Origin of the sequence: Granulicella pectinivorans, assembly GCF_900114625.1 — a bacterium.
GTDB lineage: Bacteria > Acidobacteriota > Terriglobia > Terriglobales > Acidobacteriaceae > Edaphobacter > Edaphobacter pectinivorans.
This window is the reverse complement of sequence record NZ_FOZL01000001.1, coordinates 1,436,847-1,494,517: the sequence shown is the minus strand read 5'-3', so window position 1 is coordinate 1,494,517 and position 57,671 is coordinate 1,436,847. Positions and strand designations below refer to the sequence as shown.

Annotated in this window: 50 protein-coding genes (2 of these 50 cut by a window edge); 24 read left to right on the top strand and 26 right to left on the bottom strand. The window is 60.6% G+C overall.

Going from position 1 to position 57,671, the window contains the following annotated elements; translation table 11 throughout:
* The 8 genes from pgl to BM400_RS05955 all read right to left on the bottom strand — a co-directional run.
* Nucleotides 1-81 carry the 5' end (the start) of a 6-phosphogluconolactonase gene (gene pgl / locus BM400_RS05985; protein ID WP_089837546.1) on the bottom strand. The gene continues 705 nt to the left of window position 1, outside the view, so only the first 81 of its 786 coding nucleotides appear in the window; its start codon is at nt 79-81; its stop codon lies off the left edge, out of view.
* A 175-nt stretch (nt 82-256) separates the two neighbouring features.
* A complete protein-coding gene (gene zwf, locus BM400_RS05980; protein ID WP_089837544.1) occupies nt 257-1,810 on the bottom strand; it encodes a glucose-6-phosphate dehydrogenase in 1,554 nt (517 codons plus the stop codon).
* A gap of 107 nt (nt 1,811-1,917) precedes the next feature.
* Nucleotides 1,918-2,937 (bottom strand): phosphogluconate dehydrogenase (NAD(+)-dependent, decarboxylating), encoded by a 1,020-nt coding sequence (gene gnd / locus BM400_RS05975; protein WP_089841544.1) that lies wholly within the window; start codon nt 2,935-2,937, stop codon nt 1,918-1,920.
* A gap of 63 nt (nt 2,938-3,000) precedes the next feature.
* Nucleotides 3,001-3,840 (bottom strand): oxidoreductase, encoded by an 840-nt coding sequence (locus BM400_RS05970; RefSeq protein WP_089837542.1) that lies wholly within the window; start codon nt 3,838-3,840, stop codon nt 3,001-3,003.
* Nucleotides 3,841-3,866: 26 nt separating this feature from the next.
* Nucleotides 3,867-4,544 (bottom strand): ribose-5-phosphate isomerase RpiA, encoded by a 678-nt coding sequence (rpiA, locus tag BM400_RS05965; protein WP_089837540.1) that lies wholly within the window; start codon nt 4,542-4,544, stop codon nt 3,867-3,869.
* 3 nt (nt 4,545-4,547) lie between these two features.
* Nucleotides 4,548-4,772, bottom strand: coding sequence for a hypothetical protein (locus BM400_RS21945; protein WP_175528890.1), 225 nt, complete (start codon nt 4,770-4,772; stop codon nt 4,548-4,550).
* Nucleotides 4,773-4,789: 17 nt separating this feature from the next.
* Nucleotides 4,790-6,781, bottom strand: coding sequence for a transketolase (tkt, locus tag BM400_RS05960; protein WP_089837538.1), 1,992 nt, complete (start codon nt 6,779-6,781; stop codon nt 4,790-4,792).
* A 174-nt stretch (nt 6,782-6,955) separates the two neighbouring features.
* On the bottom strand, nt 6,956-9,466 hold the full coding sequence (locus tag BM400_RS05955) for a glycoside hydrolase family 15 protein (protein WP_089837536.1): 2,511 nt from the start codon (nt 9,464-9,466) through the stop codon (nt 6,956-6,958).
* A gap of 213 nt (nt 9,467-9,679) precedes the next feature.
* Between BM400_RS05955 and BM400_RS05950 the strand changes: the two genes are divergently transcribed.
* From BM400_RS05950 to BM400_RS05940, 3 genes are read left to right on the top strand one after another with little or no spacing between them, the layout of a single operon-like run.
* Nucleotides 9,680-10,291 carry a superoxide dismutase gene (locus BM400_RS05950; RefSeq protein ID WP_089837534.1) on the top strand — a complete coding sequence of 204 codons (612 nt, stop codon included), beginning with the start codon at nt 9,680-9,682 and terminating at the stop codon, nt 10,289-10,291.
* 20 nt (nt 10,292-10,311) lie between these two features.
* Nucleotides 10,312-10,965, top strand: a complete 654-nt coding sequence (locus tag BM400_RS21940) for a hypothetical protein (protein WP_175528889.1) — start codon at nt 10,312-10,314, stop codon at nt 10,963-10,965.
* Between the two features lie 2 nt (nt 10,966-10,967).
* Nucleotides 10,968-11,924 carry a 3-keto-disaccharide hydrolase gene (locus tag BM400_RS05940; protein ID WP_175529108.1) on the top strand — a complete coding sequence of 319 codons (957 nt, stop codon included), beginning with the start codon at nt 10,968-10,970 and terminating at the stop codon, nt 11,922-11,924.
* 14 nt (nt 11,925-11,938) lie between these two features.
* On the opposite strand, the gene BM400_RS05935 is transcribed toward BM400_RS05940, so the two are convergent.
* A complete protein-coding gene (locus BM400_RS05935) occupies nt 11,939-13,018 on the bottom strand; it encodes a zinc ribbon domain-containing protein (RefSeq protein ID WP_089837528.1) in 1,080 nt (359 codons plus the stop codon).
* 171 nt (nt 13,019-13,189) lie between these two features.
* On the opposite strand from BM400_RS05935, the gene BM400_RS05930 reads away from it, so the two are divergent.
* From BM400_RS05930 to BM400_RS05920, 3 genes are all read left to right on the top strand, one after another.
* A complete protein-coding gene (locus tag BM400_RS05930; RefSeq protein WP_089837526.1) occupies nt 13,190-13,675 on the top strand; it encodes a GNAT family N-acetyltransferase in 486 nt (161 codons plus the stop codon).
* 176 nt (nt 13,676-13,851) lie between these two features.
* Nucleotides 13,852-15,225, top strand: coding sequence for a hypothetical protein (locus BM400_RS05925; protein ID WP_245781708.1), 1,374 nt, complete (start codon nt 13,852-13,854; stop codon nt 15,223-15,225).
* 159 nt (nt 15,226-15,384) lie between these two features.
* Nucleotides 15,385-16,107, top strand: coding sequence for a CPBP family intramembrane glutamic endopeptidase (locus BM400_RS05920; protein WP_089837524.1), 723 nt, complete (start codon nt 15,385-15,387; stop codon nt 16,105-16,107).
* A 21-nt stretch (nt 16,108-16,128) separates the two neighbouring features.
* Here the strand turns inward: BM400_RS05920 and BM400_RS05915 are convergent, their stop codons facing one another.
* The 4 genes from BM400_RS05915 to BM400_RS05900 form a co-directional block, all read right to left on the bottom strand.
* Entirely contained in the window at nt 16,129-17,193 is a 1,065-nt protein-coding gene (locus tag BM400_RS05915; protein ID WP_089837522.1) for a cobalamin-independent methionine synthase II family protein, read from the bottom strand.
* Nucleotides 17,194-17,381: 188 nt separating this feature from the next.
* Nucleotides 17,382-18,905 carry a glycosyltransferase family 39 protein gene (locus BM400_RS05910; RefSeq protein ID WP_175528888.1) on the bottom strand — a complete coding sequence of 508 codons (1,524 nt, stop codon included), beginning with the start codon at nt 18,903-18,905 and terminating at the stop codon, nt 17,382-17,384.
* A gap of 152 nt (nt 18,906-19,057) precedes the next feature.
* Nucleotides 19,058-20,881 (bottom strand): translational GTPase TypA, encoded by a 1,824-nt coding sequence (gene typA / locus BM400_RS05905; protein ID WP_089837519.1) that lies wholly within the window; start codon nt 20,879-20,881, stop codon nt 19,058-19,060.
* Between the two features lie 118 nt (nt 20,882-20,999).
* Entirely contained in the window at nt 21,000-22,250 is a 1,251-nt protein-coding gene (locus tag BM400_RS05900; protein WP_089837517.1) for a hypothetical protein, read from the bottom strand.
* 76 nt (nt 22,251-22,326) lie between these two features.
* Here BM400_RS05900 and BM400_RS05895 point away from each other — a divergent pair, with 76 nt between their 5' ends.
* A complete protein-coding gene (locus BM400_RS05895) occupies nt 22,327-22,689 on the top strand; it encodes a PadR family transcriptional regulator (RefSeq protein WP_089837515.1) in 363 nt (120 codons plus the stop codon).
* Nucleotides 22,676-23,680 carry a hypothetical protein gene (locus BM400_RS05890; RefSeq protein WP_141223818.1) on the top strand — a complete coding sequence of 335 codons (1,005 nt, stop codon included), beginning with the start codon at nt 22,676-22,678 and terminating at the stop codon, nt 23,678-23,680. The genes BM400_RS05895 and BM400_RS05890 overlap by 14 nt, the downstream gene beginning before the upstream one ends.
* 298 nt (nt 23,681-23,978) lie before the next feature.
* Here BM400_RS05890 and BM400_RS05885 read toward each other — a convergent pair whose 3' ends face one another.
* The gene (locus BM400_RS05885; RefSeq protein ID WP_175528887.1) at nt 23,979-25,547 is read right to left on the bottom strand and encodes a zinc dependent phospholipase C family protein; all 1,569 of its coding nucleotides are present in this window, start codon (nt 25,545-25,547) and stop codon (nt 23,979-23,981) included.
* Between the two features lie 161 nt (nt 25,548-25,708).
* Here BM400_RS05885 and BM400_RS05880 point away from each other — a divergent pair, with 161 nt between their 5' ends.
* From BM400_RS05880 to BM400_RS05870, 3 genes are read left to right on the top strand one after another with little or no spacing between them, the layout of a single operon-like run.
* Nucleotides 25,709-27,163: a circularly permuted type 2 ATP-grasp protein gene (locus BM400_RS05880; RefSeq protein WP_245781707.1), complete on the top strand. Its 1,455-nt coding sequence runs from the start codon at nt 25,709-25,711 to the stop codon at nt 27,161-27,163.
* A 19-nt stretch (nt 27,164-27,182) separates the two neighbouring features.
* Entirely contained in the window at nt 27,183-28,160 is a 978-nt protein-coding gene (locus BM400_RS05875; protein WP_089837507.1) for an alpha-E domain-containing protein, read from the top strand.
* Nucleotides 28,161-28,180: 20 nt separating this feature from the next.
* Complete coding sequence (locus BM400_RS05870) at nt 28,181-29,173, top strand: transglutaminase family protein (protein ID WP_089837505.1); 993 nt, start codon at nt 28,181-28,183, stop codon at nt 29,171-29,173.
* A 162-nt stretch (nt 29,174-29,335) separates the two neighbouring features.
* On the opposite strand, the gene BM400_RS05865 is transcribed toward BM400_RS05870, so the two are convergent.
* The 5 genes from BM400_RS05865 to rpmI form a co-directional block, all read right to left on the bottom strand.
* Nucleotides 29,336-32,635 carry a TonB-dependent receptor gene (locus BM400_RS05865; RefSeq protein ID WP_245781706.1) on the bottom strand — a complete coding sequence of 1,100 codons (3,300 nt, stop codon included), beginning with the start codon at nt 32,633-32,635 and terminating at the stop codon, nt 29,336-29,338.
* Between the two features lie 375 nt (nt 32,636-33,010).
* The gene (locus tag BM400_RS05860; protein WP_089837501.1) at nt 33,011-33,775 is read right to left on the bottom strand and encodes an SDR family oxidoreductase; all 765 of its coding nucleotides are present in this window, start codon (nt 33,773-33,775) and stop codon (nt 33,011-33,013) included.
* A complete protein-coding gene (locus BM400_RS05855) occupies nt 33,772-35,130 on the bottom strand; it encodes an FAD-binding oxidoreductase (protein ID WP_089837499.1) in 1,359 nt (452 codons plus the stop codon). The genes BM400_RS05860 and BM400_RS05855 overlap by 4 nt, the downstream gene beginning before the upstream one ends.
* Nucleotides 35,131-35,213: 83 nt before the next feature.
* Nucleotides 35,214-35,597 (bottom strand): 50S ribosomal protein L20, encoded by a 384-nt coding sequence (rplT, locus tag BM400_RS05850; protein ID WP_089837497.1) that lies wholly within the window; start codon nt 35,595-35,597, stop codon nt 35,214-35,216.
* Between the two features lie 185 nt (nt 35,598-35,782).
* Nucleotides 35,783-35,980 (bottom strand): 50S ribosomal protein L35, encoded by a 198-nt coding sequence (rpmI, locus tag BM400_RS05845; protein ID WP_089837495.1) that lies wholly within the window; start codon nt 35,978-35,980, stop codon nt 35,783-35,785.
* A 272-nt stretch (nt 35,981-36,252) separates the two neighbouring features.
* Here rpmI and gyrB point away from each other — a divergent pair, with 272 nt between their 5' ends.
* The 3 genes from gyrB to BM400_RS05830 are packed head-to-tail and all read left to right on the top strand — an operon-like array spanning nt 36,253 to nt 41,921.
* A complete protein-coding gene (gene gyrB, locus BM400_RS05840; RefSeq protein WP_089837492.1) occupies nt 36,253-38,907 on the top strand; it encodes a DNA topoisomerase (ATP-hydrolyzing) subunit B in 2,655 nt (884 codons plus the stop codon).
* A gap of 53 nt (nt 38,908-38,960) precedes the next feature.
* Nucleotides 38,961-39,962 (top strand): MBL fold metallo-hydrolase, encoded by a 1,002-nt coding sequence (locus tag BM400_RS05835; RefSeq protein WP_217644081.1) that lies wholly within the window; start codon nt 38,961-38,963, stop codon nt 39,960-39,962.
* 51 nt (nt 39,963-40,013) lie between these two features.
* The gene (locus BM400_RS05830) at nt 40,014-41,921 is read left to right on the top strand and encodes an amidase (protein WP_089837488.1); all 1,908 of its coding nucleotides are present in this window, start codon (nt 40,014-40,016) and stop codon (nt 41,919-41,921) included.
* 37 nt (nt 41,922-41,958) lie between these two features.
* Here the strand turns inward: BM400_RS05830 and BM400_RS05825 are convergent, their stop codons facing one another.
* On the bottom strand, nt 41,959-42,711 hold the full coding sequence (locus tag BM400_RS05825; RefSeq protein ID WP_089837485.1) for an SDR family oxidoreductase: 753 nt from the start codon (nt 42,709-42,711) through the stop codon (nt 41,959-41,961).
* A 36-nt stretch (nt 42,712-42,747) separates the two neighbouring features.
* Here BM400_RS05825 and BM400_RS05820 point away from each other — a divergent pair, with 36 nt between their 5' ends.
* The 4 genes from BM400_RS05820 to BM400_RS05805 all read left to right on the top strand — a co-directional run bounded on the left by BM400_RS05820 (nt 42,748) and on the right by BM400_RS05805 (nt 45,665).
* On the top strand, nt 42,748-43,542 hold the full coding sequence (locus BM400_RS05820) for an ATP-binding cassette domain-containing protein (protein WP_089837484.1): 795 nt from the start codon (nt 42,748-42,750) through the stop codon (nt 43,540-43,542).
* Nucleotides 43,543-43,549: 7 nt separating this feature from the next.
* On the top strand, nt 43,550-44,338 hold the full coding sequence (locus BM400_RS05815) for a sulfite exporter TauE/SafE family protein (protein WP_089837482.1): 789 nt from the start codon (nt 43,550-43,552) through the stop codon (nt 44,336-44,338).
* Between the two features lie 106 nt (nt 44,339-44,444).
* Nucleotides 44,445-44,858, top strand: a complete 414-nt coding sequence (locus tag BM400_RS05810; RefSeq protein WP_089837479.1) for a DUF971 domain-containing protein — start codon at nt 44,445-44,447, stop codon at nt 44,856-44,858.
* A 6-nt stretch (nt 44,859-44,864) separates the two neighbouring features.
* Complete coding sequence (locus BM400_RS05805; protein WP_089837477.1) at nt 44,865-45,665, top strand: DUF3050 domain-containing protein; 801 nt, start codon at nt 44,865-44,867, stop codon at nt 45,663-45,665.
* Between the two features lie 17 nt (nt 45,666-45,682).
* Here the strand turns inward: BM400_RS05805 and BM400_RS05800 are convergent, their stop codons facing one another.
* Together BM400_RS05800 and BM400_RS05795 are read right to left on the bottom strand one after the other, a co-directional pair.
* Complete coding sequence (locus BM400_RS05800) at nt 45,683-46,228, bottom strand: LOG family protein (RefSeq protein ID WP_089837474.1); 546 nt, start codon at nt 46,226-46,228, stop codon at nt 45,683-45,685.
* Between the two features lie 278 nt (nt 46,229-46,506).
* Nucleotides 46,507-46,929 carry a hypothetical protein gene (locus BM400_RS05795; protein ID WP_089837472.1) on the bottom strand — a complete coding sequence of 141 codons (423 nt, stop codon included), beginning with the start codon at nt 46,927-46,929 and terminating at the stop codon, nt 46,507-46,509.
* Between the two features lie 228 nt (nt 46,930-47,157).
* Between BM400_RS05795 and BM400_RS05790 the strand changes: the two genes are divergently transcribed.
* The 4 genes from BM400_RS05790 (at nt 47,158) to add (ending at nt 52,862) form a co-directional block, all read left to right on the top strand.
* Nucleotides 47,158-49,899: an ATP-dependent helicase gene (locus BM400_RS05790; protein ID WP_245781705.1), complete on the top strand. Its 2,742-nt coding sequence runs from the start codon at nt 47,158-47,160 to the stop codon at nt 49,897-49,899.
* Between the two features lie 56 nt (nt 49,900-49,955).
* On the top strand, nt 49,956-50,111 hold the full coding sequence (locus tag BM400_RS21935; RefSeq protein ID WP_175528886.1) for a hypothetical protein: 156 nt from the start codon (nt 49,956-49,958) through the stop codon (nt 50,109-50,111).
* A gap of 160 nt (nt 50,112-50,271) precedes the next feature.
* Nucleotides 50,272-51,804 (top strand): amino acid permease, encoded by a 1,533-nt coding sequence (locus BM400_RS05785; protein WP_425432399.1) that lies wholly within the window; start codon nt 50,272-50,274, stop codon nt 51,802-51,804.
* Nucleotides 51,805-51,821: 17 nt separating this feature from the next.
* Nucleotides 51,822-52,862: an adenosine deaminase gene (gene add / locus BM400_RS05780; protein WP_089837467.1), complete on the top strand. Its 1,041-nt coding sequence runs from the start codon at nt 51,822-51,824 to the stop codon at nt 52,860-52,862.
* Between the two features lie 286 nt (nt 52,863-53,148).
* Here the strand turns inward: add and BM400_RS05775 are convergent, their stop codons facing one another.
* The 4 genes from BM400_RS05775 to rpsU all read right to left on the bottom strand — a co-directional run bounded on the left by BM400_RS05775 (nt 53,149) and on the right by rpsU (nt 56,105).
* Nucleotides 53,149-53,721 carry a DUF4252 domain-containing protein gene (locus BM400_RS05775; RefSeq protein ID WP_089837465.1) on the bottom strand — a complete coding sequence of 191 codons (573 nt, stop codon included), beginning with the start codon at nt 53,719-53,721 and terminating at the stop codon, nt 53,149-53,151.
* A 234-nt stretch (nt 53,722-53,955) separates the two neighbouring features.
* Nucleotides 53,956-54,924 (bottom strand): VWA domain-containing protein, encoded by a 969-nt coding sequence (locus tag BM400_RS05770; protein ID WP_245781704.1) that lies wholly within the window; start codon nt 54,922-54,924, stop codon nt 53,956-53,958.
* A gap of 244 nt (nt 54,925-55,168) precedes the next feature.
* Nucleotides 55,169-55,627 (bottom strand): zinc-ribbon domain containing protein, encoded by a 459-nt coding sequence (locus BM400_RS05765; protein ID WP_089837463.1) that lies wholly within the window; start codon nt 55,625-55,627, stop codon nt 55,169-55,171.
* Nucleotides 55,628-55,907: 280 nt separating this feature from the next.
* Nucleotides 55,908-56,105: a 30S ribosomal protein S21 gene (gene rpsU, locus BM400_RS05760; protein WP_013581735.1), complete on the bottom strand. Its 198-nt coding sequence runs from the start codon at nt 56,103-56,105 to the stop codon at nt 55,908-55,910.
* Between the two features lie 143 nt (nt 56,106-56,248).
* On the opposite strand from rpsU, the gene BM400_RS05755 reads away from it, so the two are divergent.
* Together BM400_RS05755 and hisS are read left to right on the top strand one after the other, a co-directional pair.
* Nucleotides 56,249-56,764, top strand: coding sequence for a gamma carbonic anhydrase family protein (locus BM400_RS05755; RefSeq protein WP_089837461.1), 516 nt, complete (start codon nt 56,249-56,251; stop codon nt 56,762-56,764).
* Between the two features lie 34 nt (nt 56,765-56,798).
* Nucleotides 56,799-57,671: the 5' portion of a histidine--tRNA ligase gene (gene hisS / locus BM400_RS05750; protein ID WP_089837459.1), read on the top strand. Its footprint extends 423 nt past the window's final position; 873 of the gene's 1,296 nt are visible here — the first part of the coding sequence; it begins with the start codon at nt 56,799-56,801; its stop codon lies off the right edge, out of view.

The window sequence follows — 57,671 nt, the reverse complement described above, 5'->3', positions numbered from 1 at the left end:
GGCAAACAGCTTCGCGGCGGCCTCGGCGGTTGCGGCGGCGGTCGAGAATACGGTGTAGATGGCGGTGACGGCGCGTGGCATACGGTGCTCTCCGAATATCGTTTCCGGGCGAATCCCCCGCCCTGCCTTTTAGACCTAAAGTCTTGCTGAATCAGGGCTTGCGCCTGGACCTGCATGCTGCACCCTTTTTGGTGCAGCCACTCTCAAAAAGCGAAGGCCACGTCCGATGGATTCCAGACGTGGCCCTCCGGGTTGGCTAGAGCTTGCGCCACTTCCGTCCGTCCTTGCGCAGCAGAGCGTCCGAGGCATCCGGCCCCCATGTGCCTGCGGCGTAGTTCGGGAAGTCCTTCATCGGGTTTTTCGCCCAGTTCTCGAGGATCGGGGTGATCAGCGACCAGGTCGCCTCCACACCGTCGCGGTGCGCAAACAGCGTCGCATCGCCGAGCATGGCATCCAACAAAAGACGCTCATAACCGTTGTTCGACGAGGGACCAAACGCATCCGCGTAGCTGAAGTCCATGTCCACTGCGGCGATATCCATCGACGGCCCCGGCACCTTCGCGCCGAAGCGCAGGGTAATGCCGTCGTCCGGCTGGATGCGCATCGAGATGAAGTTCGGCTCGATGTGATCCGACTTACCCTCTTTGTTCTTGAACAGCCGCAGTGGCGGCTGCTTGAACATGATCGTCACTTCCGTGATGCGCTTCGTCATGCGCTTGCCCGCACGGATGTAGAACGGAACGCCAGCCCAGCGCCAGTTCTCGATCTCCAGCTTCAGCGCCGCATACGTCTCGGTCTGCGACTCCGGATTCACGCGATCTTCCTGGCGGTAGCCGAGGATGTCCTTGCCGTTGATATTGGCCGGACCATACTGGCCGCGCACCGTGTTCTCCGGGGCGATCGGCTGGATCGCACGCCAGACCTTAACCTTCTCGGCGCGCACAGCGGAAGCCTCGAACGAAACCGGCGGCTCCATCGCGATGAAGCTGAGAACCTCCATCACGTGGTTCTGGATGACATCGCGCAGCAGGCCTGCCTGCTCGTAGAACGGTCCACGGCCTTCGATACCGATGGCCTCGGCCGCCGTGATCTCGATGTGATCGATGTAGTTGCGGTTCCAGACGTTCTCGAAGATCGAGTTCGCGAAACGGAAGACGAGGATGTTCTGCACCGTCTCCTTGCCGAGATAGTGGTCGATACGGAAGACCTGGTCTTCGGAGAAGACCTTGTTGACTTCATCGTTGAGAGCGCGTGCGCTTTCCAGATCGTGCCCGAAGGGCTTCTCGACGATGGTGCGGACCCAGGTGGCGCGCTGTCCGGGCTTGCACGGCTCAGGCTTCGCCATGCCGTTCTCACCCAAATACTTGATGATGTCGGAGAAATACTCAGGCGCGGTGGCCAGGTAGAACAGGCGGTTGCCCTTGGTTCCGAACTTCTCGTCAATCTCTGCCAGGTAGTCCTTCAGACGCTCGTAGCCGCCGGCATCGTCGAAGTTCATGGCAAAATAACTCACCTTGGAAACAAAGGGGGCAAGCTTGGCCTCAGCCTGGTCGACGCCGCCTCCAGCGATGATGCCATCCTGCATGTCAGGGGCAAAGCTGGATTCGAGCGAGCGGCGGGCGACGCCAACAACCGCGATCTCGGAGGGCAGAAGGCCGCCCTGCTCAAGATGGTAGAGTGCGGGCAGAAGCTTGCGCTTGGTCAGATCGCCTGAGGCGCCGAAGATGACGACGACGCAGGGGTCGGGCTTGCGCTCGGAGCCGGTTGTGGGCTCGGCGCAGGGTGTTACGTGAATTTCCGTGTTGGTCATGACGCTGTTTCCTCGTGATACTGCTGAATGTTTAGAGCGTGCTGCGAGGCAATTCGATTCCGGTTTTGGGCAGGCGGGATCATGCACCCCGCCTGCTCCGTCAGGACTTAAGACTTCTTCACCGCGTGTCCGCCGAACTCATTCCGCATTACGGCGAGCATACGGTCGGTGAAGTTGTTCTCTTCGCGCGAGCGCACGCGGCGCAGCAACGACTCCGTGATTACCGGTGCCGACACGTTCAGATCGATCGCCTCGAACACCGTCCAGCGGCCTTCGCCGGAGTCCGGCACGAACGCCTCGAGACCGTCCAGGTTGATGTTCTTACGCAGCGCATCGGTGGTCAGATCCAGCAACCACGAACGCACCACCGAACCCTTCTGCCAGATGGACGCAATCTGGAGCAGGTCCAGGTCAAGCACCTTCTTGGCCTTCAGAATCGAGAAGCCCTCGGCATACGCCTGCATCAGGCCATACTCGATACCGTTGTGGACCATCTTGACGAAGTGTCCCGCACCGGACGGCCCAACGCGGCCCCAGCCCTCATCCTTACCCGGAGCCAGTGTCTCGAAGATCGGACGCAGGCTCTCAACCACCTCTTTGTCGCCACCGATCATCATCGAATAGCCTTCGCTGATGCCCCAGATACCGCCCGACGTACCGCAGTCCACGAAGCCGAAGCCCTCGGGAACCAGTTCGTCATGCCGGCGCTGCGTGTCCTTGTAGTTCGAATTGCCGCCATCGATGAAGATATCGCCCTTCTGCATCAGCGGCTTCAGCTTGGCAATCGTCTGGTCGACGGGATCGCCCGACGGCACCATGATCCAGATCGCGCGGGGAGCGCTCAGGTTCGCCACGAGGTCTTCAAGGCTGTCCACGCCGAGCGAGCCGGCAGCGGTGAGCTTGGCGGTGGCCTCCTTCGAGAAGTCGAAGCCGACAACCTTGTGTCCGGCGCGGCGGAGACGCTCCGCCATGTTGCCGCCCATCTTGCCAAGTCCAATAATTCCGAGTTCCATGATTTGTCTTTCCTTTGCGCGGAAGGCCGCGATGTCTGTGATTTCTCGATTTCGAGTTAGAACGCCACTTAAAGAGTAATTGCTAAGCGTGTCAATGGGACGTTGCGATTGCATGAAGACGTAAAACGATTGACTGCCACGGCGAAAGCCTATGGCCCCCATTGGGGAACGATTGCTTCATTTTGGAAAGTCTGCCCCGAGCGTCGTCTCTTCCCAAGCGGCGATGTCGGCTTCCACACTTTTGATCTTGGCCCGGTAACGCTCCAGCGCGAGTCTGCCCAGAAGAAGGTGCCGCGGAGGTTCGGCGGCCGACGCAGCCGCGACCATGGCTTCGATCGCCTTCTGCGGATCGCCCGCCTGCTTGCCGCCCTGCGTCTGGAAGTACTCGCGGGTCTTGCCAGCGGTCTCGGCGTAATCGGGGATCTGCACCGCCGCCTCGACGCCGGAGCGGCCCAGAAAGTCCGTGCGAAACGGTCCCGGCTCGACGATCGTCACGTGAATCCCCAGCGGAGCCAGCTCCAGACCGAGCGCCTCGGACATCCCTTCCACCGCAAACTTGGTGGCGTTGTACATGCTCCACCCTGGCAGCCCGATCAGGCCGCCGATCGACGATAGATTGAGGATATTGCCCGATCTGCGTGCGCGAAACTGCGGCAGCAGCGCCTTGGTCACATGGATCAGCCCGAAGACGTTGGTCGCGAACATCGGCTGAAGCTCGTCGTCCGAGACCTCCTCAAACGCGCCCGTCACGCCATACCCGGCGTTGTTGACCAGAACATCCACATGGCCGAAGCGCGCGAGCGCCTGCTCCACGGCAAAGGCGATCTGCTCCGGCTTCGTAACGTCCAGTTCCAGCGCAAGAAGGTTCGGAGCAGCGAGATCGGCGAGCACCTCAGGCTTGCGCGCCGTGGCAACCACCTTCGCGCCGAGGATGAGGAGATGCTGCGTAAGGAGCCGGCCGAACCCGGTGGAGGCTCCGGTGATGAACCAGACTTTACCCTGTTGCGCGTTGCTCATGGGAGGTTGATCGCTTTCGGATTGGCTTAAGGATGGAGTTCGCGGACGCCGTCTTCACCGGCAATCAGCGCGAAGGCTGCCATGTTCAGGAAGAGGCCGTGCTCCACGACGCCGACGATGGAACGAATCTGTGCCGCCAGCCTTTCGGGATCGGGGATCTCGCCGCACGCACAGTCGAGGATGTAGTTCCCCTCGTCCGTCATGCGAATGTTGCCTTCTTTGGTGTGCCGCAGCTTGCCTTCGAGACCAATTGCCGCCAGCTTCCGAACCACCAGGGGCATCGCCATCTGGATGACCTCGATCGGCAAAGGAAACCTGCCTAAATGCTCGACGATCTTGGTCGAATCCGCCACCACGATGAACTTCTTCGCAGCGCTCGCCACGATCTTCTCGCGAAGCAGAGCCCCGCCGCCGCCCTTGATCAGCGCCAGTCCGGGAGCAACTTCATCGGCTCCATCAATATAAAGGTCCAGCTCCGGAAGCTCCGGGAGGGTCGTCACGGGGATGCCCAGAGACGCCGCCAGCTTGTGGCTCGACTCCGAGGATGCCACACAGCTGATCTTCAGACCGCCCCTCACCCGCTCGCCGAGCGCATGGATGAACTGCACGGAGGTGGTTCCGGTGCCGAGTCCGACGGCCATGCCCTCTTCGACAAATTCGGCGGCGCGCAGGCCGACGAGCTTCTTCGCTTCATCTTGCGTCATGGCTTAGTCCTGGTCGTCCCAGTATTCTTCGGGGTCCGGTGGGACGGAATCTTCATAGGTGGGCTGGAGAACGGTATCGCGCTCGGGGGCCTTGGTGCCCTCAATCAGCGGGCGAACCATCTCTTTTTCGCTGGTGACCATATGCTGCTCCGTGCGGCAGAGGGTGGAAAGCTCCTCAAACCGTGAAACGTTTCCGTTTGACTCAAAGGACGAAGGGACGGGGCTCAATGCCCCGTCCCTTCTCTTTACTTCTTGACCAGCTTCTTGGCCGCTTCAACCACAGCCGAAGCCGAGATTCCCAGCTTGTCCTGCACCAGAGGTGCCGGCGCCGAGGCGCCGAAGCGATCCAGACCGATCGCGATGCCGTCGCGTCCGATGTACTTCCACCAGCCCATCGTGGCACCGGCTTCGAGCGAGATCTTCGGCACACCGTGCGGGAAGATCGACATCTTGTACTCCTCCGTTTGCTCCTCGAAGATCTTGAAGCTGGGCATCGAGACGACGGTCGCCAGAATCCCGGCTTCCTTCAGCTCCAACGCCGCCTTCATGATCATCGCGACTTCGGAACCAGCCGCAACGAGGATCACGTCCGTGCCGAAGTTCTCCAGCACATACGCGCCCTTCGAGGTTCCCTCGAACACCTTGTACTTCTCGGCGTCGAGAACCGGCAGATCCTGACGCGAAAGCGCCATGAACGAAGGCGACTTGCGGGCCAGCGCGAGGTGCCAGACAGCGGCGGTCTCGTTCGCGTCCGCAGGGCGGAAGTCAGTAAGCTGAGGGATCGCGCGCAAGCTCATCAGGTGCTCGATGGGCTGGTGCGTGGGGCCATCTTCGCCGAGACCGATCGAATCGTGCGTGAAGATATAGAGCGAGTGAGACGACTCCAACGCGCCCATGCGGAGCGCCGAACGGCAGTAGTCAGAGAAGGTGAAGAAGGTGGAGCCGAACGGAATCAGTCCGCCGTGCGACGCCATACCGTTCACAGCGGCCATCATGCCGAACTCGCGCACGCCGAAGAAGACGTTGCGGCCCTTGGGATCGACGTGGAAGCTCGGCGAATCCTTGAAGATGGTCTTGGTCGAAGCGGTCAGATCGGCCGCGCCGCCAAACAGCTCGGGAACGATCTTCGCCACGGCGTTCAGGATGACCTGGCCGGCGTTGCGGGTTGCGATGCCCTTCTCGGTCGGGAAGACGGGAATCGCCTTCTCCCATCCTTCAGCCAGCTTGCCTTCGAAGGTGCGGGTGTACTGCTCGCCCAGCTCGGGGTAGGCCTTCGAGAACGCCTCGAACTTCTCCTGCCACTCGGCCTGAGCCTTCTTGCCCTTCTCCACCGCCTCGAGCCAGTGCTTGCCAGCCTCTTCCGGGACGTAGAAGTTCTTGTCCTCCGGGAAGCCGAGGTTCTTCTTGGTCGCCTTGGTGGCTTCCGGTCCGAGCGCTTCGCCATGCACCTTGTTCGTACCGGCCTTCGGGCTGCCGTAACCGATCACCGTCCGCACGCGGATCAGCGAGGGCTTGGTCGTCTCGGCCTTGGCCTTCAGAATCGCGGACTCGATCGCCTCGAGGTCGTTGCCGTCGTCCACCATCTGCACATGCCAGTGATACGCCTCAAAGCGTTTGGTCACGTCTTCGGTGTAGCTCAGGTCGGTGGGTCCGTCGAGCGAGATCAGGTTATCGTCGTACAGCACGATCAGCTTGCCCAGATTCAGGGTTCCGGCCAGCGAGCAGGACTCGTGCGAGATGCCTTCCATCAGGTCGCCGTCGCCGCACAGGACGTAGGTGTAGTGATCAACCGGCGTGTGGTTCTCGTGGTTATAGGTGGCGGCCAGGTGCTTTTCGGCAATCGCGAGACCGACGGCCATGCCGAGACCCTGTCCCAGCGGGCCGGTCGTGACTTCGACGCCGGGGGTTTCGCCGTACTCCGGGTGCCCGGGGGTGTGCGATCCCCACTGCCGGAACGCAGCCAGTTGCGAGATCGGCAGATCGTAACCCGTGAGGTGCAGCACGCCATAGAGCAGCGCCGAAGCGTGTCCGTTCGACAACACAAAACGGTCGCGGTCGGACCAAAGCGGCTCCGTCGGGTTGTACTTCATAATCTTGTGGTACAGCAGGTAGGCGATGGGCGCGCAGCCGAGGGGGGCTCCGGGGTGGCCGGACTTGGCCGCTTCCACGGCGTCGACGGCTAGAAAGCGGAGCGTGTTGATGGCAAGCTGTGCGAGTTCTGGGCTGGTATCGCTCATTGTTTCCTCTGATCCTCTTCTCGTGTTCTCTTTGTGAGTTCTCTGTTCCCGGCAATAACGCGTTGATCCAGTGTACTAGCCGAGGCGGAATTCAGGAACGCAGCCCGAATCCGTTCTGTGAAAGTTTAGCTGGCCACCGAAGGAAGGCCAGCCGCATCGCAGAGGACCTCGCCCCTAAATCGTAGCGGGAACCTTCACCTCGATCCCACCGTCGCTGGGAGTCACCTGCGACGGCGCGGGATCGTCGATCAGCGCGCTCGGCGCCACGATCGCCACATCGTAGTTCCGCCCCAACCACCGGTTTTCGGCCGGGTACTCCAGCGTGAAAGTAATCGTACCGCTCTCATCCTTCGCGGTCGGGATGTCCGCCTGGTAAAAGGCCTTGCCAATCTGCACGGAATCCAGGTGCTCCACCGTCGCCCAGTTGTCCTTCGACCAGGTCACCCGGAACTTCGAGTGATCCGCAATTCTGAGCGTCTGCCCCGCCGGGAGCGTCGTCAAAATGCGACTCGTCCGGAAGATCTCCACCCCGCTCTTGAACTTGCGGTCCGCGGCAAGCTTTGCGTACCGCTCCTCGACGACCGAAATATTGTCGAAGACCTTGTGATCCGCCACCGACCGCAGCAGCTTCAGATACTCCGCGTGGCACCACACCAGTGGCTGCGCCGACCCTGCCGAATACCCCAGGAACATCCCCTCTTCCGGGAGATCCGCATGATCCCAGACCTGCTCCGGCATCATGCCGCCGTAGGACGCAAACTTCTCAAACGCCGTGATGAAGCTCTTGACGTCCTTCCCGGCGGCAAGCTCGTAGTGGGCTCGTTCGCCGCCCAGCAGAGGCCACGCCCTTCCCTGTCCCCATCCGTCGTACGGCCCGCCGTCCTTTTTCTGGCCGTATCCATCATGGTTGTAGCGGCGCCAGCAGACGCCATTGGGAGTCTCGATCTTCAACGTCGCGTCGATCACCTTCAGGGTATCGATCATCAGCGGGTCATCCGCACGGCGAATGCCATACCGCACCAGCTCCAGGAAGCCGCCGTCCACCACCTCGCGCGCCTCGAAGACCGACTTCTCTTCGGGGCCGCGGTTTGCAATGCGAATCGTTCCCACGGGGATCGAATCGTTATGGAACGGCTCGCCCGGGGCGGGCGGCGTAATCCGGATATAGTGCCTCTTCACCTCCGGCAGCAGCACACCGTCCGAGGTCGTCGTCCACTCATCCAGATGGGACTCGATCCAGTCTGCATACGCCTCCAGCGAGTCCGCCACATCGGTCGCATCGTGCGCCCGCGAGATATCCGCCGCGCACACCAGCCCGGCGATCACCGCAGCCAGCGTCGAAGGCGAGTACCCTGCATTCTCCTCCCAGCGTTCCTGCTGCGTCACCGGAGCGTACCGGCAGAGGAATGAGGCCGCCGCTTCGACAAACGGGAAGACATCGAAGTTCCCCAGACCATCCACCTTCCAGAGCCGCCAGGCCAGGATGATTGGGAAAGCGACCTCATCGAGCTGAATCCCCGACCAGTAGGGCGTTCCATCGATCCAGAAGTTCTGGGCAAATCCGCCGTCCGCATGCTGCGTACAAGCCAGATAGACCAGTGCCCGCCGCGCGGTATCGATGCGGCCGCAGGCCAGCAAAGCGGTTGCAGACTGCACCATGTCCCGCGTCCACACCAGGTGGTACCCGCCCAGGTCGTCATCCGACTTCGAAGCCCCCCAGGGCACCGAGGCCGAAGCGATAAACGCGCCCGAATACGTCTTGTCCTCGTGCGTCAACACCATGTTGTGCGAGATCCGCATCAAACGTCCGCCGTCGGTCGAGGACGCAGCCAGCCTCAGAGGTGCCTCCGCACGATGCCATTGCTCGATAAACCTTTTGCAATGAAGCGCATAGGGGGTCGAAAGCGTCTGCATCATCCCCGCCAGCGCAGCATGATGACCGTCGCCGAGTGCAATCGCGATGGTGAACTGCTGGTTGTGGCAGCACTCGATCTCGCCCATGACCGCCAGGTTGCCGTTCAGCGCCTGGCCGAACTGCCACGTCATCTTGCCATTCTTCTGCAGGTCCTGGAAGCCGTCCGACGACCCGACAAAGCCGCACGAGGTCCGCGAAAAGCCGCAATCTGCCCCAAATGCCAGCGAGACGTTGTTCTTCCACGCCAGCAGAGCCCTTTGGCCCGCGACCTGGATCGACCGCGCCGAGTTCCCATGGCCGCCTCCATCCAGATGCGGCGCGAGCAGCGCATAGCACTTCAGCGTAGCCAGCACCTCGGGCGAAGCCTCGATCTTCACATTTACCAGCACCACTGGATGATGCGGATCCGAGATGAACTCCTTCGTCACCTTGTACAGGCCGCCTGGAGCCGTGGCCGTCACCCGCACGGCCGTGGCGTCGGGATCGATGTAGTTGAAGTCATAGCGGAAGTCGCGCTTCTCCTCGTGGACGAAGGTTCTCTCGTCGGTGAAAAGCAGTTCCATGTCGCGCGTCTGCGGCTTATCGATCGTCGGGAAGTAGATTTCATTCAGGGTGCCGTGGGACGTGGTGAGCCAGACCCGGCTGGATGCCGCATAGGCCGTAATGACGGCGTTCTTGCGGCTCGAGGTCCAGCGTGGTTCCAGCCCAGGACCGCCAAAAGCAGGTCCGTCATCGTCAAGCCAGTGGTATGCGGAGACAAGGTCGCTCATTTTCCTCATTAGAACGCAAAAGCGGGCAAAGGATACAACAGTCCATTGAAATCATCAGGCTACGATATGATGCGAAGGCCGGGATCATTGATGCGGAAGCATTTGGTGCGCGGGCTGCATCGCGCCAGTGCCGGACGGCATCGAACCAGAGGTAACCCGCCGGAACGCGAAGAGCCGGCCCAAACCAGGATTTTGACTCACGAGGAGATTTTCATGGCATTCGAACTTCCCGCACTGCCCTACGACTACACCGCGCTTGAGCCGACCATCGACGAAGCCACGATGAAGCTGCACCACGACAAGCACCACCAGACCTACGTGACCAACCTGAACGGCGCCGTCGAGAAGCACCCCGAGCTCGGCACGAAGACCCCGGAAGAGCTCGTCGCCGACCTCGCGTCGATCCCGGAGGACGTCCGTACAGTGGTCCGCAACAACGGTGGCGGCCACGTGAACCACACCATGTTCTGGGAGATCATGAAGCCGGGCGGCGGCGGAGCCCCCTCGGGCGACATCGCCGAGCAGATCACCGCCGACTTTGGCGACTTCGAAACGTTCAAGAAGACCTTTAACGAGACCACCGCGAAGCAGTTCGGCGCCGGCTGGGGCTGGCTGGTCTTCGAGGGCGGCAAGCTCAAGATCGTCACCACCCCCAACCAGGACACCCCTCTGTCCTCGGGCCTCTACCCTATCCTCGGCAACGACGTCTGGGAGCACGCCTACTACCTGAAGTATCAGAACAAGCGCCCCGACTACCTCGCCGCCTGGTGGAGCGTCGTCAACTGGGACGAGATCAACAAGCGCTTCGCCAAGGCCAAGAAGTAGTCTTCAAGCAGGCTGCAGGAATGGAATGGCCGTTTTGCGATCAGCGCAAAACGGCCATTCTCATTTATTGGCAGGCGCTCGGCACGAAGTTCATGGAGCGGATCGTGAGCGGCAGCGGTGTACCCTTCGCGAACGGTTCGGGGGGGCGTGAACTCAAGGATGTGATCCGCGCCCACGTAGACCTTTGTCTGGCTTCCTTCCTTGAGGATCACCGTACGCGCCAGCCCATTGCCGCTCTGTTTCCCCTGCCACACGCCGCCAAGCTGCGAAAACCCGAAATGAATGAACTTGCTGCCCTGCCACTGCTGGATCGCGGCAGCCGAGGGGCGCGGCTTCGAGAGTGCCACAGGCTTGTCCTGGGCAGGATGCTGTCCAACAGCGACGGAGGACACGACAGGCGCAAACAAGCTCGCATGGAGAAGTTTCTTGGAAGCATCATAGCCAGCGAGCGCGAACCCTGTCGCACCGAACAAAAGATCACTCCCGAAGGTGATTTTTCGTCCTCAACAATCCACATGAAGTCCACTTTGCTTAGCCCTTCGCCCCTTCGTCTCCAAGATGCCCACCTCGCAGCAGCCATCGCTGTCTCCATGTTCAGGAAACGCCGCCCTTTCGCGTTTTCAACCCCGGCAGGTGACAGGCATGGGGGCAAAGACGGTACACTCAACGCGTGAAAATGAAGATCCTGTTGACCGCTCTCCTGGCCACGGCGCTCGCCGCGCCCCTCGCCGCGCAGGGCACTAAAGCGTTCCTCGGCCGGTGGGACATCACGGTCACTCCCGCCACCGGCAAACCGTATCCGCAGTGGATCGAGCTGACAGATACAGGCGGCAGGATAGAAGGTCGCGTTCAGCCCCGGGGCGGCGCATGGCATCCCATCACCAGCGCTCACATGGAGTCAGGCAAACTGATCGTCACGGTCGGTGAGGCGAGCCCAGGTTCGCTACTCACCTGGGAGCTGACATCCACCAGCCCAGGCAAGCTGGCCGGCACGGAGATGCGCGGTGGGGTCGCCGGCCCCATGCTCGCCGGCCTGAAAGCCCCTTCGCTGGATCGTCCGGCGCCGGATAAGTGGACCAAACCCAGGGCACTCTTCGATGGCAAGGATCTCCAAGGCTGGGAGCCGATCGGCAACGTCGACAACAACAGATGGGTGGCGCGCGACGGCGAGCTGGTGAATGACAATCCCGAAGTCCCCGGTCAGCGAACCCACGGCGCTGCCAACATCATGACCACAGAAACGTTCCAGGATTTCAAACTGCATATCGAAGTGAACTGCCCGGAGGGTGGTAACAGCGGCATCTATCTTCGCGGCCGCTATGAGTTGCAGGTAGGCACCGAAGGCGGCAAACTGCCGTCGCATGAGATGGGAGCGATCTACAGCTACTTCCCGCCACCGGAGGGCGCCGAAAATGGTCTCGGGAGATGGACGACCTTCGACGTCACCCTCGTTGGCAGGCATGTGACGGTTCTGCGCGATGGCAAGATGTACCACGACAACGTCGAGATTCCCGGCCCAACCGGAGGTGCTCTCGACAGCAATGAGGCCGAGCCGGGACCGTTCTATCTGCAGGGCGATCACCACGGCGTCATCGCATACCGCAACATCACCATCTCCGTCCCGAAGAAGTAGCCGTCTGCTGCCAATTACGTTGGGTTGGCTGGCGGCAGAGGCTCTTCCGGGGGAGCGTCGTTCTTCACCAGTCCGCACGCGCGGCAAAAGTGGGAGAACGAGGTCTGTCGCGTCTGGCATCGGGGGCAGTTCTCAAATACCCGCAGGCCACAGTGCATGCAGAAGTTGCCGCTCACGTCCGAAGTATCGATGGGCCGCTCGCAAGCCGGGCAGATGCGTTTCGAAAGACGCATCTGCGCCATCTCATACCCGAGATCCTTGCGCCGATCCTCCTCCGGCCTCTGCTCCGCGGCCCTCTGTTTTTCAAGGTAGGTGCGCAGCGCGGCGATGGCGTAGTTGCCTCCCCAAACCGTCAGCGCAATGCCGACCAGGTAGCGGAAGTATCCACCGTAGCTTGGCAGATAAGGCACCAGCTCAAAGAAGAACGTGAACAGGGCGAAGAAGATGAAGCCCCACACAAAGGGCCATCTCGGTCCCTTGCGGCGCTTGAGAAAGAGCCATACGGCCAGCAGCAGAAGCGGCAGCGTAAGAAGAAGCCGCAGACCGAACACGCGCAGCTCCATGCGGGCCACTGCCCGGTCATATCCCCCTTGACCGGCAATCCTGATCTCTTCCAGGGTCTTTTCGTGCGCTGCTTTCTGCTGCTGCAGATCGGTCTGCTCCGACTCGAGCACCTCGACCTTCTTCTCCATCTCCCTCTGCGTCGCCTTCAAGGCATCGAGCGTGTGCGTGCGTGCCAGCACCTCGGCATTCTGGTCGTTCTGCTGTGTTGCCGAGCGTGTCGCTATCCACGCCTCGAAGCTCTCGTGCTCGCTGTTGTAGGCGTTTTGCGCATGCGAAAGTGCATCGTGCGCGCGTTGGGTGGCGTCACTGTTCGCCTCGAGTTGTTCATCGTCGGCCTTGATCTGAGCCCGCACCGGTCGAAGGCGGGTCTGATCCATAAACTGTTCCGCATCGACCGGCTTTTCCACCTTGGGCAGGTCTCCGACCACAAGAGCACCCAGGCCAATGAGGCACGAGGCAAACAGCAGCGCGATCACCCAAAGACCACGCTGGAACCACTTCTCCGACAACCGAACGCCCTTGCTGACCAATGCAGACTCCTTCAGAGATAGAGGATGAATCCGTGACGTAACCTATTTCGATGCAACACGATGAGCAGAGGAGGCCTCCTCAGAAGCCGATGCCCAAGGGAGCGAGTGTCATCTTCTGCAAGCGGCGATCACAGCAGACTTCTCAAACCGCACCTCGGGAGATAATCAGGTATGTTGAACATTCGCTCGGCGAGCAGCAACGACACCGATGATATCTGGCGGATCCTTGAGCCGGTCTTTCGGGCTGGCGAGACGTACACTCTTCCGACAGACATCACCCGTGACGAGGCGACTGCCTACTGGTTCGCGGCCGGCAATCGTGTTTTCGTCGCAGAGGAAGATGGCCACGTGCTCGGCACCTACTACCTTCGCGCCAACCAGCGTGGCGGCGGTTCACACGTCTGCAATTGCGGCTACATGACCGCAGCGCATGCCACAGGCAGAGGCGTCGCCAGGACGATGTGTCTCCACTCGATGGAGCAGGCAAGGAAAGCTGGCTTCCGAGCGATGCAATTCAACTTCGTGGTCAGTACAAACGAGCGAGCGGTGAAGCTGTGGCAGAGCCTCAATTTTGAGATCGTCGGCCGGCTTCAAGCGGCGTTTCAGCACCCCTCCCAGGGCTTCGTCGATGCTTTGGTGATGTTCGCCCCGTTGTGACAGACGGCGAGATGCCCCTATTTCCGGGAAGCGAATCGGCCGGCACCTGAGGTTGCATGCAACACGTCTCAGGCATTCGTCCCTGGCGTTTGATGAGCGGCGCACATATCATGTGCCTCTAAGCAAGAGGCACATGTTTTAGGAACTCCACCTGGAAGCAACGGGATCAAATCATCATGATGAAAAAGAAACAGATCGAGATGGTAGCCGCGGCGGAAGATTCGTCTTCGACCACTGAAGCGATGGAGTCGAACGCTCTCTTTACCCGGCGGGAGATGCTGGGATTGACCGGGATGGCCGGTTTCGCGGCATTGACCGGGATCGCGCCCGATGCCGTTGCGCAGCAGACCGCGCCGAAGAGGCCTCGTATCGCCTGTCTCGTCAGCTATTGGGGCCTTCCGACCTCCCATGCGGACTGGATCGTCAATAAGCTGCTGGACGGTTACTGGTGGCACGGCGCCCACACTCCCTCGCGCGTGGACGTCGTCTCGGTTTACATCCATCAGTTGGACACGAGCTTGCTGGGGCAGAAGGTATGCAAGGCGAAGAATATCCCCATCTTCAAGACAGTCGGGGAAGCTGTGACGCTTGGCGGCAAGGAACTCGCAGTGGATGGTGTGGTCATCGTCTGCGAACATGGCAATTATCCAACCGATCTCAAAGGGCACTGGCTCCTGCCCCGCTGGTGGATCTACCAGCAGGTCATCCGGGTCTTCGAGCAGAGCAAACGCTCGGTGCCCATCTTCAACGATAAGCACCTCTCCTACAACTGGGACGACGCCAAGTGGATGTTCGACAAGTCCCGCGAGTTGAACTTTCCCCTGACCGGGGGTTCTTCCATTCCGGCCTACTTCCGCAAGCCCGAGATCGAGCTCGCTCCCGATACGCCGATCAGGAACTCGATCGTGGTGGGAAGCTGCCCGGATGAGGGAGCCATGTCCCATTGTGTCGATGTGCTGCAGGCCTTTATGGATCGCCGCAAGGGTGGGGAGACAGGCATCAGGTCCGTACAGTCCATTCGAGGGCCTGAGACATGGAACTGGGTCGAACGCACACCCTGGGCGGCCAGCCTGCTGGAAGCGGTGCGGAAGAACTTCGATCTGAAGCCGGGATACTTTCAGGAGGGACGGCGATCCAACGTCTGTATCGTCGAGTACAACGATGGGACGCATGGAGCGGTCATTTCAGGCGAGGGTGTGGGCTGGACCTACGCTGGTGAGATTGCAGGCCAGAAAGAGCCGACGATCATCTCGATGCTTGGCTGGCCCGGCCCCATCTCGCAGTACCACGCGGCGAATGCCCACGAACACTGGATCACCGAGATGATGCTCACCCGCAAGGAGCCGTTCAATGCGGAGCGGCTGCTTCTGTCCACCGGAATCGTGAACCACTACATGGATTCGAACTGGGAGGATGGCCGTTACTCTGCCGTAGGCCGCCGCGTCGAGACGCCGTACATGAACATCAGCTACCACTCGACGCACGGGCCGCTGTTTGAGACGGGGCCGAGACCGCCGAATACACCCTACATGCGCGGATTCGAATCGTAGGCTGTGCGCGGGTTGGCGCGGAAGAAGTATGGGGATCGGATCACCGGAGGCTTACGATCAGTGTGCCACCGGTGGCCCATAGGATAAAAACCGATGTTCACCATCGATCGATGATCCGGACTTGATCGAAGATAACCGGATCCCGGTGCTCCAGGAATCATGGATAAGACGGCTATGGACATACTCTTGTTTACGCTGCCCGCACTGCTCGGGACGTTCAGCGGTGCGGCCTTGTGCGTTGTTTTCACACGCCGGGTGAAGCTTCTATGGGTTTTGTTCGCAGCTCTATATCTTGCCGCTGATACTTTGATCCTGATCTTTTCGCCGCGCCTGGAGCATGGACAGTGGAACTGGTCCTCGAAGATCTGTTCCCTGCTCTTCGCTTTGGTTGTCTTCTTCTTGTTCCGTCTCTCACGGGTGGAAGTCGGTCTGGTGCTTCCGAAGGACCAGCTTTCCTGGCGTTGGACGCTGATCTGTATCGTTGGCGCAGTGGCATTCGATGGAGTGCTGAACTATATCTTCCGTACACATCAAGCGCCGGGTCTTGAGACGATCGTCTACCAGGCGACCATGCCCGGCCTCAGTGAAGAGCTCACGTATCGCGGTATCAGTTTCGCGCTTATTCAGCGTGCATTTTCGGGCGCTCACGGTTGGTGGGCAAAGGCGGCTCCCGCTCTCATTCCCTCCCTTGTCTTCGGCCTGATCCATACGTACTCACCGAAGAACGGATTTTCTTACCATGAGTGGAGCGGGTTTCTGTTTTCACTGACGCTTGGACTCTGGTTCGCCTGGACTCGCCTGCGGAGCGGGAGTCTGTTGGGTCCCATCGTCGCGCACAATGCCGCAAACACAGCCGGGTGTCTCATCCGTGGACTACGCTAGCTATTGTCCTGTACTTGATCCTTAGACTCCAAGGTCACGCGCTGCCCACGCAGTTCCCTGAACCCGTGCCTGAATCTTGCTGAACGCAATGTCTCGAGCCGTGGAGATGTCGTCGGAAAAAGGAGCAAATCCGCAGTCGTCGGTGGTCCCGAGTTGCGCGATCGGAATGAAGGAAGCCGCCTCCAGCACGCGGTCACGAACCTGGGCCGGTGTTTCAATCTCCTGTTGGATAGGGTCGATCACCCCGATAAACACGAGATGGTTCGAACCGATGACCCGGCTGACCGCCGACAGAACGCGCTTCCTGTCCCTTTCGCTCGCCATTTGCAGGTAGAAGCGGCCAACATTCATCTGAAAGAGGTCCGGCAGAAGTTCCGCATAGTCGACGTCCGCACTGTGCGTGGAATCATGATCGCCTCCCGGACAGACATGAACCCCAATGCGCGACCGTTCTTCGGAGCTGAAGTTTTCCAGAACCCTGTTGTTGAGCGCAATGAAGCTTCGAAGCAGGTTCCCTGAGGGATCGAGCTTGAGTGACAACCTCGCCTCCGTGAAGTCGATCTGCACGCAGACCGCTCCAGCGTCGAGGGCTCCCCGTATGTCCGCTACAGCTTCCTGGATGAGGTCCGTCAGAAAAGCTTCGCGAGGATATCCCGGTATTCCATCGGCAGGGTACAGCAAGCTCATGGCAGATGCGGAGATGACCGCTTGTTTCATCGCAGACTTGGTGTATGCGCGGGCAGCCTGTAGATAGCTGGCTGCGTGTACACCGTATCGAAAGGGCGCCGCCGTAAGACGTGGCAACTGACGAACATGTCCGTCCGCGAAGGGGATCGTCAGCCCGTCAGGAGCGAGATTGTCGAGTCCCGCGAGAGGATAGGTCGCGAAGCTGGGTTTGGTCTGTTCGCCATCGGAGATGACCGGGGATCCGCTCTGCTCGAACAGCTCAATCGTATCGCGCAACGCTTCGGCGTATGCGCCCTGAAGCGCGGCCTCACTGATCTGACCCGTTTGAAAGCCGGCTATGGCATGAAGGAGCGAAACAGGACGCGGAATGCTGCCGATCGGTTCGGTGGGAATCGCCATGGCAGGAGTTTACCGTGGAAGGATTCGCCGAACATCCATCATAAGGTGGACTTCGTAGAGGGTCTTTTGGTCGCAACATCGCCAATGCGCTCAGCTACATCCGACTCCTTCCGACAAGCTGGTTTCTCGGCATTCGCCGGATGAACTTGCGAGAAGCGGCCCTCTCAGGACTCAACCGACGCGTATGTCTACCAAGCCTTGATGCGTGTCCACAGCACTCCAAGCGGAGGGTAGATTCCTCTGCACACGAAGATGGTGTAGCGCTCATTATCGCGGGAATACACAGAGTTCACCACTCCGGCAGCCTCGACCGAGCGAAAGTGCTCGCGGTCTCCACGGCCATCGCTGCCAAGAACGATCACACTCTGTCCGTCGTACTGACGAGGCCCCCAGAGCCAGTACGTTTGTGCGTTACTGATCGAGGCGGGCAGGCCGTAACGAGGACCAAAGAAGTCGATCGCTGCCGCCTGACCATAGTTGTTGGCGAAGATGGCGGTATGCGCCTGCTCTCGGGGCGGAAGCTGGTGAAAGATCTGCGCCGTTATCTGAGTCATCGCTTCCCAGCCAAACTCGTCGGAGAAATACTGCGGCAGGGGCCGCTCGGGCTCGTTTTCAAAGACCACCGGCGTGAAATCGTGCCAGAGGTGGTGGTAAGCAAGAAATCGCGGCGGAGACAAGATTGGCATCACCAGAGGCGCGAGCACGCATCCAGACACGACGAGGCAAATTGGGTAGACTGCTCGAAGCCAAAGGCGGCGTGCAGACAATCGCTCCAGAAGGACCGCTCCGCTTGCGAAGAGGATCGGGTAGACCGGCGAAACGTAATAGTTCTTCGCCTGGAGACCAAGGAGCAGCAGCATGACGAACAGCGCCGCCGTGCCGATGGGACGGATGGCCTTACCCTCCTTCGTGAAGAACCAACCGAGGCCAAGTATCCAGAGCGGAGCCAAAACAGGATTCATGATGCGTGCCTGATCCAGCAGGAAGGACACAGGTCCGCGAAGGATGCGAGCGTCGCTCAGCCTGGAATGGCTCTCGAACTCCAGGAACGGGAATCCGTGATGGACGAGCCATAGCAGGTTCGGAAGGAACAGCATCATGGCGAACGCAACCGCGATCGCAAGATACGGCGATCGAAGCCACTTCCTCTCTGGGTTGAGCAGGATCCCGCAGAGCAGACCAAGCAGAGGAAAGACGATGGAATATTTGTTTTCGAGGCCGATGCCCGCCAGCACTCCGATCCAGATCAGGTAGCGCGGCTGCTGGCGAAGCATGAGGCGTGACGCGGCCCAGAAGATACCGGTCCAGCACAAGGGCTCAAAGGCGTTCATCGTCAGCCAGTGTTGGAGGATGAGGTAGATCGGAACCGGAGCAATGGACAGGGCCGCGAGGAACTGGGCATAGCGCCCGCCACCCCAATCCTGCGCGATCCGTGCCGTCATCCATACGAGAAGGCCGCTTGCCAGCGCCGGTAAAAGTCTCAGGGCCAGCAGGGATGAACCAAGGGTATGCAGAACGAGCCAGGTGATCCACGCAATCAACGGAGGATGATCGACATACCCTGCTCCGAGGTGCCGTGCGCAGGCGATGTAATACAGCTCGTCGCGAAAGATCCCATAGCGACCGGCCGTCAGCAGATGAATGAGTACGACGACACAGACGATGGGCAGAACGACAGGCGCACTTGAGCCTCGTTTTTTCTCGAAACGCACGATCCCTCCGATACCCTCTGTACGTCACCTCATCAGGATTGGTTCCGGAGCATCCGCTTCAAGAGGTCGCCCACGCAAGAGCGTCGCACGTGCCTTCCACACGACAAAGCCCCATCCAGATGGATGGGGCTTTGTCTTCGTTGGGTCTATCTCTATTCCTGCGGTCCGCCCTGGCCCTTTTTGGGGCGGCGGTTGGCCTGAAGGATCTTCTTGCGCATACGGATCGACTTCGGCGTCACCTCGACCAGCTCGTCCTCGGCGATGAACTCGATCGACTGCTCGAGCGTCAGCACCTTGTACGGAACCAGGCGAACAGCGTCATCGGAACCCGAAGCACGCATGTTCGTGAGCTTCTTCTCGCGAACCGCATTGACGTCGAGATCGTTGTCGCGGGAGTGTTCGCCGACGAGCATGCCCTCGTAGACCTCGGCTCCATCGGGAAGGAAGAGGACGCCGCGCTCCTGGATCATGTCCAGTGCGTACATCGTCGTCGTCCCCTGACGGTCGGAGATCAAAGCGCCGGACTGGCGCTGCGGAATCTCGCCCTGGTAGGGGATATAGTCGCCGGAGATCGAGTTCATCACGATGGTTCCGCGGGTCTCGGTGAGCATTTCGTTGCGCAGACCGATCAGTCCGCGCGACGGAACCTTGAACTCCATGCGGACACGGCCTGAACCGTGGTTCCCCATCTTGACCATCTCGCCTTTTCTCGGTCCAAGGCGCTCGATGACCGTACCCACAAAGCTCTCGGGAATATCGATCGTGAGGATCTCGGAGGGCTCCATCAACTCGCCGTCGATGCGCTTGGTGACGATCTGCGGACGCGAGACCATGAGCTCGAAGCCTTCGCGGCGCATCATTTCGATGAGCACGGAAAGCTGGAGTTCACCACGGCCCAGGACCTTGAAGGTCTCCGGTGATCCGGTATCTTCAACGCGGATCGAAACGTTGGTCAGCAGCTCGCGGTCCAACCTCTCCTTGATATTGCGGCTGGTGACGTACTTGCCTTCGCGGCCGGCGAAGGGCGAGTTGTTCACCGAGAAGTTGATGGCGATGGTGGGCTCGTCGATCTTGATGAGCGGCAGCGGCTTGGGGTTCTCGACCGACGTGAAGCTCTCGCCGATGGTGATTCCCGGGACGCCGGCGATGGCCACGATATCGCCGGTGACCGTCTCCGTGATGTCAGTCCGCTTCAAGCCGTCGAAGGAGAAGAGCTTGGTGATCTTGACGGTTTCGAGCGAGCCGTTGATCTTCGAGACGGCAACTTCCTGGCCGGTCTTGAGCGTGCCGTTGAAGACGCGACCGATAGCGAGGCGTCCGAGGTAGTCGGAGTAGTCGAGGTTGGTCACCAGGATCTGAAGCGGACCTTCAGGATCGCCCGTTGAGACGGGGATCGTCGCGATGATGAGCTCGAAGAGGGGCTGGAGATCCGTGCCCGGCTGCGCGAGGTCCATCGTGGCCGTACCGGCCTTGCCGTTGGTGTAGATGATGGGGAACTCGAGAACGTCTTCGCTGGCGTCGAGGTCGATGAAGAGGTCATAAACCTCGTTGATGACTTCCTGGGGACGCGCGTCCGGACGATCGATCTTATTGATGACGAGAATCGGCGTGAGGCCTGCTTCAAGGGCCTTCGAGAGCACGTAACGCGTCTGCGGCAGGGGGCCTTCCGACGCATCGACGAGGAGGACGACGCCGTCGACCATCTTCAAGGCGCGCTCTACTTCTCCGCCGAAGTCGGCGTGGCCTGGGGTGTCGACGATGTTGATCTTCGAATTCTTGTAGTGGATCGCGGTGTTCTTCGCGAGAATGGTAATACCACGCTCTTTTTCGAGATCGTTGGAATCCATGACGCGGTCGGCGACGGATTCGTTGGTGCGGAACGTGCCGGACTGGCGGAGCATGGCGTCGACAAGCGTGGTCTTACCGTGATCGACGTGGGCGATGATGGCGATGTTGAAGATAGGGCTATTGCTCACTGCGGTTGGATGTCCTTTAGATGGGCGCTTGAGGGGAAAATGCGCGTCCCTCTTAGGATAGCAGGGTGGGGGTCCGTTCGACGCCCCCACCGTATTAACAGGGCATGGAAATGCGGTTTCACCGGATTTTTTCGGCGGCCGTAGTCTCCGGCGCAAGCACGAAAAGATCGTAGGAGAAGACAAGTTGCCGCCAGCGCTGGGGCAGGTCGAGGCGCTTGAACCGCAGTTTGCGCAGGTCGTAGATGGTGTACACGGTACCCTTGGCGCCCGGCTGCTGCGGGTAAAGACCGGCGACGGCTACGTTGGTCCAGTCGTCCGGTGTGTCATTCAGGACGAAAGCCTCTTGTTTCATCGGTTTGCCGTAACCGCCGAAGAGGGAGTGCATGCCCTTCGCTCCATAAAGGAACAGGTGCAGGGACTGCGTCTGTTCCGCATCCGCCATCTCCGCCACGAGATTGCCCAGATCGCGCTGATTCAGGGCGTTGTACCCCTTTTCGAGGTGTACATCGCCGAACTTAAAGAGGACGCGTGCGTTCGGGTTCGCCGCCTTGAGCGGCCTGTAGCGGGACAGAAAATGTTGCTTCATCAGCAGAGCGCGCTGGTGGTTGGCTTCGCTGTCTCCGCGCAGGTAGATGGCGCGGGATGCGACCAGTTCCTTCAGAAGATCGCTCGTCACGGCGGTTCCATCCGCGTTGACGGCATCCTGTAAGACGCTGATTTCGCTTGGCTTGGCAGCCAGGAGCCAGGTTTTCATGGGATCACCGGTCGCAAGCGCCAAGACCTCGGCGGCATGCGCCGCGGTGCGAGCCTCAGCAATGGCGGCAGTGGCGCGTGGCCCATTCTGTGTCTCGGCCATGGCATGCAGAAGAAATTCAGCGGCACCCAGAAATTCCTGGTCGACGCCCCACAGGTGCAGGCCTGGATTCGCCGCAGCGCAGTGGGCGGCCATCTCGTTCTCCTGCCGGATATTCAGAAACGCCATGTCCTCTGGATATCTCTGGACGTGTTCGGCCATACGGGCGGCGCGGTCCGGGGCGCGCAGAAGACCGTCTACATATTGCGTCGCGTAGGGCCCGGCCTCAACGACATAGGCGTCCGGGTGCATGAGATCGCAGAGCGCCGCCGCAAAGACCGGGATCTCTCGCGTGATGTGGTCCTCCCCCAGGAGAACGAAGCGGGATGACGCTACGGCCTGCGCCAGCAGGTCGGCGCCCGGCCCGGCGAGTTTCCCGTCAACGATGGTGAGTGGGGTGCGGGCGGCAAGAAGTGCCTCCTCGAAGGTCGGCTTCGGTTTTGCCGGGGCCTGTGCCACCGCGGAAAAGACAAGCACAGGCGTGCAGAACAACAGGGCGAACGTTTTCATGATCATGATTCGACGAGTTTACGCGATTGTTTTAAATACTTGACGGCGCACACTGTGTGCCGTACAGTGTGTTCAGCACAGTATGATCCATCCACCACAAAACGAGATGTTCGACTCGCTTCGGCTGGAGCTACGGCGGGGCTGCCTGGTCCTGGCGGTGCTGGTTCAGCTTCGGAAGGAGCATTACGGGTACACCCTGCGCAAGGCCCTTGCGGATGAAGGGCTGGCGATCGAGGAGAGTACGCTCTATCCCCTGCTGCGGCGGCTGGAGGCGCAAGGCTTGCTGACCAGCGAATGGCGCGAGGAGGAGAAGAGGAACAAGCGCTTCTACCGGCTCTCGGCTGGGGGCGAGGCGACGCTGACGGCTCTGCTGGCAGAGTGGACGGCGATCAACGATTCGGTGACGCGGATTCTGAAAGGACGGAATGACGATGGAGCTGCTTGATCGGTATTTACAGGTTGTAGGGCGGTTTCTGCCGGTGGAGACGAAGGCCGATACCCTGGCGGAGCTGCGCGCTCACTTGTTGGAAACGATGGACGACCGGGCGGAGACGATGGGCCGTCCGCTGACGGACGGCGAAGTGAGCGCGGTGCTGAAGGCGCATGGGAAACCGGAGGCCGTGGCAATGCGGTATCTGCCGCAGCGGTCGCTGATCGGGCCGACGGTGTTTCCGTTTTACATTTTCACGCTCCGGCGGGCTCTGCCGTTCGTGGCGGCGATCTATGCGTTGGCGCAGACTATGGCGCTGGTCTTTGGACCTGCGCCGCGGCATACGCTGGACTCCATCGGGGCGGCGATCCTGCAGTTCATCCCAGTGCTGCTGACGTTCTGGGCCGTGGTGACGCTGGTGTTCGCGCTGCTGGAGCGGGCTGGCAAGGCGATGCCCTGGGAGGACGACTGGGACCCCGCGAAGCTGCCGCGGGTCGAGAAGCACGTACCTGGTGAACAGGGGAAGAGCATGCCGGCGCGGGTCTTCGAACTGGTGATCCAAGTGGTAGCGGTGGCTTATTTCCTGATGGTGCCGTCTCATCCATTCCTCATCATTGGGCCGGGTGCGGCGATCATGCGCATGGCTCCGCTGACGGATACTTCGCGCTGGCTTTACACGGGGATTCTGGCGTTGATGGTGGCGCAGGTGGTGCTGCGATCCATCGGACTGCGACCGAGGGGGAGACAGACGGACGCGGCGCTGACGATCGGGGTGAAGGTGCTCTCGATCGCGACGATCGCACTGGCGATCGTGGTGAAGGTTTACTTTGTGCCGCGCGGTTCCGATCCGGATATGGCCTATCTGGTGGCTTTGACGAATCACTTCGTGAATATGGGGTTCCGGATCGTGCTCGCCCTCTCCTCGGTCGATTTGCTTTGGGAGATATGGAAGGCGGCTCGGCATGGGACACCGTTTCCGGTGGGCGCTGGGCGGGTTTCGCTGTGAATTGGTCAGGCCAATTTCAGCGATTTCCCTAGACGTCTTGGTAACTTGTGCCGATCTCACCACACAATTCGCAGTTTTGACACACCTCTAACCCTTTGCAAATAAACAACTTTGGTATTTGTGGGGTTTTGTGGTCGATTTTAGGGTTTTAGGGGTATTTCTTCGGGTTTCTTAGGCATTTACCGGCAGTTTTCGGGTCGGCACAACGTGGGGATTTGTCTGGAAAATGTGGACACGGGACGGTGTTTTGTCCATGTCTGTTTTTCTGGTCGATGCATGCCGAAAGCAGGACGGATTTTTATTCCTTCTCGAGAGCTGCGGGAGCCGGCACGCCGGAGGGCGCGGGTGGTGGCGGGGCGGGCGCCATGGGCAGGGCGTCGAGGGTGGCGAGGTTGGAGGTGAGGGCGGCCCAGTCCTTGGGGGTCTTCTGGTACCAGACGGGTTCGGGTCGAGTGCCGGCGTAGAAGTCTTTGAAGGACTGGTGGAGGTCGGGGGTGAGGGTGGTCTTGTCTTTGTTTTTGCGGAGTAGGTCGTCGAGGAGACGGGCGTAGGTGAGGTCGGCAAGGCGGTACTCTCCGAGGCGAGAAGGCTTGCCGGTATCGAGATCGATCTCGGCAAGGTCGGGTGCCTTCTGAACGCCGGCGAGGAGGTCGGGGGCGGAGGCGAGGGTGGCGTCGGGTTTGGGGGCGGCTACGGTGACCGGGAGAGGCGCTGCGGTAGCGGGCTGCGAGTTTGTAACGGTTTCAGGTGAGGGCGGTGTCGCCTGGCCGGACGCGGCGGCCTTGACGGCGGCGGGGTCGAGGGGCTGGGCCGGCTTCATGGGCAGCGCAGGTGTGGGGACGCCGGGAACCGAGGCTTGCGGAGGAATGACCTTGGCGAGGCTCAGTTTGTAGTTGTCGACGGTGGTGTTGATGCTCTTGAGATAGATGGCCTGGGTGTCGGCGTCGGGGAGTGAGAGCTTGAGGGCCTTGAGAGGGCCGATCTTGGGGAGGTGCTCCACGATGAAGCCGAGAAAGCGAGTGCCGAAGCCGGGGTGGATGTAGCCCTTGCCGTAGGTCTTTTCGAACTCCGTGTTGTGGAGGCGGTAGATGAACTTCTTCTTCTCATAGCCGGGGTTTTCAGCCTGTATCTCTTTCTTGTAGTGCTTGGCGGCGACGGCGGTCATGTTGGGGATGATGCTGGAGACTGCCTTGCGGTAGGTGGCGATGGCAAGGTCTTCGTGGGTCATGACGGAGTTCATGGGGACGCCGTAGGTTTCCTGGAAGGCGTTTTCAAGAAGAGTTTTCGATACCTGGAATCCGATGAAGTCGCGGTAGTTCTGTTGCGAGTAGCGGCCGTGCGCGACCTGGATGACGTCGAAGCCGAACTCGGTGCGGAGGTGGGCGACTTTGTCGTTGTCGTAGGTGACGATGTGGCCGAAAAGCTTGCGGTCTTTGGGGAATTCGTTGGCGGTGGCCAGGTTGACGGCGGGGTGGCCGTAGACGTCACCGCAGTAGTGGGCGAGGGCTCCGAGTGCAAAGGCGTACTCGTTGGGGTCTTTGGACTCGCGGATGAGCGAGGAGACGAAGTCGCCGGTGCGGACGTAGTGGAGAAGGTCGGAGTAGTAGGGGTTCCCGAAGGGGTAGTAGCCGATGTCCTGAATGACGGAGCCGCCGTAGGCGTAGGAGTGCGCGGTGACGATGTCGGCGTCGGTCATGTTCGGGAAGCGGGCCTTGAGCATGGGGACGATGGTGGTGAGCCAGGCCATGTCGACGACCTCTTCGTGGGAGAGGACGGAGTAGGCGGCTGCGGGTCGGGCGGGGATGAGGAGGAGCAGGAGCAACGCCATCAGGGAGCGAAGACGAGGGAGCGAACGAAGAACGGGCATGCGTGTGGGCTCTTTCTTGAGGACAACCGACGATGGTTGGATTCGGAAACCGGGCGCGGGGGTGGCTGGATTTTTTGTGGGCTGGGTGGAAAAGCGCATGGGAAAGGGTCCGGGGAGGCAGTGGCGTGACTTATACTCATGGAACTCTCATGCATCCAGCCATGTCACCCCAATTCGGGCAAGCCGCACTGAAGAACTATCTCCTGGACCATGCGTACGACGAGATGTTCCAAAACAGCGAGGCTTTGCGCTCGCACTATGAGCCACTGTTGGAACACTTTTCGGGGTTGCCGGCCAACGAGCTGCAGAGGCGGAAGCAGTCTGCCGACCTGAGCTTTCTGAACCAGGGGATCACCTTTACGGTATATGGGCGCGAGGAGGGTACGGAGAAGATCTTTCCGTACGACCTTCTGCCGAGGATCATTACCAGCGCGGAGTGGGCGACGGTGGAGCGGGGTCTGGCGCAGCGGATTACGGCGCTGAACCTGTTCCTGAAGGACATTTATAACGAGGGACGGATTCTGGACGACGGGATCGTGCCGCGTGAGGTGATCTATAGCTGCAAGCAGTTCCGGCGGCAGATGATTGGGCTGCAGGTGCCGCGGAATGTGTATATCGCGGTGTGCGGGACGGACCTGATCCGGTTGGAGAATGGCGAGTTCGTAGTGCTCGAGGATAACCTGCGGGTGCCGAGTGGCGTGAGCTATATGCTGACGAACCGGCGCGTGATGAAGAGGATCTTTCCTCAGCTCTTCCGCAGCTATAACGTGAGGCCGATCGAGCATTACACGCAGGTGTTGCTTTCGACGCTGCGATCGCTGGCTCCGGAGGGTCGGCCTGAGCCGAATATCGTGCTGCTGTCGCCGGGGGTGTTCAACTCGGCTTACTTCGAGCATGCGTACCTGGCCCGGCAGATGGGTATCGAGCTGGTGGAAGGGCGCGATCTGGTGACGCACGACAACGTTATCTATATGCGGACGACCAGCGGGCTGCGTCGGGTGGACGTGATCTACCGGCGCGTGGATGACGACTTTATCGATCCGCTGGCGTTTCGCGGGGACTCGATTCTTGGGGTGAGCGGGTTGTTCAATGCGTATCGCGCGGGCAATGTGACGCTGGCGAATGCGTTTGGGACGGGGGTGGCGGACGACAAGGCGCTGTATGCGTATGTGCCCGCAATCATCAAGTACTACCTCTCGGAAGAGCCGATTCTGAAGAATGTTGAGACGTATCTGATGTCGCGGCCAAAGGAGCGGGAGTACGCGCTGAAGAACCTGGACAAGCTGGTGGTGAAGGCTGTGGGTGAGAGCGGCGGGTACGGGATGCTGATTGGGCCGCAGTCGACCAAGGCGGAGCGGGAGGAGTTTGCGAGGAAGATCGAGGCGGATCCGCGGAACTATATTGCGCAGCCTACGATCTCGTTTTCGCGGGCTCCGTGTTTGATTGGGGATGAGTTGCAGCCGCGGCATGTGGACCTGCGGCCCTATGTGCTTTATGGGGACAAGGTGACGATTGTGCCGGGTGGGTTGACGCGGGTGGCGCTGAAGGATGGATCGCTGGTGGTGAACTCTTCGCAGGGTGGGGGGAGTAAGGATACGTGGGTTTTGAGTTCGTAGGCAGGTTCGAGGAGACGATTTGCTTTCACGCGTGGCGGATAGTTTGTACTGGATGAGCCGGTATCTGGAGCGGGCCGAGCATACGACGCGTCTGCTGGACGTGAACCTGAACCTGATGCTGGACGAGGGTGAATCTGCGGCCGAGTACCGGTGGCAGAGGGTGCTGCTCGCGCTGGGGAATCCGAAGGACGTCGAGTGGACGGGCGATCCGTATGCGCTGACGCGGCTGCTGACCTTCGACACGGAGTACAAGGCCTCGATCGTTTCGTGCATTATGTCGGCGCGCGAGAATGCGCGGCACGTGAGGGAGCAGATCTCCACCGAGCAGTGGCACAAGCTGAACAGCCTGTATCTGGAGGTGACGGGTCCGAAGCTGAAGGGGCAGCAGAACGCGACGGGGACAGAGACGCCGGTAGAGTTTCTGCAGCAGGTGATGGAGGCCGTCCACCAGTTTCAGGGTGTGAGCGACTCTACCATGAGCCATGGCGAGGGCTGGCAGTTTATTCAGGTGGGTCGCTACATTGAGCGGGCCTCGGCGACGGCGATGCTGCTGGAGGCGTACCACGAAGATTTGTGGCAGCTCAACGAGGCGATTACGACCGAAGGCAATGAGTACCTGGAGTGGATGGGGCTGCTGCGTTCGGCGACGGCGTTCGAGGCGTACTGCAAGGTGTATACGGCGGACCTGACGCCGGAGCGGATTCTAGAGTTTCTGCTGCTGGACGCGGAGTTTCCGCACTCGCTGCGGTTCTCGATCGACTCGCTGCAGCAGGCGCTGGTGGCGATCGACAAGGAGAGCGCGGTGACGCGGGCGGAGCCGCTGCGGAGGATCGCGGGCAGGCTGCAGGCTTCGCTGAGCTATTCGAGCGTGGACGAGATTCTGAGCGGAGACGTGATCGGGTATCTGCAGTCGATTCTGGTGCAGTTGCGGGAGATTCACGGAACGATCTACGAGATGTATGTGGACTACTCGATCCAGGCGGCGTTGGCGGGTTGATGAGAGAACAGGAGGGTGTCATGTACTACTCGATACGGCATTTGACGAAGTTCCTGTACTCGAACATGGTGAGCGAGAGCATGATGGAGACGCGGATGCATCCGCGGAGCGACCAGAACCAGCGCTGCCTGACGTTTCACCTGTCGGTGAGTCCGCGATGTCGCGTGTTCAGCTATCGGGATCATCTGTCGAACCATGTACACCACTTCGATATTCCTGGGCAGCATGGGCAATTGGTGATTGTGGCGGAGTCGCTTGTGGAGGTGCAACCTTCGGTGGCGATTCCCTGGTTCCTTGCTCCCGGAGCGTGGGAAGAGCTGGATGCGATGGTTGAGCAGGGCGACTACTGGGAGATGTTGTTTCCGAGCGAGTTTACGGAGCCTACGCCGGCGCTCGATGAACTGGCACAGCATTTCGATGTGCGGCGCAAGGACGATCCGCTGATGTGCCTGCATGAGCTGAACCGGCAGATCTATGAGTATTTCGACTATGTGCCGAAGTCGACGAAGGTGGATTCGCCGATCGACGTGGCGCTGAACAGCCGGAAGGGCGTGTGCCAGGACTTTGCGCATGTGATGCTGACGCTGGTGCGGTCGAAGCTGAGGATTCCGTGCCGGTATGTGAGCGGGTATCTTTTCCATGGCGGTGGGAATGACCGGAGCTCGCACTCGGCGACACATGCCTGGGTGGAAGCGCTGATTCCGCAACTGGGGTGGGTCGGGTTCGATCCGACGAACCATTTAGTGGCGGGAGACCGGCATATCCGGACGGCGATTGGACGGGATTATGCGGATGTTCCCCCGACGCACGGGATGTTCCGGGGACGGGCCAAGAGCGAGTTGAGCGTCGCGGTTCGGGTTACGCCCTCGGTCGGGACACCGTCGCTGGACCAGGAGATGCCGGTGCCGGAGGATTGGTCGATCCTGGTGGAGAAGGCACAGGCGTTGCCGGAACAGCCGCCACCGCCTTCGCGGCAGCAGCAGATGGCGCAACAGCAGCAACAGGTGGACTAGCTTCGAAGCCGGACCGAAGAGAGGCGAAGAGTTAAAAGCGGGATAGGAAAAGGCGACGGCCTGACCTATCCCGCTTTTGTTGCTCGCGTTCTATGGAGGCTATCGCAAACAAGAAGAGGCACCCCGATGGGGTGCCTCTTCTTGTTTTGCTGCGGTTTGAGGTTAGAACTGGATCTTTGCCCACAGGAACATCTGGCGACCTGCATCCTCGAGACCATTCTTACGATTGAGGAAGTTGCCGGTACCGATGTCAGTGACCCTTGAATCCAGATAACCGATATTGTTGTGGTTCGCGATGTTCTGCACCTCGGCGCGGAGAACCAGCTTGCCCCGCTCCAAGTGGAGATAGGACAGTCCGACACCCTTCTCGAGAGCCAGATCATTGTTCATGCTGCCCGGGTTGGAGTAGCTGTTGCGACCAATCTCCTGGCTCAGGTACTGGTTGTTTGGACCGTACGGGATGAGGAAGTGGACGTTCGACGGATTGACGACGACGAGATTGCCGACGGGACCGTTTACAGTGGCGAGATCGTAGTACGTTCCCGTGGTGCCGCCGACAAATGCGCCGTCGATGCCACCGCTTTCGAGAGGAGCGTTCTTGTTGCTGACAATCGCGCGGTCGTTCGTGGAGCTTCCGTCACCGTTGATATCGATCCCGTAGGTGCCGAAGTTCCCGTAGATACCGCTCTGGAAGCGGCTGGTTCCCGAGACGGTCCAGTGGCGAGTCAGAAGGCCGAGGGCCGCGTTGCCAATTGCATTGGTGGTGTGCAGGCCGACAGGCGACCACACGTAGGAGATGACTGCATAGTGGCGGTGATCATACGCCGAAGGACCGTAGTCCTGGCGACGACCGCCGGGTGCCAGGTTTGCGGTGTAGGAGGTGTCAGACCCATCAGGCGTGAAGATCTCCGAACCGTCGTCCAGGGTCTTGCTGTAGGTGTAGTTGGCGCGGATCTGGAAGCCGTGGGAGAAGAGGTGAGCGCCTTCAACCTGGAGGCTGTTGTAGTTCGAGTCCGCGAAGTTGCCACGGGCGACGATGGCACCGTAGTTGGGATTGAGACGCTTTCCGGTCAGTCCCGAGAAGTAGTTGTACTGCTGATTGGCGAAGAGCTTGTTCGAACGCGATCCCACGTAACGGATGGCGAGGAAGATGTTGGCCGGGAACTGGTGCTCGACACCCAGGTTGTACTGATAGGTGACGGGGTTGACCATGTTCGTGACCACGCTCGTCACCGATGAGGTGAGGGTGAGGTTGGCAGGAATGGTGGATACAAGGCTGGTTGCATTCGCGAGACCGGCACCCGTCGTGGAGGTGAGTGTTCCGGTAGGCGCGTTGGGGGCACTCTGCGCTGCATTGGTGACGAAGTTGCTGAAGTCGCTATCGTAGAAGATACCGAAGCCGCCACGGATGACCGACTTGCCGTCTGCGAACAAACCACCGGCATGGGGCGCGTAGGCAAAGCCGAAGCGAGGCGAGACGTTGTTCTTATCATTCTTGATTTTGTTGACCGTTGCGGTGGCGGGCTGTCCGACCGCTGTCGGGGCAACAAGAATTCCAAGAGGGTTGGTGGGATCGATACCGGGGTACTGCAGCGAGTTCTCCGGGTTGGTGAGGTAGTCGTAGCGGATGCCGATGTTGACGGTCAGGTCAGCATTCAGCTTGATGTCGTCCTGCGCGAAGAAGCCTGAGCGCCAGCCGTGCGGATCGATACGGGTCGGGCCAAAGGTCCTTGTCGCCGTTCCGGAAGGTCCAAGCTGGTTCTGGAGGAAGTTGCCCAGCGCGGAGATGTAGCTGACTCCATTTGCGTTCGTGCCGCCTTTGGCGAAGGTAAGGGTACCCTTGGCGTTCTGCGAGACAAGATCCTTCTCCAGCTGGCGTCCGATATCGAAGCCGATGCGGAGCGACTGACGTCCCTTCGTCCAGCCGACAGTGTCCTGGAGCTGATACAAGTCTTCGCCACGGCCCTGGGGGAAGTTCTGGTTCGGTCCCAAGGAGGGGAGCCCAGAGATGTTGATCGTCTGAAGGGCAAAGAGCGGGTTCGCCTGGGTCGCTGCGGTAGGAGCGAACGCAAAGCTCAGACGCGTCTCAGCTACACGGAACTCGTTGATGACGTTCGGTCCAAAGATGTGCGTCCAGTAGCCTGCTCCAAGCTCAGCGGGACCACCCTGCTGGGTATCGAAGCCCGCAAGTGCGGAACCGTTGTTCTGGAAGTCGGGGCTGAAGGAGGAGCGATCATGCAGGTAGCGGAAACCAACGCTGTCCTTCTCCCAGGGCTTGTAGTCGACCCGGTAGGTCCACTGGGTGTCGGGGTTGCTGGTGCTTGCATTCGGGCGCTGGAAGGTGTTGGTCGTGATGATGCAACCGGTGGTGGGGCAGCCGTTCTGGGGACCGACGTTGGTCGTGACCACGGTGCGGCCGGCAACCTGGTTGTAGGTCGTCAGATAGCTGCCATTGCTGAGGTACTGGCTCAGCAACGCAACCTGGGGACCGCCAATCTTCTGCAGCGTGGCATAACCAGATGCATCGGGGAGTTGAAGGAGGTTCGCGGTCTGGCTTCCGTAGTAGCGCTGCAGTTCAAGGCCACCGAAGACAAAGAGCTTATCTTTGAAGATCGGTCCGCCTGCGGTGAAGCCGTAGGTGTGGGTGTTGAAACGCGCCTTCGGGTTATCGGATCCGCGCTCCTGGCCACCAAGAGCATTGATACCCGAGCCCGCGTAACGCTCATAGACCGAACCATGGTAGGCGTTCGTTCCTTGCTTGGTGACGAGGTTGACGACCGCACCGCCGGCGCGACCGTATTCTGCGGACGCAGCACTCGTCAAGACGGCAACCGACTCGAAGGAGTCCGGGATGGTGGGCTGGAAGGCCTGACCGCCGATACCTACGTCGTTGATCTCCTGGCTGTCGAGGAGGAAGTTGTTGGCGCGGGGACGTGCACCGTTGACCTGAAGGCCCTGTCCGTTTGAAAAGCCGCTGTTGCTGACGACCTGAGCGCCGGGGACGGTCGTGGCCAGCTCATACGGGTTCAGCGAAAAGATAGGAAGCTTGGCGAGATCTGTAGAATTCACGAGACCGGTTAGCTGGCCGTTCTCGGTGTTGATCGAGATGGAGTCTGCTTCGACGCTGACCACATCGTTTGCTCCGCCGATGGAGAGCTTCATATCGTAGGTGGTGACCTGCGACGGCGAAACGATGACGTTTGCAGCCGAATAGCCTGCGAAGCCCGTCTGAGAGGCGGTCACGGTGTAGTTCTCTGGATCGAGAGCTTCAATGCGGTAGCTTCCATCGCCCTTGGTGGTGATGGTGCGGACGGCGCCGTCGGAGTTACCAACGATCTTTACGGTCGCGTTGGGGATAACGGCACCCGAAGAATCGCGAACGACACCAACGAGAATTCCCTTACTGGTCTGGCCATAGGCGCTTCCCGCGGAAAGCGCGAGAGCGGCTGTCAAAATGGCCACCGATGTAAATTTTCTAAAGTCCATGTCTTGTTGCTCCTAGTTATCGACTATCGCTTCTTTATTCCAGAGAACAGCTTTGGCAAGTCACTCTGACGGATTCAATGAAACGGTGGAGTGCAGCTCGGGAGCGCACACTGGAAGACTGAGAGCACGTTATGCGCCAAACCTGGAACTAAAAAAATATGGGGGTTTCGTAAGCTTTCGTTTGTTTTTCAGCGTCTATGCCACGCAAACATTCTATGAATTTCTGGATAAATCCACGTATTGCAATAATCCCCTTCGGATTGCTCTATGGAAATCGTTGAAAATAACATACCCCGCTGGGAGCGGGGTATGGGGGGAGGGCATCGTCTTTGAAAATGTGCGCCGAGGGTCTCAGAGATTGAGTTTTTTGAAGATGCGGTCTGGTATGTTGCGGATAACAAACATGATCGGTTGCCACTGGAACGGGACGTACAGGTTGTCCTTTTTCGCCGCGATGGCGCCGGCGATGGTTTTGGCGGTCTGATTGACGTCGGCGAACTTCTCCGCGCCCTTCATGGTGGCGGTCATCGCGGTCTTGATGGGGCCGGGCTTGATCGTCAGGACGGTGACGCCCTCGCGGTCGATGCGGTTGCGGAGGCCGGCGAGGAAGGCGGTGAGGCCGGCCTTCGACGATCCATATAAGTAGTTGGACTTGCGGCCACGGTCTCCGGCCACCGAGGAGATAACGGCAAGGACACCGGACTTGCGCTGGACGCAGTAGTTCGCGAGCCAGGTGAGGAGCGAGACCGGCGAGACGAAGTTGGTGTGGATGATCTGGGCGGCGGTGGCGAAGTCCTGCTCGGCGGCGGTCTGATCTCCGAGGATGCCGTGGGCGAGGTAGGCGATGTCCATACCGGCCAGCGAGTTGATGGCGTGGGCGAGGAGCGCGGGGTGTTGGTCGGTGTCGTCGAGGTCGGCGACGGCGGTGCCAATATAGGAGGCTCCGCGCACCTTGAGATCGGCGGCTACGGCGGCGAGCTTTTCCTCGTTGCGGGCGACGAGGAAGAGGGCTGCGCCCTCCGCGGCCCAGAGGCGGCAGGTGGCTTCGGCGATACCGGAGGTGGCTCCGAGGACGAGGATCTTCTTGGGGGTGGAGGTCTGGATCGCGGTACTCATAGGGTGGGGGTCTCTCCGGTGACGCGCTCCCAGTAGGAGGAGGTGAAGGCGGGGTCACGGTAGCGGGCGAAGTTCTGCCAGTTGGGGTAGAAGGCACGGAACTGCTCGGGGGTCATGCAGGCGTCCTTGGCGGAGTAGAGTCGGCCGCCGTAGTCGCGGGTCATGTCGCCGAGGCGCTGCATGAGGGGAAAACTGATGTTGTCCTTGATGGGGAAGTCGAGGGCGAACATGATGCCGGGGGTGGGGAAGCTCATCATGCCGAGCGATGGGATGTCGCCGAAGGCCTTGAGGACGGCGAGGAAGCTGGCGAGACCGGACTTGGCGATCTCCTTGAGGATGGCGACGGTTCCCTCGACGGCGCCTTCCCAGGGGATGGCGTACTGGAACTGGAGGAGGCCGTTTTTGCCGTAGCCGCGATTCCAGTGCAGAACCTTGTCGAGCGGGTAAAAGAAGGGCTCGTAGTCCTGCTTGGTGACGACGTGGGACTTGATCTGTTTGTGAAAGAACGCGGTGTTGAACATCGAAACCGTCGTTTTGTTGAGGAGGAAGCCGGGCAGGTCGAAGGGGACGGCGAGCTTGGGCTCGGGGGTCTGGGGCAGCGGGCCGGGCTCCTTGGTGTGGTCGCCGACCATCATGACGCCACGCGCGAAGTTCTTGCCGGTGGAGACGCAGTCGACCCAGGAGACGGTGTATTCGACGTGCTTGTACTTCTCCTTGAGCGCGAGGAACTCGTCGATGCCGTGGTACTGGATGCCCTCGTAGTCGATGAGGCGGGAGACGATGGGCTTCATCCGGAGCTGGGCCCAGGTGATGAGGCCGGTAAGGCCCATGCCGCCGATGGTGGCGGCGTAGAAGTCGGGGTTCTCGGTGGCGGAGCAGAGGCGGCGGGAGCCGTCGGAGCGGACGAGCTCGAAACACGGGACGTGATTGCCGAAAGAGCCGGCCAGCTCGTGGTTTTTGCCGTGGATGTCGTTGGCGATGGCGCCGCCGAGCGTGACGTATTTGGTGCCGGGGGTGACGGGCAGGAAGAAGCCGCGGGGGACGGCGAAGTCGAGGATCTGGGCGAGGGTGATGCCGGACTCGGCGGTGAGGATGCCGGTCTCGGGGTCGAAGGCGAGGAGGCGATCCATGCCGGTGGTCAGGAGGAGGTTGCCGTCCTTGAGGAGGCCGACGTCGCCGTAGCTGCGTCCCATGCCGGCGGGGATGACTCCGTTGTGGAGGCCGCGGATGTTGTTGGGAAAGTCGTTCTGCCAGGCGAGGGGGATGATGCGGGCAGAGTACTTGGGATAGCGTCCCCAGGATTCGAAGGTCGCGGAGGCCTCGGCGGGAGCATCGCTGGATCTGGAGGTTGGCATACTTGCAGGATAACTGATGGATGGGCAAGAAAAAAGAATCGGCACGACCGAAGTCGTGCCGATTCTGTGAAATTACGCGAGGACTACGCTGCGGTCTTGACCTTGGGCTGAGCCTTGGGAGCTGCCTTGGCCTGGGCGACGAGGGCGGCGAAGCCTGCGGCGTCATTGGCGGCGATGTCGGCGAGGATCTTGCGATCGAGGCCGTTGCCCGCGCGCTTGAGGCCGGAGATGAAGACGGAGTAGCTGATGCCGTTGAGGCGGCAGGCTGCATTGATACGGACGATCCAGAGAGCGCGGTACTGGCGCTTCTTCTGCTTACGTCCGGTGTAGGCGAACTTGAGTCCGCGCTCGACGGCTTCCTGAGCGGCCTGGTAGAGCTTGGATTTCGTGAGGAAGTAACCACTGGCGCGCTTGAGGATCTTTTTACGGCGATCGCTGCGCTTTGTACTCCGTTTGACACGGGGCATGACACGTCTCCTTTTGCGTAGTTCGTTGAGCGGCTGGAGGTAAGGGTGGCCTCTTCACGCGCTGTGCAGATCCAGATCTCGGTGGGCTTCGCTTTGGCTCACCCAGGGGCCTTGTTCGCAATTTCCGGCCCTTTGCTCCTTTCGGAGCGGCTCGATCTGAAAAACTCTATTGGATGCCCATCGCTTTACGCGTAGGGGAGCATCCGGGCGACCTTTGGGTTATCCGCCACCGAGATGAGGGCTCCGCCGCCGAGCTTGCGCTTGGTCTTGGTGGCCTTCGAGGTGAGGATATGGCGCATCTTGGACTGGCCGCGCTTGAACTTGCCGCTGGCAGTCTTCTTGAAGCGCTTGGCCGCGCCACTGTGTGTCTTCAACTTTGGCATGGTGTTCCTGACGAAAAGACGCGATTGATGCAAAGCACGTACACGACGTGGCTCTACAACGTCTTTCAGTGTAGCAGACCTTGGTTCCGAGGGCCAGAAGCGGCTCTGTGCGGCGTGTACGCGCGGGTCTGATCCGGGTATAATTAGGGTATCTCAAAGCCGCGTAAACCGCTGGTTTTAGCGCAGTTTGGCAGGCTTGGGACCGATCTAATTTTCGCCCCCGCCGAAGACTCTTTTTCTGAGCTTTGGCGGCTATCAAGAACTGGAGATCTATGGCATCGTCGCCCGTCGCTTCCGAATTCCCTGAAGATCCGAACACCCCTATCGTTCCCGAGGCCCCCAAGCAGGGTGGCGGTTACTCCGCCGAAAACATTACGGTTCTGGAAGGCCTGGCTGCGGTTCGGCTGCGTCCGGCGATGTATATCGGATCGACCGGCGAGCAGGGTTTGCATCACCTGGTGTACGAGGTGGTCGACAACTCGGTGGACGAGGCGCTGGGTGGACACGCGACCCGAATCGATGTGACGATCCATGTCGACAACTCGATTACGGTGACCGACGACGGGCGCGGCATTCCGGTGGATGACAAGGTCATCAACGGGGAGCGGATGCCGGCGGTCCAGGTCGTGCTGACGATGCTGCATGCGGGCGGCAAGTTCGATGCTTCGAACTATAAGGTTTCGGGAGGATTGCATGGCGTCGGCGTGAGCTGCGTCAATGCCCTGTCGGAAGAGTTCGATGTCGAGATCTGGCGCGATGACTTTGCGTGGGAGCAGGACTATTCCAAGGGCGCGCCGATTTCGAAGCTGCGCAAGATGGGTCCAACCAAGCGCAAGGGGACCAAGGTTCACTTCCTGCCGGACAAGAGCATCTTTACCGTGACGGAGTTTAGCTGGGACATCCTGGCGCAGCGGCTGCGTGAACTCGCCTTCCTGAACAAGGGTCTGGAGATCTCACTGACGGACGAGCGGACGACCGACGCCAAGACGGGCGATGCGAAGACGCAGCTCTTCAAGTACGCGGGCGGCATTGCGGAGTTCATCAAGCACATCAACAAGGGCAAGCAGGTGCTGCACGATAAGCCGATCTACATGGAGGCCGAGCGGGATAACGTGGCCATGGAGATTGCGCTGCAGTATAACGACGCCTACTCCGAGACCGTGTTTACGTTTGCGAACAACATCAATACGGTGGACGGCGGGACGCATCTTTCGGGATTCAAGACGGCGCTGACCCGCACGATCAATGCGGCTGGGCAGTCGCTCGGCCTGTTCAAGGATGTGAAGGAGAACCTTTCGGGCGATGACGTCCGTGAAGGCCTCGTGGTGGTGATCTCGGTGAAGCTGTCGCAGCCTCAGTTTGAGGGCCAGACGAAGGGCAAGCTGAACTCCGATATCGGCGGCACGGTGCAGCAGTTTGTGAACGAGCGGCTGGGTGGGTTCCTGGAACAGAACCCGCAGGTGGCGAAGAGGATTATCAACAAGGCGATCGATGCGGCGCGTGCGCGCGAGGCAGCGCGTAAGGCGCGCGATCTTACACGGCGCAAGGGTGCGCTGGATGGCGGCGGGTTGCCGGGCAAGCTGGCGGACTGCTCCGAGCGACAGCCGGATCGCTGCGAACTGTACCTGGTTGAGGGTGAATCGGCCGGCGGTACGGCGAAGCAGGGACGCGATCGGCGGTTCCAGGCGATTCTTCCTTTGAAGGGTAAGATCCTGAACGTCGAGAAGGCTCGCTACGACAAGATGCTGGGTCACGAAGAAATTCGGGCCATGATTACGGCGCTGGGATGCGGCATTGGAAAAGACGATTTCGACGCTTCGAAGCTGCGGTACGGCAAGCTGATCCTGATGACGGATGCCGACGTCGACGGATCGCACATTCGGACGCTGCTGCTGACGTTCTTCTTCCGGCATATGACGGAGCTGATCAAGCGTGGCCACGTCTATATCGCACAACCGCCTCTGTTCCGCATCAAGAAGGGCAAGTTCGAGCAGTACATCAAGGACGAGCGGGCCTACGTCGATGTGATGGTGAAGCGCGCCTCGGACGGGATGGTGCTGACGTATGGCGAGCATGCCGCGCAGCTTACCGGCGCCGACCTGACCAGCTATATCCAGAACCTGAAGGACTATCTCGACTACCAGGACAAGGTGGTGAAGAGGTTGAGGAACGAGACGGCTCTGGTGGAGTTCATCAAGCTGTTTGCGCATGAGGGCTCGACGCCCGCGGTGCGCGCGGACTTCCAGACGCCGGACAAGCTGAACGAGATGCGCGAGAAGCTGCTTGGCATGGAGAAGGAGTTCCAGTTCCGCGCGGTGGGCGAGCCGGAGATGGATCTCGAACACCAGACGTGGTCGATCAGCTTTACGGATTCGCAGGGCGCGGTGCGCAGGATTGACTGGGCGATGGCGAATGCCGCGGAGACGCGTCTGCTGCTGGCGAAGTATGCGCAGATCAAAGACAAGCTGGAGGCTCCGTTCCTGATCTCGTATGCGGCCAAGACGGCGGCTGCGGTGGCCCAGGAGGCGATCGACGATGCCGAGGAGGCTGCGGCGGAAGAGGGCGTGCTGGGCGAGCCGGTGGTGGTCGCCGCCGATGCGGTGCAGGAGACGAAGGCTCCGAAGCGGTCGAAGAGGGTGAACACCGATCCGGTGGAGAAGAAGACGGTGCGCGAGGTGTTCGAATACGTGATCGAGCAGGGCAAGAAGGAGTACGACGTGCAGCGCTACAAGGGGCTGGGCGAGATGACGGCTCCGCAGCTCTGGGAGACGACGATGGATCCGGAGAAGCGGACGCTGGTGCAGGTGAAGCTTGAGGATATTGCGGGCTGCGAAGAGATCTTCACCACGCTGATGGGTGAAGATGTCGAGAGCCGCAGGAAGTTCATTGAAGAAAATGCTTTGGATGTGAAGAACCTGGATATTTAGGGTTCAGCGAAACAGGGCAGAAAGAATGAAGGAGGCCATCCGGGAGGTTTCGGGTGGCCTCCTTCTTTGCTTTGGGTCAGTGCAATAATGCGGGGATGAATGGGCAGAGATTGAAGAGCGGGATGGGACGGCGGCAGTTTCTTGCGGCGGGTGCGGCTGCGGGTGTTGGGATGATGACCGGATTGGCGCAGACGGCTGTGAGTCCGCGGGCGCGAACCAGGTTGATTCTGCTGGGGACTGGGGGTGGACCGACGCCGAAGAAAGGACGGTCGGCGAGTGCACAGGTGATTGTGGTGGGTGGGGATTCGTACGTCGTGGACTGCGGGAATGGTGTGGCGCGGCAGATGGTGGCTGCGGGTTTGAAGCTGGGGTCGATTCGGGATGTTTTTCTGACGCATCACCACTCGGACCACAACGCGGACTATGGAAATCTGCTTCTGCTGGCTTGGGCGACGGATCTGGCCCATCGAGTGGATACCTACGGTCCGCCCCCGCTGAAGCGGATGACGGAGTTGTTTCTGGAGATGAATGACGTCGACATCAGGACGCGTGCGGTGGATGAGGGGCGTCCGCCACTGGCTCCGCTGATCCGTGCGCATGAGGTTACCCAAGCAGGGGTCGTGATGCAGGACGAGAACGTGAAGGTGACGGCGGCAGTGGTCAGGCATCCTCCGCTGGACCCAGCCTTTGCCTACCGGTTCGATACCGCGGGACGGTCCATCGTGATCTCCGGGGATACGGCACCTTCTGAAAACCTGGTGAAGCTGGCGCAGGGCGCGGATGTGCTGGTGCATGAGGTGATGTATCTGCCGGCGATCGAAAAGCTGATTGCGACGGAGCCGAATGCGGTGCGGTTGAAGGAGCATCTGCTAGCGAGCCATACGACAACGGAGCAGGTGGGAAAGATTGCGACGGAGGCGAAGGTCAAAACGCTGGTCCTGTCGCACCTGGTGCCGGGCGGCTATCCGTTTGTGGAGGACAAGGTGTGGCTGGAGTCGGTGCGGCCTTACTTTGCCGGGGAGATTGTAGTCGGACGGGATTTGCTGGAGATCTAAGAGCCACAAAGGGCATGTGGCGAGAGCGATGCTCGGTGCAATAATGCGTTCATGACTGATATCCCAGCTTCCCTTCCCTCCTCCTCTTCGACGCGGCGACGTTTTCTTGCGGCTTGTTCGGCGGCTGGTCTGGGGTCGACGATGCTGCCCGGCGTGCTCCTGACGCTGGCTACGCAGGCCTCTGCCCAAAGCGAGAAGCCGGCCAAGATTACGCCGGCGATGATCGATGCGGCGGGGGTGATCGCGGGGATCACGATTGCGGAGGAGCAGAAGGCCGCGATGCTGGAGATGCTGGAAGGCCAGCGGGAGAGCGTGCAGGCGATTCGGGATCTGCATATGCCGAACTCTGTGTCGCCGGCGATGGTGTTCGATCCGGTGCCGGGTGGGATGGTGCTCGATACGGCGAAGAAGCCGGTGACGATGAGTGCGGCGCCTCCTGTGAAAGAACTTGCGGGGCAGGTTGCGGCGGGGCTGGCGGGCGAGTCGGATGGACTGGCGTTTGCTACCGTCCGGGAGCTGGCGGAGCTGGTGCGGACGAAGAAGGTCAATTCGGTGGGGCTGACGAAGATGTATTTGGCGCGGCTGAAGAAGTTCGACCCGATGCTGCATTTCTTGATTACGGCGACCGATGAACGGGCTTTGGCGCAGGCAGCGGCGGCGGACAAGGAGATTGCGGCGGGGAACTATCGGGGGGCTCTGCATGGGATTCCGTGGGGCGCGAAGGATCTGCTGGCGGTGAAGGGGTACAGGACGACGTGGGGTGCGGCTGGGTTTGAGGAGCAGACGTTCGATTATGACGCCGAAGTGGTGAAGAGGCTGGATGCGGCGGGGGCAGTGTTGATCGCGAAGCTGACGATGGGTGCGCTGGCGCAGGGGGATCTTTGGTTTGGGGGAAGGACGCGAAATCCGTGGAATGTGAAGCAGGGGTCGAGCGGATCGTCGGCGGGGAGCGCGAGCGCGGTGTCGGCGGGGTGCGTGGGGTTTGGGATTGGGACGGAGACTTTGGGGTCGATCTCCAGCCCGAGCACGCGGTGTGGCGTGACGGGGCTGCGGCCGAGCTATGGGCTGGTGCCGAGGACGGGCGCGATGGCGCTGACGTGGTCGATGGACAAGATCGGGCCCATCTGCCGGTCGGTGGAGGACTGCGCGCTGGTGCTGGGGGCGATCTACGGCCCGGATGGGCATGACCTTTCGGTGAAGCCGGCGGCGTTCAACTGGGACGCGGGGTTCGACTGGAAGGCGCTGCGGGTGGGGTATTTCAAACCGGCGTTTGAGGCGCAGCCTCCGTTGCAGATTCCGCGGGCTCCAAGTGGACCGGGGCCGGAGCTGGAGGCGTACAACGCGCGCGTAGCACGCAGGCGGAAGGCGCGGGAGCAGGAGACGTACGATGCCCGCTTCAACACGGCCGCGCTCGATACGCTGAGGGCGATGGGGGTGAAGCTGATTCCGGTGGAGATGCCGAAGTTCCCGTTTGGCGCGATGGTTCCTGTGCTGGAGGCGGAGGCCGCGGCGGCATTCGACGAGTTGACCCGATCGGGGCGGGACAAGCTGTTGACCGGGCAAACGCCGGGGGATTGGCCGAATCAGTTCCGGGTGGCGCGGTTCTATTCAGCGGTCGACTACGTGCAGGCGATGCGAGCGAGGACGCTTGCGATTGCGGCGATGTCTCAGTTGTTCGAGACGGTGGATGTGATTGTGACGCCCTCGGGCGGGGACCAGCTTACGGCGACGAATCTGACGGGGCAGCCGGCGGTGATTGTGCCGAATGGCGTACGGGGCGAGGATGCTCCGAAGCCGATCAATGAGGGGGATGGGAGTCCGCAGAACCAGGGCGGGCCGGGGACCCCGGTGAGTATTACGTTTCTGGGTGGGCTTTATCAGGACGCGAAGGTAGCGGCTCTGGCGCGGGCTTACCAGGAGGCGACTGGGTTCCACAGGGTACATCCGAAGCTGGTATGAAGAAGGTAGTGTCTCCTGCGGCCTGCGAGTCTCCTGGCTATCTTTTCGGAGGCTCGCCCATGTGGCGGACCGTCATCTGGACGATGCGAACGTTGGCGGGTTGGCGGCAGGCGAAGACGATGGTCTCGGCGAACTCGGCGGGGTTCATCATCCAGGAGTTGCGCACGTAGTCTTCGGTGCGTCCCTTGCCTACGGCGAACTCTGTTTTGACGCCTCCGGGGCAGATGGTTTCGACCTTGATGCCGTGGGGACGGAGCTCGGCCTCCAGGGCCTGCCCGAAGCCGACCTGCGCGAACTTCGTGGCGGAGTAGACGGCCTCGTTCGCGTAACCCTGCAGGCCGGCGATCGATGAGATGAGGACGAGGGTGCCGGACTGTTGCGCGATCATGGACGGTGCGGTGTGGCGCGCGAAGAGGAAGGTGCTCTTCATGTTCGAGTCCATGAGGTGGTCGTACTCTTCGACGGTGGTGTCGACGAGCTGCTTGTAGTTGCCGGCTCCGGCGTTGTTGATGAGGATGTCGATGCGGTTGAACGTGGCGAGGGCGAGAGCTACGGTTGCCACGGCGACGGCGTTTTCGGCGGCGTCTCCGGCATGGAAGACGGCTTGCGCGCCGAGGGCTTCGATCTCAGCCACGAGAGCTTCGAGGCGCTCTGCGCGCCGTGCGGTGAGGACGAGGTTGGCTCCCTGGCGGGCGAAGGCGAGGGCGGTGTACCAGCCGATGCCGGCCGAGGCTCCGGTGATGAGGACGGTCTTGCCGGATAGGCTCTGGAGGGTGTGGGGCTGGGACATGGGGGCTCCTGATTTTGTCGATAGTAGCATTGGGAGATGGCGTTGCTGGTAGAAGCGGAAGGACTGGTGAAGGAGTACCCGACCGATCGCGGCGTTGCGCGCGTGGTGGATGGCGTATCGCTCTCGATTGCGAAGGGCGAGACGCTGGGGCTGGTGGGCGAGTCGGGGTCGGGCAAGAGCACCGTGGCACGGATGATGCTGCGGCTGATTGAACCGACTGCGGGCTCGGTGCGATTCGACGGGGTGGATGTGTTGGCGGCGAACGCCGGTGCGCTGCGGGCGATGCGGCGGCGGATGCAGATTGTGTTTCAGGATCCGTATGCGGCGTTGAACCCGCGGATGCGCGTGGCGCAGATTCTCGCGGAGCCGTTTGCGATCCACGGCGAGACGCCTGCGGGAGGCGTGGAGGCTCGACTGCGGGAGTTGCTGGATGCCGTGGGGCTGGAGACGGCGGCACTGCGGCGATATCCGCACGAGTTCAGCGGAGGGCAACGGCAGAGGATCAATATTGCGCGGGCGCTGGCATTGCGCCCTGAGCTGCTGGTGCTGGATGAGCCGGTGAGCGCGCTGGATGTGAGCGTGGGAGCGCAGGTGGTGAATCTGCTGAAGGATCTGCAAGGGGAGTATGGGCTGACGTATCTGTTTATCTCGCACTCCATGCCGCTGGTGCGGTATCTGTGCGGCAGGGTTGCGGTGATGCAGAAGGGACGCCTGGTGGAGCTGGGGGATGTGGGGCAGGTGTGCGGGGCTCCGCGGGATGAATATACGCAGCGGCTGATTGCTGCGACACCAACGATGCCGGGTGAGGCTGGGGCCGGGTCGCTACAATAGAAAGACGATGACTTTGGCATGGAGCACGCACTGGCACTACCTCTGGCTGGTGCTGGCCTCGTTTGTGGCGGGGATTATGAACGCGATGGCAGGGGGTGGATCGTTCATTTCATTCCCCGCGATGCTTTCGATGGGCGTGCCCCCGGTGGAGGCCAATGCCACCAACACCGTGGCGCTCTGGCCGGGACAGTTGACCTCACTGGCCACGCTGCGGGGCGACATGCGCAAAGACCTGCTGCCGGTGATTACGGTGGCTTCGATTCTGGGCGGCGTGATTGGCGCGTTGACGCTGCTCAACACGAAGCAGATGACGTTCCTGCATCTGATTCCGTGGCTGTTGCTCTCCGGGTCACTGATCTTCGGGATCAGTGGACCGGTGTCGAAGTGGCTGCGGAGACGGTCGAAGGAGCATCCGGCTGAGCTTGGCGAGAGGCCTCTGCCGCTGGTTTGGGTCTTCGTCGCGATTCTGCCGGTTTGTTTCTACATCGGATACTTCGGCGCGGGCGGCGGGTTTCTGGTGATGACGATCCTGGCTCTGTTCGGCGTGGAAGAGATGAATGTGTTGAACTCGCTGAAGGTTCTGGCGGCATGCCTTTCGAACTTTTGCGCGATTCTGACGTTCATCGTGAGGGGTCGAGTGCTGTGGCACTACTGCCTGATCTCCATGGTGGCTGCGGGGCTTGGTGGCTACCTCGGCGCACGGTATGCGAGACGGACGAATCCCGCGGTGCTGCGTGGGTTGGTGGTGGCCACGGGATGCACGATAGCCGCGTACTTCTTCTGGAGGCAGAGTTGATATCGCCGCGTGACGTATTTGTCACTTATTTTTGTACATTTCATTCGGTGTTGGGCGGCGTGGCGATGAAGCCGCTGGACGACCGGGTCGCAAGGAAGGAGTTGGCATGAGCCATGAAGGCATCAGGATTGTAAGCGCGGAGCAGGCGGAGCGCGAAGCCGCCCCCGAGGTGAAGCTGCCTTCCGCGGCAGTTACCCCGGCGAAGGTAAAGGTGATGAAGACCGAGGGGACGGGCGTCGAGATCGCATGGAAAGACGGGCATGTGAGCAAGTGGACGTTCGCGTGGCTGCGCGAGGCTTGTCCCTGTGCGACGTGCCATGAGGCTCGCGATGCCGATGGGCGCAAGCCCGGGGTCGCGAAGCCGCAGCCCGCTTCCCTGCTGCCGATGTTCAAGGCTCCGGTGAGGCCGCTGGAGGCGACCCCCGTGGGCAAGTATGCGCTGCGATTCAAATGGAACGATGGACACGAGAGCGGTATTTATTCGTGGGAGTATCTCCGGCGATTGCCGGAAGGGGAGTAGGGATTCATGGAACTGGTTGGATGGAATGATGCGCAGCCTGAGCCGCTGCAGGAGCTGGCAGAGAGGCTGAGGCCTTTGTATGAGCAGTTGGCGCAACATCGGCTGTACCGTTCGTTTGCCTCGATCGAAGACCTGCGAGTGTTTCTCGAAGCGCATGTGTTTGCGGTGTGGGACTTCATGTCGCTGCTGAAGGTGTTGCAGCGCGGACTGACCTGCGTGGATGTGCCATGGGTGCCGAGTACGTTCCCCGTGAGCCGCCGCTTGATCAACGAGATTGTGCTTGGCGAAGAGAGCGATGTGTATGCGGGCAGGCCGGCGAGCCACTTCGAGATCTACCTGATGGCGATGAAGGCCTGCGGTGCTTCGACCGTGGCGATCGATGCCCTGGTCGCGGGCGTGCGTCGCGGCGAAGAGATCGATGGGCTGCTTGCGGCGGCTCCGGTGGAGGCACGGGAGTTTGTGCGGACCACGTTTGGGTTTATCAAGTCGGGCAAGCTGCATGCTGTGGCGGCGGCGTTTACGTTTGGACGCGAGGATCTGATTCCGGATATGTTTCGCAGCTTCATTCGCGACCAGAACGACGCGATGGAGGGCCGGCTCGAGATGCTGCGGTGGTACATGGAGCGGCACATCGAAGTCGACGGCGATGAGCATGGGCCGATGGCTCTGCGGATGATTGCAGAACTGTGCGGGAATGACGCTGCGAAGTGGCAGGAGGCTTCCGTCGCGGCAGAAGAGGCACTGCTGGCGCGGATCGCGTTATGGGATGGTGTGGTGGAAGGGATCGAGTTGCGGCGAGAGGAGTAGCCGCAACTCGATCTCGCTCAGGCGATGCCGAGCTGCTTGAAAGCATCCTCTACGGTATCGGCGACGAGCAGGATGTCGCGATTCTTCTGCTTGAGGACGCCCTCGGCGACGCAATGATCGAGGAAGGCAAGCATGGGTTTGTAAAAGCCCGCGGTGTTGAGCAGGAGGATGGGCTTGGTGTGGATCTTGAGGGTCTGCCAGGCCAATACCTCGAAGAGTTCTTCAAAGGTGCCGAAGCCGCCGGGCAGGACGATGAAGGCGTCGGAGCGCTCTCCCATGAGCGCCTTGCGCGTGTGCATGGTGTCGGTGATGTGGAGCTCGGAGAGACCGTCGTGGGCGACCTCGAGATCGACGAGGACCTCGGGGATGACACCGACGACGTGACCACCGCTGGCGATGGCGGCTTCGGCTACGGCCTGCATGAGGCCGACCTTGGCGCCGCCGTAGATGAGGCCGATTTGATGTACGGCGAGAGCACGGCCCAGGGCTTCGGCCTGCTCACGATAGATGGGGCGCGCGCCATTGGCTGAGGCGCAGAAGACGGCGATATTGCGGATGGACATGGTGCTGCTATTGTCGCAGGGTTTAGCGTACGCGGGCTATGCTGCCGAAGCCGCACAACCCGCGAGACACCATCGAACATAAGTCTACTTCGGACAAAAAGTGTTGCAGGCTGCACTGGCTCGAGAGCCGATGCATGTGGAGAGAGCGTATTGGGCTACAGAGCTTTGCGCGCTCTGTCCACATGCATGGGCTCTTGGTTTGGTTGCGGGTTGGCTACTTCCGCTCCATCCTTTGCGAGCGACGCAAAAGATGGAGCGCCAACCGGGGGGAGGACTGCTTAGTTCAGGACGACGGTGTTTCCCTTGAGCGTGTTGGAGACTTCGCAGATGATGGAGCCGGCTTCACGCTTGTCGGAGGCGGTGGTGGTGGTGATGCGGGTACCGACGGCGAGCTTGACGGGGAGCGTCTGGCCCTTGGCCACGGTCATGACCTGGTCGCCGGCGCGGAGTTCGATGTCTGCTCCCGAGCGGTTGGCCACGTTGAAGCTGACGGTCTGGGCGGTGCCGCCGAGCGAGGCATCCGCAGCCTTCTTATGGCTGAAGATGGAGGCCTGAGCAGGCGTGGGGAGGAGCATCATGGTGAGGGTGGCGGCGGCGAGGGTGGACGTAGCGAAGGTGCGGATCGAGTTCGAGAAGGTCATGGCAGTGCTCCGGTTTGGATTGAAGTAGCGAATCATGTCGAGGTGCCGGCCACCCTTCATGTCGCACTTGGTAATACGCGGTGGGTTCCAGAAGGTTCCGTGATTTTCGAGAAATAATTTTCTTTTTCTGTGAATCGTCCGTGAACGATTTCGCCAATAAAGACGCGGTGTTCACGCATGGACAGAGATGTCCGGCAATGGACAGCGAGGGTCCGGTGACGACATGGATGCACGGTCCGATTAGGCATCCGTTGCACAGCGATTTAAGATAGGGAGTGGAGTCAAACGATGGCGTCGAAGCTTCTTGAAAAGATGAACCCGCAGCAGCAGGACGGGATCGTATCGGTGGATGGTCCCGTCCTTTTGCTCGCTGGAGCGGGGAGCGGCAAGACGCGTGTGATCACGCATCGCATCGCCTACCTTATTGAAGAGCGCGGCGTACCCGCGGACTCCATTCTGGCCGTGACCTTTACGAACAAGGCTGCGAAGGAGATGGAAGAGCGCGTCGAAAAGATCATGGGACACAGCTCGCTGGCCAAGCCTACGCTTGCGACCTTCCATAGCTTTTGTGTGCGTGTGTTACGTCGCGATATTGAGGCGATGCGGGTGAACGGCGTTGGCTTGACGCGCACGTTTGCCATCTATGACGAGACCGATCAACAGGCTGTGGTGAAGACGGCGTTGAAGAGGCTTGGCATCGACGACAAGCAGTTGAAGCCGCGGGTTGCGCTTGGCCGGATCAGTTGGGCGAAGAATCACATGATCGATCCGCAAGAGTACTTTCTGGCTTCGACCAATCCGTTGGAAGAGAAGATCGCGCACATCTTCGAGATCTATCGCAAAGAGTTGTTCAAGGCGAACGCACTGGACTTCGACGATCTTCTGCTTGAGACGGTGCGGTTGCTGAAGAGTTCGAGCGAGGTTCGGGATCGTTACAACCGCCGTTACAAATATCTCCTGATCGACGAGTACCAGGATACGAACAGGCCGCAGTATGAATTGATGAAGCTGCTTGGCTCGCATGGCAACGTGTGCGTGGTGGGCGATGAGGACCAGTCGATCTATAGCTGGCGCGGCGCGGATATTCGCAACATCCTGGAGTTCGAGAAGGACTTTCCGGAGGCGAAGACGATTCGCCTGGAGCAGAACTATCGCTCGACGCAGAACATCCTCGAGGGTGCCGGCGCGGTCGTCGCGCAGAACACGCAACGCAAGGGCAAGAACCTTTGGACGGCGCGCGAGGGTGGGTCGCTGATTGGGTATTACGAGGCTTCGGATGGCGAGAACGAGGCGATCTTCATCGCGGACCGCATTCACAAGTATCTGCGGACGGCGGGCGAGACGGAGGAGGCTCCGCGGTGCGCTGTTCTCTATCGGACCAACTCGCAATCGCGTTTGGTGGAAGAGGCGCTGCGGCGGTACCAGATTCAGTACCACATGGTGGGGGGCTTCTCGTTCTATGACCGTTCGGAGGTCAAGGACATTCTGAGCTATCTGAAGCTGGTGCAGAATCCGCATGACTCGATTGCCCTGGGGCGCGTCGTGAACTCACCAACGCGTGGCATCGGCAAGACGACGATGGAGGTCATCGAGCGGATTGCGCTGACGACGGGCATGAGTTCGTGGGATGCGATCGGCAAGGCTGTGGAAGATCGTCTGCTGCCGCAGCGGGCCTTGATCGCGCTGGAGGGATTCAAGAGGCTGATTGAAGATGCGCGGGCGATGATCGGCGCTTCGTTTGCCGAGAAGCTGCTGGAGGACGTCGGGGCGATTCCGGAGGACGCCGATACGTCGTTCGGGTTCGGCGATGCGGAGGAGGAGTCGCTTGCGCTGGCGGCTGGCGCGGCCGAAGAGGCAGATAACACGTTCGATACGAGCTTCAACTTCAACTTCGATTTTGGGCCGAGTGAAGAGGTTTCGACCATTGCGCCGGAGAACGCGACTGACACCGATGCGGCGCATGGCATCGATGCGATCGCCTTCAATCCGTTTGCTCCGGTGGTGTTGAAGAAGAGTGCGGCGGATACGCGGAAGCAGCTTCTAGAGGCCAAGGAGATCGAGAATACGAGGGACAGGGCAGAGGCTGAGAGACCGGCGTTCCGTAAGCCGGGAGATCCGGCCACGCTGCCCGAGTTGATCAAGTTTTTGAACGATCGGAGCGGTTACATTCGGGCGCTCGAGGATGAGGCTACGCCGGAGTCGTTCTCGCGCATTGAGAACCTGAAGGAACTGGCGAACGCGGCGCAGGACGCGCAGGAGCGCGGCGAGACGCTGCATGAGTTCCTGGATCATGCGGCTTTGGTGTCGGATGCGGATCAGTACTCGGCCGACGCGCGGGTGACGCTGATGACGCTGCATGCGGCGAAGGGTCTGGAGTTTCCGCTGGTGTTCCTGACGGGCATGGAGGAGGGGCTGTTTCCGCATTCGCGGACGTTGACCGACCCCACGGGCCTCGAAGAAGAACGGCGGCTCTGTTATGTAGGCATGACGCGCGCGATGGATACGCTGGTGATGACGAGAGCGCGCTACCGGCGGCGCTACGGAAGCGATATGCCGGAGTCGAGCATGGCCTCGCGGTTCCTGGAAGAGGTCCCGACGCGTCTGGTCGAGGACCTGGGGAGCCCCGGGATGGGCATGGGCTCGGCGTATGGGGCCCGGCGCGGGAACGAGGACGGCGAACGGCATTATTCGTATGAGGATGAGGACCAGCGGCCTTCGAGCGGTCTGTCGCGATCCTACGGGTCCAACCGTGCCGGGATCGGCGGGAAACCGGCGGGCTCGATCGATAATGTGGCGAATTTCTTTGCGGCGCGTGGTCAAAAGTTCGGCGGAAAGCCGAAATTGGCGGTTCCGGAGCAGACGGGGAAGACCGGTTTGCAGAAGAGTGTGCGGGTCCGGCATCCGAAATATGGCGAAGGAATGGTCGTTCAGCGCGAAGGCGATGGGGATGACGCGAAGATTACAGTACAATTTCATCAGCACGGCGTGAAGAAGCTGGTGGAGAAGTTCGCCCAGCTCCAAATCCTGTAAAGGCGCGCCCTGTACTCCGACATCTCTTAGAAGATTAGAAAGATTGGCAACGACTCATGGCGAATACAAAGAGCATTACCGACACCGAAGAACGCAAGAAGATCAAGCGCGCAGCACGCAAGAAGGCCGCTCCCAAGGCTCCCCGTACGGGCGCTCGCGGTGAGAACAAGGCGAAGCTGAAGAAGGCTGCACGCGGTCAGAGCAAGCGGTAGTCTGAGGCGGCTCCGCGCTTGCCGCGTGGAGCCGCTGCCTGCGGCGCCTGCTTTTCCTTACGGAGAAACGGTGCTCTTGCTGTAGTTTCTTCTTACACCCTTTGGAGAAACGCACCTGGCCAGGCAAAACTTTCGGACTCAATTCTTTCGAACCAAGTCCATCGACAAACTGATTCATGAGTCGGAGCAGCCGGAGAACGCGCTGCGTAAGACGCTTGGGCCGGTCTCTTTGACAGCTTTGGGTATCGGAGCCGTGATCGGGTCGGGCATCTTTACGGTGATCGGCACGGCGATCGGCGGCAATCCCTCGCAGACGGTGTCGGTGGCGAAGTCGCCCATCATCGATCTGGTGGTGGGGCTGCTGCATGGACATCTGGGTGCGGTTGCCGGACGGCCTGGCGCTGGACCGGCTCTTGTGCTCTCGCTGCTTCTTGTGGCTACGGTGTGTGCGCTGACCGGCCTCTGTTATGCGGAGCTGGCAAGCATGATCCCCATTGCGGGGTCAGCGTATACCTATACCTACGCGACGCTGGGTGAGTTGATCGCGTGGATCATCGGCTGGGACTTGATCCTGGAGTACGCCTTCTCCAACATGAGCGTCAGCGTGGGCTTTGCGGCGCATGTAGTCGATCTGCTGGACTGGCTTGGGGTTCCTATGGCGCCGAAGTGGCTTTCGCCTGCGTACCTGCCGCTGGGGCTACAGGATCTTGCGGGGAAAGATATCTTTGCGCCGGGCTGGCACTTCGGATTCGATATTCCGGCGTTCATCATTGTGTTATTGCTGACCGTCGTTCTGGTGCGCGGCATTCGTGAGTCGGCCCGGACGAACAACATCATGGTGCTGATCAAGATCGCGGCCATCCTGTTGTTTGTGAGCTTTGGTCTGAGCTTCATCCACACCTCGAACTACGTGCCATTTTCGCCGAACGGGTTTACCGGTATTCTGGCCGGTGGGTCGATCATCTTCTTTACGTATATCGGGTTCGATTCGGTCTCGACCGCCAGCGAGGAGTGCAAGAATCCCCGGCGGGATGTGCCAGTTGGGATTATCGCGACGCTGGTGATCTGCACGATTCTCTACATGGGCGTGGCGGCTGTGCTGACGGGCATGGTGCCGTGGCAGTCGGTTGCGGGCGATGGAGCGCCGGTGGTGACGGCGCTGAAGCGGCTTTCCCTCACGCCAGGCGGTCACCGGCTGCACTGGGTGCGGCTGGCGGTGCTGATCGGCGCGCTGGTTGGGATGGTTTCGTCGATTCTCGTGTTCCAGCTTGGACAGGCGCGGGTGTGGTTTGCGATGAGCCGCGACAGGCTGCTGCCGGATATCTTCTCCAAACTGCACCCCAAGTTTCGGACGCCTGCGTTTGCGACGTGGGTGGCGGGCATTCTGGTGGCGATCCCCTCGGGTCTATTCGACGTCGGATCGTTTGCCGAGATGTCGAATATCGGGACATTGTTTGCGTTTGTGCTGGTTTCGATCGGCGTGATCGTGTTGCGGTACAAAGACCCGGCGCGGCATCGCGGCTTCCGGGTTCCGTTCGGGCCGGTGATTCCGGTGCTGAGCACGCTGTTCTGCATCCTGCTGATGGCCGGGCTGCCGGCGATTACGTGGATTCGTTTCTTCGTCTGGCTGGTGATCGGGCTCTTCGTTTACTTCTTCTATAGCCGCAAGCGGAGTGAATTCTACGAGGGCTGACGCGGTAGACTTTAGGGATGGCCCGACGTATTCCTCAACCTGACTTAGAGATCGACCCTGAAGGTTGGCTCCGTGGTCTCCCCAAGGTAGAGCTGCACATTCACCTGGAAGGCACGATTCTGCCTGAGACGCTTGTGGTGTTAAGCCAGAAGCATGATGCCGAGCCCCTGACGCTCGCGGCGGCGCGGCAGCTTTATACCTACGCCGACTTCATCGGCTTCCTCATGACCTTCAAGGCCGTCACGGAGCGTCTGCGTACGCCGGACGACTACGAATTCATCACGTACGAGATGGTCAAGACGCTGGCGAAGCAGGGCGTGGTGCATGCCGAGGTGTATATCTCGTTCGGCATTCTGAACAAGCAGGGGCGGCTTGCGGTTCCGGACGTGATGGAGGCGATTGAGCGCGGGCGGATGCGCGGCGAAGTCGACTTCGGCACAAGCGTGTACTGGATTATCGACGCGGTGCGGCACTTCGGCGTGGAGGAGGCTGCGGTCGTGTTTCGACAGGCGGCGGAGATGCGGGCGGAGTATCCGAGCATCGTGGGGATCGGGATCGGCGGCGACGAGGCGCGGGGTTCGGCGGACCTGTTCCGGGAACTCTACGCGGAGGCTCGCGAGGCTGGGCTGCGGCTGACGGCGCATGCGGGTGAGTCGATGGGGCCGGGGTCGATCTGGGCCGCGATCAACATTGGTGCGGAGAGGATTGGGCACGCGCTGACGGCGGATCAGGATCCGGAGCTGATGGAGATTCTGGCCGAGAGGCAGATTCCGCTGGAGATGAACGTGACGTCGAACATCCGGACGGGGTGTTGCGTGGACTTCGAGAAGCATCCGGTGAAGGAGTACTTCGACGCCGGACTGATGGTCACGCTGAACTCGGACGATCCGCCGATGTTTGGGAGCGATCTTCTGGGGGAGTATGTGCTGGCGTTCAAGAACTATGGGTTTTCCCTGGATCAGTTGCGGGAGGTTGCGGCGAATGCGGTCGAGGCAAGTTTCCTGCCGCCGCAACGGAAGCTGGCGCTTTTGCAGCAAGTGGAACGGTACGAAAACTGAGTTGTCAGCTGAAGGCGGCGTGCTGCCGTATCGATTGCCAGCAACATCGCCGAAGATCTGCACGCTCTACGCGAAAGGATTTCCGGAACTTCGTCATCATCGCTCACGGAAGCAACTGCGTGCTACAAACACAGTGAGTGATCGCCGCACGACTGAATTTCGCCTCTCATCGCCGGATCGAAGAGACAGAGACGCTCTCCAATGAAATTGGCCAGATGCGAAGTGGGCTGACGAAGTATCTCGCCAGCCCAAAGCCATCCGGCCCCAGTTAGAACTTACAACTGCCTTACTTCCCTGGAGGCGCGGCCACCATGACAGCGCTGGGGTCTACCTTGGGGATGCCGAAGTGGCCACTGAGATGAACGAGGTCGAGTGGGCGCAGGAGGCCTGAGACCTCGATGACGTTCATGTTCTTCGGTCCGCGCATCATGACCATCACATCGTCGATCTCGGTGCCGTGAAAGTGCAGCCAGAGATCCGTCATCATGGACGTGGGCTGGGCGCTCTGGCCCGGCGTTGCGTTCGCATTGACGAGGTGCTTCCAGCCGGCGGCCGAGTAGGTCTGGATGATGTTCGACATCACCTCCGGCGTGTAGAAGGCCGGGCGGTGGTATTTGAAGTTCTGGATGGTGATGGAGTTGACCGCGGCCGTGAGGCGGTGGCCGTCAACGCCGTTCTGATCCATGATCTGGTCGGCCGCCTCCATCATGTTGCGGTCGAGCGTGAACGAGGTGTGGGTCGCGGGCTCATCGGCGAGGTTGGCGAGGCTCTCGGGAATGCCGCGGGGCTGCTGGGCGTGGAGAGCGAGCGGTGCCGCTAAGGCCAGAAGGAGAGTGGTCGAGGCAAAGGTCAGGCGCATGGAGTTTATCCCCTGCTCGTTTAGACACGGACTTTTGGGAAAAGTTTACTTCGTCCCGGGCGGGCGGCGGTCACGGAGCCTGCGACAGGGTCTTCGTGACTCGTATACCGGTGTTGCCGACTCCAACGATGCAGGGCCTTCCGTTGGCCGACATAGATTTTTGTTCCCGACGAACGGAAGGCCACGCGAAGCGGCAAGAAGGCGTGTGAACGTCCGCCGTCCGCGCAGGCGCTCTTATTCGGCCTTGGGGGCGAAGTAGCCGGTACGGGCGCGGACGTTGTAGTGGCGGTCCAGCGCCTGGAGATAGATCGTGCGGAAGCTTCCATCGGCCTTGAAGTCCGAGGGCTTGTACTCGAGCGAGTACTGGCTGCGCAGCTCCTCTTCGATGTTGTGGAAGCCTACGGCTACATCCTCGATGCGCTTGGGGTAGAAGGGTGTTCCGCCGGTGGCTGCTGCGATGTCCTTGAGGACGTCATCGCCCTTGCCTTTCGAGAGCGAGACATTGGTCGAGATGGTGTAGACGATGGTCTCGGCGCGCTGGCACATCTTGATGGCGTCGGTCTTCGAGGCGCGGCTGTAGTCATCGTCGCCGTCCGAAACGAGCACGAGCGCGCGGCGGACGTTGCCCTCGTCCTTCAGGGTCAACATCTGGTCGCGGCAGGTGATGTAGAGGTTGTCGAAGAGCGCGGTGCCGCCGCCGGGGCGGAGTTTGTCGATGCCGGCGGTCAGGAAGGCGATGTTATTGGTGTAGTCCTGCGCCATCTCGATCTTGATGTCGAAGCCCTCGACGAAGGCGCGGTCGTTCTTGTGGAGGACCTGCACGAGGAACTCGCTGGCGGCCTCCTGCTCGAACTTGAAGCGGCCACGGATGGAGGCGCTGGTATCGAGCATGACGCCGACGCGCAGAGGCAGGTTCGTCTGCTGGGTGAAGTGGTAGACGCGATCGGGGCGTTTTCCGTCGTCGAGCAGGCCGAAGTTCTCGCGGCGCAGGCCCGTCACGAAGCGGCCATGGCTGTCGGTTACCGTGAAGATGAGGTTGACCTCGGTGATGCCGGCTTTGATGGTGGTGAGAGGCTCGCTGGAGTCGGGCTGCTGCTGTTGCGCCGGGAGAGCGGGAGCTGGTGTCTGGGCGTAAGCGGCGAGGGGTGCCAGCGAGAGGGCCAGGAAGACGTTACGGAGACGGGAGATGCGGAAGGCAGTCACGGGATGATTTTACCTGCGGACGAGGTGATTTTGCTGCATTTCGACTGGAAGTGATTGGACGGGTGGGATTTGCAGAGGTTTCGGAGAGATTGCTAAAAGATTGTGGGGAAAAGGCGGAACAAGCGGGAAAAAGAGACAAAAGCCAAATGCTGGGTGGAAGACGATCGCACCTTCCCTTCTTGTGGCTTGGTTGTTGCTTCTCTTTCCCGTCTTTCCGCCTTTCCCCAACAGCCCTTTGCTTGTTTCAGTTGCTGTTCGCGAGCGAATCGGAGGGTGATGCGATCATCTCGGCGACGAGATCGACGGAGGCAGTGGACTGCTCCAGCACGGCGACGGGCGTCGCGGAGATCATGTCGGCGGTCATCTGCTGGGGCGTCGCGGCGGTCTCGGGCACGGCGACTCGCTTGCCCTGGAAACACTGGCGACAGAGAACCGGACGGCCCTGGGTCGGCTTGAAGGGCACGGTGGTCTCGATGCCGCACTCCGAGCACATGGTGCGAGTCTCGGTGCGGGAGATACCGGCAGCGGCAGGACCTGCCCCAGCGGCGGCAGCAACCATACCCGCGCGGCGGGACTTACATGGCTTGCAACGCTTTGGGTCATTCTTGAACTGCTTATCCAAAAAGAACAATTGCTCACCTGCCGTGAAGATAAACTCCTGGCGGCAGTCAGCGCAGATCAGCAGGCGGTCCACGAAATCCATATCAATTCTCCCAAATGCGGAGAAAGAATGATTGCTTTAGGGATACGGACGCGCGCCGCCCCGGCGATCAAGCTTTCATTTTGAAGGGGGCCCGGGAAACTGCAACGTGTGGTTCGATTGTGATTCTACGTACGCCGGATCGACTGGTTCATCCAGTCCGGACGTATCTTACGTCGTAACCTGGATGGGCGTCCGCTCATTGGGACGCCCGCTCCAGGACACAGAGCCAGGAATGTACAGCGAAGTACAGCCAGGTACGACGGTTACGGCAAGACGATGATTAGTCCTGCTCTTTACGGACCTTCTTGCGGTTGCGCTTGCGGGCAAGCGCCTCCTTGACGCGCTTCTTTTCACCTGGCTTCAGGTAGAAAGAGTGACGCTTGACTTCCTTGATGATGTCTTCGGTCTGAACCTTACGCTTGAAGCGACGGAGCGCGTTCTCGAGCGGTTCGCCTTCTTGAACTCGAATCTCTGCCAAGAGATATACACCTCTTCCCTTGCCTGCTGGCAACCTCTAGGATACTCCAGCGAAGGGGAAACGCACAGTCTTTTGAGGCCAAAGTCGACGGAAAGCATGACGATTCCTTCATTTTCGTGACGGGACGGGAATAGAATGCGGGGATGATACGGAGCTTTCAGGGGGTATTTCCCGTAGTGGGCGCGGGAAGCTACATCGACCCGTCGGCCCAGGTGATCGGCGATGTCGTGATCGGGGAGCATTCCAGCGTGTGGATGAACGCCGTGCTGCGCGGCGACGTGAACGCCATCCGGATCGGTTCGAAGTCGAACGTTCAGGACTGCGCCGTGCTGCATGGGCAGCGGTACAAATATTCAGTGACGGTCGGCGATCTGGTCACGATCGGCCACAACGCGACCGTCCATGGCTGCGTGCTGGAGGACATGGTGCTGATCGGGATCGGCGCGAGCGTGCTGAACAACGCGCGGATCGGCGAAGGGTCGATCGTCGCGGCAGGCGCGGTGATCCCGGAGCAGATGGTGATTCCGCCAAACTCGCTGGTCGCGGGCGTGCCGGGGAAGATCAAGCGGACGCTGGGGGATGCGGACCGGGAGTTGATCCTGAAGTATGCCGGGAACTATCTGGACTATACGAAGATCTATCTGGCGGAGATGGAGTAAAGAGATCTCCTGATTTCGATAGACTAGAAGGTCTATGGCTTCTTCTTCGATCAAGGCAGTACGCGGCACGCGGGATCTCCTCCCCCCAGAAACGGATCTTTGGAATCGCGTGGAGGCTACGGCCCGCGCCGTCTTTGCACGTTACGGCTTCGGCGAGATCCGCACGCCTTTGTTTGAAGAGACTTCGCTCTTCGCGCGCGGCGTCGGCGAAGAGACCGACATCGTCTCCAAAGAGATGTACACGTGGGAGGACAGGGCGCGCGCGGCGAGCGAAAAGGCTCAGTCGCTGACGCTGCGGCCGGAGAACACGGCCGGCGTCGTTCGCGCGTATATCGAACATAAGCTTGGGGATACGGGGAATCTGCAGAAGCTATTTTATATTGGGCCGATGTTCCGGCGGGAGAGGCCGCAGCGTGGCCGGTACCGGCAGTTCTGGCAGATCGGCGCCGAGGTGATCGGACCGCCGACCTCCGGTGCGGAGTCGGCGGTTCGCGACGCCGAGGTGCTGGAGATGCTGGCCTCCCTGCTCGATGAACTGGGCATCACCGGGTGGACGCTGAGCGTGAACTCGGTGGGATCTTCCACCGACCGGCCACGCTACGTTGCCGCGTTGCGCGAGGCTCTCGCGCCGATCAAGGATCAGCTCAGCCCGGATAACCAGCGTCGCGCCGAGACCAATCCGCTGCGCGTGCTGGATTCGAAGGAAGAGACCGACCAGGCGCTGATCGACGGTCTGCCGAAGATCGCGGACTTCCTCGATGCCGAATCGACCGAGCACTTCCGGCAGGTGCTGGCGGCGCTCGATGCGTGCGGCGTGCCGTACACGGTGAATCCGCGCCTGGTGCGCGGGCTGGACTATTACACCCGGACGACCTTTGAGTTCAGCCACTCCGTCGGCCTCGGGAGT

Coding starts and splice junctions, on each gene's coding strand:
- zwf (WP_089837544.1), bottom strand. CDS start 1,810: ATGACCAACACGGAAATTCACGTAACACCCTGCGCCGAGCCCACAACC.
- gnd (WP_089841544.1), bottom strand. CDS start 2,937: ATGCAATCGCAACGTCCCATTGACACGCTTAGCAATTACTCTTTAAGT.
- BM400_RS05970 (WP_089837542.1), bottom strand. CDS start 3,840: ATGAGCAACGCGCAACAGGGTAAAGTCTGGTTCATCACCGGAGCCTCC.
- rpiA (WP_089837540.1), bottom strand. CDS start 4,544: ATGACGCAAGATGAAGCGAAGAAGCTCGTCGGCCTGCGCGCCGCCGAA.
- tkt (WP_089837538.1), bottom strand. CDS start 6,781: ATGAGCGATACCAGCCCAGAACTCGCACAGCTTGCCATCAACACGCTC.
- BM400_RS05955 (WP_089837536.1), bottom strand. CDS start 9,466: ATGAGCGACCTTGTCTCCGCATACCACTGGCTTGACGATGACGGACCT.
- BM400_RS05950 (WP_089837534.1), top strand. CDS start 9,680: ATGGCATTCGAACTTCCCGCACTGCCCTACGACTACACCGCGCTTGAG.
- BM400_RS21940 (WP_175528889.1), top strand. CDS start 10,312: ATGGAATGGCCGTTTTGCGATCAGCGCAAAACGGCCATTCTCATTTAT.
- BM400_RS05940 (WP_175529108.1), top strand. CDS start 10,968: ATGAAGATCCTGTTGACCGCTCTCCTGGCCACGGCGCTCGCCGCGCCC.
- BM400_RS05930 (WP_089837526.1), top strand. CDS start 13,190: ATGTTGAACATTCGCTCGGCGAGCAGCAACGACACCGATGATATCTGG.
- BM400_RS05925 (WP_245781708.1), top strand. CDS start 13,852: ATGATGAAAAAGAAACAGATCGAGATGGTAGCCGCGGCGGAAGATTCG.
- BM400_RS05920 (WP_089837524.1), top strand. CDS start 15,385: ATGGATAAGACGGCTATGGACATACTCTTGTTTACGCTGCCCGCACTG.
- BM400_RS05915 (WP_089837522.1), bottom strand. CDS start 17,193: ATGGCGATTCCCACCGAACCGATCGGCAGCATTCCGCGTCCTGTTTCG.
- BM400_RS05900 (WP_089837517.1), bottom strand. CDS start 22,250: ATGATCATGAAAACGTTCGCCCTGTTGTTCTGCACGCCTGTGCTTGTC.
- BM400_RS05895 (WP_089837515.1), top strand. CDS start 22,327: ATGATCCATCCACCACAAAACGAGATGTTCGACTCGCTTCGGCTGGAG.
- BM400_RS05890 (WP_141223818.1), top strand. CDS start 22,676: ATGGAGCTGCTTGATCGGTATTTACAGGTTGTAGGGCGGTTTCTGCCG.
- BM400_RS05885 (WP_175528887.1), bottom strand. CDS start 25,547: ATGCCCGTTCTTCGTTCGCTCCCTCGTCTTCGCTCCCTGATGGCGTTG.
- BM400_RS05880 (WP_245781707.1), top strand. CDS start 25,709: ATGTCACCCCAATTCGGGCAAGCCGCACTGAAGAACTATCTCCTGGAC.
- BM400_RS05870 (WP_089837505.1), top strand. CDS start 28,181: ATGTACTACTCGATACGGCATTTGACGAAGTTCCTGTACTCGAACATG.
- BM400_RS05860 (WP_089837501.1), bottom strand. CDS start 33,775: ATGAGTACCGCGATCCAGACCTCCACCCCCAAGAAGATCCTCGTCCTC.
- BM400_RS05855 (WP_089837499.1), bottom strand. CDS start 35,130: ATGCCAACCTCCAGATCCAGCGATGCTCCCGCCGAGGCCTCCGCGACC.
- rplT (WP_089837497.1), bottom strand. CDS start 35,597: ATGCCCCGTGTCAAACGGAGTACAAAGCGCAGCGATCGCCGTAAAAAG.
- rpmI (WP_089837495.1), bottom strand. CDS start 35,980: ATGCCAAAGTTGAAGACACACAGTGGCGCGGCCAAGCGCTTCAAGAAG.
- gyrB (WP_089837492.1), top strand. CDS start 36,253: ATGGCATCGTCGCCCGTCGCTTCCGAATTCCCTGAAGATCCGAACACC.
- BM400_RS05830 (WP_089837488.1), top strand. CDS start 40,014: ATGACTGATATCCCAGCTTCCCTTCCCTCCTCCTCTTCGACGCGGCGA.
- BM400_RS05825 (WP_089837485.1), bottom strand. CDS start 42,711: ATGTCCCAGCCCCACACCCTCCAGAGCCTATCCGGCAAGACCGTCCTC.
- BM400_RS05820 (WP_089837484.1), top strand. CDS start 42,748: ATGGCGTTGCTGGTAGAAGCGGAAGGACTGGTGAAGGAGTACCCGACC.
- BM400_RS05815 (WP_089837482.1), top strand. CDS start 43,550: ATGACTTTGGCATGGAGCACGCACTGGCACTACCTCTGGCTGGTGCTG.
- BM400_RS05810 (WP_089837479.1), top strand. CDS start 44,445: ATGAGCCATGAAGGCATCAGGATTGTAAGCGCGGAGCAGGCGGAGCGC.
- BM400_RS05805 (WP_089837477.1), top strand. CDS start 44,865: ATGGAACTGGTTGGATGGAATGATGCGCAGCCTGAGCCGCTGCAGGAG.
- BM400_RS05800 (WP_089837474.1), bottom strand. CDS start 46,228: ATGTCCATCCGCAATATCGCCGTCTTCTGCGCCTCAGCCAATGGCGCG.
- BM400_RS05795 (WP_089837472.1), bottom strand. CDS start 46,929: ATGAAGGGTGGCCGGCACCTCGACATGATTCGCTACTTCAATCCAAAC.
- BM400_RS05790 (WP_245781705.1), top strand. CDS start 47,158: ATGGCGTCGAAGCTTCTTGAAAAGATGAACCCGCAGCAGCAGGACGGG.
- BM400_RS21935 (WP_175528886.1), top strand. CDS start 49,956: ATGGCGAATACAAAGAGCATTACCGACACCGAAGAACGCAAGAAGATC.
- add (WP_089837467.1), top strand. CDS start 51,822: ATGGCCCGACGTATTCCTCAACCTGACTTAGAGATCGACCCTGAAGGT.
- BM400_RS05775 (WP_089837465.1), bottom strand. CDS start 53,721: ATGCGCCTGACCTTTGCCTCGACCACTCTCCTTCTGGCCTTAGCGGCA.
- BM400_RS05765 (WP_089837463.1), bottom strand. CDS start 55,627: ATGGATTTCGTGGACCGCCTGCTGATCTGCGCTGACTGCCGCCAGGAG.
- BM400_RS05755 (WP_089837461.1), top strand. CDS start 56,249: ATGATACGGAGCTTTCAGGGGGTATTTCCCGTAGTGGGCGCGGGAAGC.